59 protein-coding genes and 1 tRNA gene (2 of these 60 running past the window's edge) are annotated in these 57,671 nt (G+C 39.4%); 46 read left to right on the top strand and 14 right to left on the bottom strand.

Translation table 11 applies throughout. The features are described 5' to 3' along the window. The 9 genes from INQ00_RS01145 to ndk form a co-directional block, all read left to right on the top strand. Positions 1–594: the 3' portion of a glycosyltransferase family 2 protein gene (locus INQ00_RS01145; protein ID WP_232086609.1), read on the top strand. It extends 309 nt beyond the left edge of the window; the window shows 594 of its 903 coding nt (coding positions 310–903); its start codon lies off the left edge, out of view; the stop codon is at positions 592–594. Between the two features lie 76 nt (positions 595–670). Continuing rightward, on the top strand, positions 671–1,432 hold the full coding sequence (locus INQ00_RS01140; protein ID WP_232086608.1) for a glycosyltransferase: 762 nt from the start codon (positions 671–673) through the stop codon (positions 1,430–1,432). A 66-nt stretch (positions 1,433–1,498) separates the two neighbouring features. Continuing rightward, positions 1,499–2,710 (top strand): DegT/DnrJ/EryC1/StrS family aminotransferase, encoded by a 1,212-nt coding sequence (locus INQ00_RS01135; protein WP_040217510.1) that lies wholly within the window; start codon positions 1,499–1,501, stop codon positions 2,708–2,710. Between the two features lie 2 nt (positions 2,711–2,712). Beyond that, positions 2,713–3,300 carry a sugar transferase gene (locus tag INQ00_RS01130; protein ID WP_197547046.1) on the top strand — a complete coding sequence of 196 codons (588 nt, stop codon included), beginning with the start codon at positions 2,713–2,715 and terminating at the stop codon, positions 3,298–3,300. Between the two features lie 37 nt (positions 3,301–3,337). After that, on the top strand, positions 3,338–5,233 hold the full coding sequence (locus tag INQ00_RS01125; protein ID WP_197547045.1) for a nucleoside-diphosphate sugar epimerase/dehydratase: 1,896 nt from the start codon (positions 3,338–3,340) through the stop codon (positions 5,231–5,233). 5 nt (positions 5,234–5,238) lie between these two features. Next, positions 5,239–6,483 (top strand): O-antigen ligase family protein, encoded by a 1,245-nt coding sequence (locus INQ00_RS01120; protein WP_197547044.1) that lies wholly within the window; start codon positions 5,239–5,241, stop codon positions 6,481–6,483. Between the two features lie 15 nt (positions 6,484–6,498). After that, entirely contained in the window at positions 6,499–7,512 is a 1,014-nt protein-coding gene (gene rfbB / locus INQ00_RS01115) for a dTDP-glucose 4,6-dehydratase (protein WP_197547043.1), read from the top strand. An 18-nt stretch (positions 7,513–7,530) separates the two neighbouring features. After that, entirely contained in the window at positions 7,531–8,832 is a 1,302-nt protein-coding gene (gene pepB / locus INQ00_RS01110) for an aminopeptidase PepB (RefSeq protein ID WP_197547042.1), read from the top strand. Positions 8,833–8,842: 10 nt separating this feature from the next. Further along, positions 8,843–9,262 carry a nucleoside-diphosphate kinase gene (gene ndk, locus INQ00_RS01105; RefSeq protein WP_197547041.1) on the top strand — a complete coding sequence of 140 codons (420 nt, stop codon included), beginning with the start codon at positions 8,843–8,845 and terminating at the stop codon, positions 9,260–9,262. Between the two features lie 48 nt (positions 9,263–9,310). Here ndk and INQ00_RS01100 read toward each other — a convergent pair whose 3' ends face one another. From INQ00_RS01100 to INQ00_RS01085, 4 genes are all read right to left on the bottom strand, one after another. Continuing rightward, entirely contained in the window at positions 9,311–10,042 is a 732-nt protein-coding gene (locus INQ00_RS01100; RefSeq protein ID WP_197547040.1) for an ABC transporter ATP-binding protein, read from the bottom strand. Beyond that, entirely contained in the window at positions 10,035–11,012 is a 978-nt protein-coding gene (locus tag INQ00_RS01095; protein ID WP_197547039.1) for a FecCD family ABC transporter permease, read from the bottom strand. The genes INQ00_RS01100 and INQ00_RS01095 overlap by 8 nt, the downstream gene beginning before the upstream one ends. A gap of 350 nt (positions 11,013–11,362) precedes the next feature. Next, positions 11,363–12,148: a substrate-binding domain-containing protein gene (locus tag INQ00_RS01090; protein ID WP_197547038.1), complete on the bottom strand. Its 786-nt coding sequence runs from the start codon at positions 12,146–12,148 to the stop codon at positions 11,363–11,365. Between the two features lie 75 nt (positions 12,149–12,223). Continuing rightward, on the bottom strand, positions 12,224–14,146 hold the full coding sequence (locus INQ00_RS01085) for a TonB-dependent receptor plug domain-containing protein (RefSeq protein WP_197547037.1): 1,923 nt from the start codon (positions 14,144–14,146) through the stop codon (positions 12,224–12,226). Positions 14,147–14,373: 227 nt separating this feature from the next. On the opposite strand from INQ00_RS01085, the gene glyQ reads away from it, so the two are divergent. The 10 genes from glyQ (at position 14,374) to INQ00_RS01035 (ending at position 21,712) form a co-directional block, all read left to right on the top strand. Beyond that, the gene (glyQ, locus tag INQ00_RS01080) at positions 14,374–15,282 is read left to right on the top strand and encodes a glycine--tRNA ligase subunit alpha (RefSeq protein WP_197547036.1); all 909 of its coding nucleotides are present in this window, start codon (positions 14,374–14,376) and stop codon (positions 15,280–15,282) included. 53 nt (positions 15,283–15,335) lie between these two features. Next, positions 15,336–15,986 (top strand): FABP family protein, encoded by a 651-nt coding sequence (locus INQ00_RS01075; protein WP_049357987.1) that lies wholly within the window; start codon positions 15,336–15,338, stop codon positions 15,984–15,986. Then, on the top strand, positions 15,986–16,243 hold the full coding sequence (locus tag INQ00_RS01070) for a hypothetical protein (RefSeq protein WP_014064189.1): 258 nt from the start codon (positions 15,986–15,988) through the stop codon (positions 16,241–16,243). The genes INQ00_RS01075 and INQ00_RS01070 overlap by 1 nt, the downstream gene beginning before the upstream one ends. A 1-nt stretch (position 16,244) precedes the next feature. Next, entirely contained in the window at positions 16,245–16,628 is a 384-nt protein-coding gene (locus INQ00_RS01065) for a hypothetical protein (RefSeq protein ID WP_197547035.1), read from the top strand. Beyond that, on the top strand, positions 16,628–17,074 hold the full coding sequence (locus INQ00_RS01060) for a hypothetical protein (protein ID WP_102703942.1): 447 nt from the start codon (positions 16,628–16,630) through the stop codon (positions 17,072–17,074). The genes INQ00_RS01065 and INQ00_RS01060 overlap by 1 nt, the downstream gene beginning before the upstream one ends. Positions 17,075–17,083: 9 nt before the next feature. Next, complete coding sequence (locus INQ00_RS01055) at positions 17,084–18,349, top strand: histidine-type phosphatase (RefSeq protein WP_197547034.1); 1,266 nt, start codon at positions 17,084–17,086, stop codon at positions 18,347–18,349. Positions 18,350–18,396: 47 nt separating this feature from the next. Continuing rightward, the gene (locus INQ00_RS01050; RefSeq protein ID WP_232086606.1) at positions 18,397–18,720 is read left to right on the top strand and encodes an endonuclease domain-containing protein; all 324 of its coding nucleotides are present in this window, start codon (positions 18,397–18,399) and stop codon (positions 18,718–18,720) included. 241 nt (positions 18,721–18,961) lie between these two features. Continuing rightward, positions 18,962–19,432, top strand: coding sequence for an OsmC family protein (locus INQ00_RS01045; protein WP_197547033.1), 471 nt, complete (start codon positions 18,962–18,964; stop codon positions 19,430–19,432). Positions 19,433–19,478: 46 nt separating this feature from the next. Further along, a complete protein-coding gene (glyS, locus tag INQ00_RS01040; protein ID WP_197547032.1) occupies positions 19,479–21,545 on the top strand; it encodes a glycine--tRNA ligase subunit beta in 2,067 nt (688 codons plus the stop codon). 90 nt (positions 21,546–21,635) lie between these two features. Continuing rightward, a tRNA-Ile gene (locus tag INQ00_RS01035) sits at positions 21,636–21,712 on the top strand. Between the two features lie 52 nt (positions 21,713–21,764). Here the strand turns inward: INQ00_RS01035 and INQ00_RS01030 are convergent. Then, positions 21,765–22,490 carry a 3-deoxy-D-manno-octulosonic acid kinase gene (locus INQ00_RS01030; protein ID WP_197547031.1) on the bottom strand — a complete coding sequence of 242 codons (726 nt, stop codon included), beginning with the start codon at positions 22,488–22,490 and terminating at the stop codon, positions 21,765–21,767. Positions 22,491–22,789: 299 nt separating this feature from the next. On the opposite strand from INQ00_RS01030, the gene INQ00_RS01025 reads away from it, so the two are divergent. Both INQ00_RS01025 and INQ00_RS01020 read left to right on the top strand, forming a co-directional pair. Continuing rightward, positions 22,790–23,098: a toxin-antitoxin system YwqK family antitoxin gene (locus tag INQ00_RS01025; protein WP_102703947.1), complete on the top strand. Its 309-nt coding sequence runs from the start codon at positions 22,790–22,792 to the stop codon at positions 23,096–23,098. Between the two features lie 101 nt (positions 23,099–23,199). Next, positions 23,200–24,255, top strand: a complete 1,056-nt coding sequence (locus INQ00_RS01020) for a glycosyltransferase family 9 protein (protein WP_102703948.1) — start codon at positions 23,200–23,202, stop codon at positions 24,253–24,255. A 72-nt stretch (positions 24,256–24,327) separates the two neighbouring features. Here INQ00_RS01020 and INQ00_RS01015 read toward each other — a convergent pair whose 3' ends face one another. Further along, positions 24,328–24,672: a carboxymuconolactone decarboxylase family protein gene (locus tag INQ00_RS01015; RefSeq protein WP_005698020.1), complete on the bottom strand. Its 345-nt coding sequence runs from the start codon at positions 24,670–24,672 to the stop codon at positions 24,328–24,330. A 103-nt stretch (positions 24,673–24,775) separates the two neighbouring features. Between INQ00_RS01015 and INQ00_RS01010 the strand changes: the two genes are divergently transcribed. From INQ00_RS01010 to INQ00_RS00950, 13 genes are all read left to right on the top strand, one after another. Further along, positions 24,776–25,666 carry a cupin domain-containing protein gene (locus INQ00_RS01010; RefSeq protein WP_197547030.1) on the top strand — a complete coding sequence of 297 codons (891 nt, stop codon included), beginning with the start codon at positions 24,776–24,778 and terminating at the stop codon, positions 25,664–25,666. Between the two features lie 76 nt (positions 25,667–25,742). Continuing rightward, positions 25,743–27,587: an ABC transporter ATP-binding protein gene (locus tag INQ00_RS01005; protein WP_102703950.1), complete on the top strand. Its 1,845-nt coding sequence runs from the start codon at positions 25,743–25,745 to the stop codon at positions 27,585–27,587. A gap of 132 nt (positions 27,588–27,719) precedes the next feature. After that, positions 27,720–28,244, top strand: a complete 525-nt coding sequence (gene yceD, locus INQ00_RS01000) for a 23S rRNA accumulation protein YceD (RefSeq protein WP_049357999.1) — start codon at positions 27,720–27,722, stop codon at positions 28,242–28,244. A gap of 22 nt (positions 28,245–28,266) precedes the next feature. Beyond that, the gene (gene rpmF, locus INQ00_RS00995) at positions 28,267–28,437 is read left to right on the top strand and encodes a 50S ribosomal protein L32 (RefSeq protein WP_005544470.1); all 171 of its coding nucleotides are present in this window, start codon (positions 28,267–28,269) and stop codon (positions 28,435–28,437) included. A 21-nt stretch (positions 28,438–28,458) separates the two neighbouring features. Then, positions 28,459–29,478, top strand: a complete 1,020-nt coding sequence (plsX, locus tag INQ00_RS00990; RefSeq protein WP_197547029.1) for a phosphate acyltransferase PlsX — start codon at positions 28,459–28,461, stop codon at positions 29,476–29,478. Positions 29,479–29,496: 18 nt separating this feature from the next. Beyond that, positions 29,497–30,447 carry a beta-ketoacyl-ACP synthase III gene (locus tag INQ00_RS00985; protein WP_197547028.1) on the top strand — a complete coding sequence of 317 codons (951 nt, stop codon included), beginning with the start codon at positions 29,497–29,499 and terminating at the stop codon, positions 30,445–30,447. Positions 30,448–30,539: 92 nt separating this feature from the next. Then, positions 30,540–31,478, top strand: a complete 939-nt coding sequence (gene fabD / locus INQ00_RS00980) for an ACP S-malonyltransferase (protein ID WP_197547027.1) — start codon at positions 30,540–30,542, stop codon at positions 31,476–31,478. A 13-nt stretch (positions 31,479–31,491) separates the two neighbouring features. Next, positions 31,492–32,220 (top strand): 3-oxoacyl-ACP reductase FabG, encoded by a 729-nt coding sequence (fabG, locus tag INQ00_RS00975; RefSeq protein WP_005695317.1) that lies wholly within the window; start codon positions 31,492–31,494, stop codon positions 32,218–32,220. Positions 32,221–32,437: 217 nt separating this feature from the next. Continuing rightward, entirely contained in the window at positions 32,438–32,668 is a 231-nt protein-coding gene (gene acpP / locus INQ00_RS00970; RefSeq protein WP_005544465.1) for an acyl carrier protein, read from the top strand. Between the two features lie 282 nt (positions 32,669–32,950). Beyond that, on the top strand, positions 32,951–34,618 hold the full coding sequence (locus INQ00_RS00965) for an anaerobic C4-dicarboxylate transporter (RefSeq protein WP_197547026.1): 1,668 nt from the start codon (positions 32,951–32,953) through the stop codon (positions 34,616–34,618). A 303-nt stretch (positions 34,619–34,921) separates the two neighbouring features. After that, positions 34,922–35,464, top strand: a complete 543-nt coding sequence (gene aroK, locus INQ00_RS00960) for a shikimate kinase AroK (RefSeq protein WP_005698062.1) — start codon at positions 34,922–34,924, stop codon at positions 35,462–35,464. Positions 35,465–35,473: 9 nt separating this feature from the next. Beyond that, entirely contained in the window at positions 35,474–36,562 is a 1,089-nt protein-coding gene (gene aroB / locus INQ00_RS00955) for a 3-dehydroquinate synthase (protein WP_197547025.1), read from the top strand. 14 nt (positions 36,563–36,576) lie between these two features. Next, on the top strand, positions 36,577–37,431 hold the full coding sequence (locus INQ00_RS00950) for a Dam family site-specific DNA-(adenine-N6)-methyltransferase (protein ID WP_049367337.1): 855 nt from the start codon (positions 36,577–36,579) through the stop codon (positions 37,429–37,431). Between the two features lies 1 nt (position 37,432). Here the strand turns inward: INQ00_RS00950 and INQ00_RS00945 are convergent, their stop codons facing one another. Next, positions 37,433–37,753 (bottom strand): DciA family protein, encoded by a 321-nt coding sequence (locus INQ00_RS00945; protein ID WP_197547024.1) that lies wholly within the window; start codon positions 37,751–37,753, stop codon positions 37,433–37,435. Positions 37,754–37,825: 72 nt separating this feature from the next. On the opposite strand from INQ00_RS00945, the gene secM reads away from it, so the two are divergent. From secM to INQ00_RS00925, 4 genes are all read left to right on the top strand, one after another. Then, positions 37,826–38,143 carry a secA translation cis-regulator SecM gene (gene secM, locus INQ00_RS00940; RefSeq protein WP_197547023.1) on the top strand — a complete coding sequence of 106 codons (318 nt, stop codon included), beginning with the start codon at positions 37,826–37,828 and terminating at the stop codon, positions 38,141–38,143. A 74-nt stretch (positions 38,144–38,217) separates the two neighbouring features. Beyond that, positions 38,218–40,914 (top strand): preprotein translocase subunit SecA, encoded by a 2,697-nt coding sequence (gene secA / locus INQ00_RS00935; protein WP_197547022.1) that lies wholly within the window; start codon positions 38,218–38,220, stop codon positions 40,912–40,914. 87 nt (positions 40,915–41,001) lie between these two features. Beyond that, positions 41,002–41,406 carry an 8-oxo-dGTP diphosphatase MutT gene (gene mutT, locus INQ00_RS00930; protein WP_197547483.1) on the top strand — a complete coding sequence of 135 codons (405 nt, stop codon included), beginning with the start codon at positions 41,002–41,004 and terminating at the stop codon, positions 41,404–41,406. Positions 41,407–41,428: 22 nt separating this feature from the next. Continuing rightward, complete coding sequence (locus INQ00_RS00925) at positions 41,429–43,093, top strand: sulfatase-like hydrolase/transferase (RefSeq protein ID WP_197547021.1); 1,665 nt, start codon at positions 41,429–41,431, stop codon at positions 43,091–43,093. A 30-nt stretch (positions 43,094–43,123) separates the two neighbouring features. Here the strand turns inward: INQ00_RS00925 and holA are convergent, their stop codons facing one another. The 7 genes from holA to INQ00_RS00890 all read right to left on the bottom strand — a co-directional run bounded on the left by holA (position 43,124) and on the right by INQ00_RS00890 (position 50,228). Further along, positions 43,124–44,161, bottom strand: a complete 1,038-nt coding sequence (holA, locus tag INQ00_RS00920; protein WP_197547020.1) for a DNA polymerase III subunit delta — start codon at positions 44,159–44,161, stop codon at positions 43,124–43,126. Then, complete coding sequence (locus INQ00_RS00915) at positions 44,161–44,664, bottom strand: LPS-assembly lipoprotein LptE (RefSeq protein WP_197547019.1); 504 nt, start codon at positions 44,662–44,664, stop codon at positions 44,161–44,163. Before INQ00_RS00915 ends, holA begins: the two co-directional genes overlap by 1 nt. Positions 44,665–44,751: 87 nt before the next feature. After that, a complete protein-coding gene (leuS, locus tag INQ00_RS00910; protein ID WP_197547018.1) occupies positions 44,752–47,340 on the bottom strand; it encodes a leucine--tRNA ligase in 2,589 nt (862 codons plus the stop codon). A 118-nt stretch (positions 47,341–47,458) separates the two neighbouring features. Continuing rightward, positions 47,459–47,746 carry a DUF167 family protein YggU gene (yggU, locus tag INQ00_RS00905; protein WP_128786903.1) on the bottom strand — a complete coding sequence of 96 codons (288 nt, stop codon included), beginning with the start codon at positions 47,744–47,746 and terminating at the stop codon, positions 47,459–47,461. A 77-nt stretch (positions 47,747–47,823) separates the two neighbouring features. After that, positions 47,824–48,369, bottom strand: a complete 546-nt coding sequence (locus INQ00_RS00900; RefSeq protein ID WP_197547017.1) for a YggT family protein — start codon at positions 48,367–48,369, stop codon at positions 47,824–47,826. After that, positions 48,369–49,316, bottom strand: coding sequence for a magnesium/cobalt transporter CorA (corA, locus tag INQ00_RS00895; RefSeq protein WP_197547016.1), 948 nt, complete (start codon positions 49,314–49,316; stop codon positions 48,369–48,371). Before corA ends, INQ00_RS00900 begins: the two co-directional genes overlap by 1 nt. Before the next feature lie 312 nt (positions 49,317–49,628). Continuing rightward, a complete protein-coding gene (locus tag INQ00_RS00890; RefSeq protein WP_049369783.1) occupies positions 49,629–50,228 on the bottom strand; it encodes a YajG family lipoprotein in 600 nt (199 codons plus the stop codon). An 84-nt stretch (positions 50,229–50,312) separates the two neighbouring features. On the opposite strand from INQ00_RS00890, the gene INQ00_RS00885 reads away from it, so the two are divergent. The 8 genes from INQ00_RS00885 to INQ00_RS00850 form a co-directional block, all read left to right on the top strand. After that, positions 50,313–50,624 carry a BolA family protein gene (locus tag INQ00_RS00885; protein WP_197547015.1) on the top strand — a complete coding sequence of 104 codons (312 nt, stop codon included), beginning with the start codon at positions 50,313–50,315 and terminating at the stop codon, positions 50,622–50,624. A gap of 402 nt (positions 50,625–51,026) precedes the next feature. After that, a complete protein-coding gene (locus INQ00_RS00880) occupies positions 51,027–52,370 on the top strand; it encodes a Na(+)-translocating NADH-quinone reductase subunit A (RefSeq protein WP_197547014.1) in 1,344 nt (447 codons plus the stop codon). A 2-nt stretch (positions 52,371–52,372) separates the two neighbouring features. Then, a complete protein-coding gene (locus tag INQ00_RS00875) occupies positions 52,373–53,608 on the top strand; it encodes an NADH:ubiquinone reductase (Na(+)-transporting) subunit B (protein ID WP_049358020.1) in 1,236 nt (411 codons plus the stop codon). Further along, positions 53,601–54,392, top strand: coding sequence for a Na(+)-translocating NADH-quinone reductase subunit C (locus INQ00_RS00870; RefSeq protein ID WP_111327723.1), 792 nt, complete (start codon positions 53,601–53,603; stop codon positions 54,390–54,392). Before INQ00_RS00875 ends, INQ00_RS00870 begins: the two co-directional genes overlap by 8 nt. Further along, positions 54,392–55,021 carry an NADH:ubiquinone reductase (Na(+)-transporting) subunit D gene (locus tag INQ00_RS00865; RefSeq protein WP_005695375.1) on the top strand — a complete coding sequence of 210 codons (630 nt, stop codon included), beginning with the start codon at positions 54,392–54,394 and terminating at the stop codon, positions 55,019–55,021. The genes INQ00_RS00870 and INQ00_RS00865 overlap by 1 nt, the downstream gene beginning before the upstream one ends. Positions 55,022–55,024: 3 nt before the next feature. Next, positions 55,025–55,621: an NADH:ubiquinone reductase (Na(+)-transporting) subunit E gene (gene nqrE, locus INQ00_RS00860; RefSeq protein ID WP_049367352.1), complete on the top strand. Its 597-nt coding sequence runs from the start codon at positions 55,025–55,027 to the stop codon at positions 55,619–55,621. A 10-nt stretch (positions 55,622–55,631) separates the two neighbouring features. Continuing rightward, entirely contained in the window at positions 55,632–56,867 is a 1,236-nt protein-coding gene (gene nqrF, locus INQ00_RS00855) for an NADH:ubiquinone reductase (Na(+)-transporting) subunit F (RefSeq protein WP_111327722.1), read from the top strand. Between the two features lie 144 nt (positions 56,868–57,011). Then, positions 57,012–57,671, top strand: the 5' portion of a protein-coding gene (locus tag INQ00_RS00850; RefSeq protein WP_005695379.1) for an FAD:protein FMN transferase. 381 nt of this gene lie beyond the right edge of the window; only the first 660 of its 1,041 coding nucleotides appear in the window; its start codon is at positions 57,012–57,014; its stop codon lies off the right edge, out of view.

Below are 57,671 nucleotides of genomic sequence, written 5' to 3'. Positions count from 1 at the left end.
TGTATAATTGAAACTCATTCACCAGATACTATTATTTTTCCCTACTCTTATTATTACGGCAAGGATAGAATTAAGGAGTATCAGTTTGATTTGTCTGAAATGTCTTCCACTTCAAATAACTTTTCTGATAACTTATATTCGTTGATTGATAATGGTATATGGTATCCATCTGCATGTAATAAATGTATAAGAAAGGATATTGTAGCTATTAATAATATTTCATTTCCATTAAATATGACATCAGAAGATGTGCAGTGGTGTTTTGAGCTTTCACAGCATATAGCCTCTTATTATATTTATAATAAAGGAGTTTATATGTATAGACAAAATAGGGAAGGAAGTATTAGTTATAAGCTTAAAATGAAAAATTTGGAAGATCTATTTTTAAATATAGAAAATGTGCTTTCAGGTTCAAAGAAGATCAGGGATGCTGATTATTTGTATTTATCGCATTATTATTTGGAAGTTATCCCTTATGTGAAACCATTTTTAAAAAATCCTGATGTTAAACGTATGTTAAGTAAATATAAATGGCTTTCTAAGTATTCAAAGAATACGAGAAATAACAAAAAAGGATTATTTATTTTTGTTTAACATATATGGGCTTTAGATTATCTAGTCTTTTATTAAGTATTTTAGTTAAGTTGTATAAATCGACATAGGGTGCAATATGAATCTTTCAGTTTTGATGTCTATTTATCATAAAGAGAAACCAGAATATTTCCATAAAACCATGGAAAGTATATGGACTAACCAAACTTTAAGGCCTGATGAAATTATTTTGGTTGAAGATGGTATCTTATCAGATCATTTGTATTCAGCAGTTAACTACTGGAAAGAAAAAATAGGAACTAAGTTAGTATCTGTTCCATTACCTAAAAATATGGGGCTTGCTTTAGCATTAAATGAAGGGTTGAAGGTTGCTAAGGGGAATTTTATTGCTAGAATGGATACGGATGATATAGCTGAAAGAGATCGTTTTAAACTCCAGCTTGAGTTCTTACAACAGCATGTAGATGTTGATGCGGTTGGTTGCTGGATTTGTGAAATTGATGAAAATGATAGTGTTATCAATGATAAAGTAGAATATCCTCTTCTTCATAACGAGTTATATCAATTTTTTGAAAAACGAGATCCGATAGCTCATCCAACAGCTATGTTCAGAAAGACTTTTTTTGATAAAGCGGGAAGGTATAGTAAGGAAGTTGCTTTAGCGGAAGATACTTTATTGTGGTATCAAGCATTCTTAAATAACTGCAGATTGGCAAATATTGATTATATTGGATTGAAATTCAGACGCAGTTCCGACTTTTATAAGCGCAGGGCAAATTGGAAAAAAACAATTGGGCTATTAAAATTCCGCCTATTTCATATAAATAGAGATTTAAATTATGGTATTAAAGCTGATATCTACGCAATTGCTTATTTTTGATGTCTATTTCTCCAAGTTTTGTGAAAAAATTATTATATAAATTATTTAGATAGAAAGGATAAAAACATGAAAATTCCATTTTCTCCTCCATATGTTAATGAAGATGTAATCAATGAAGTTGTAGATTCTTTACGTTCAGGCTGGATTACCACAGGGCCTAAAGTTAAAGCTTTAGAAGAGGAAATTAAACAATTCTCAGGGGCCAAAGAAGTGCTTTGTGTAAACTCTTGGACTTCTGCAGCGATTATGATGCTTCGCTGGTTCGGCGTAAAAGAAGGCGATGAGGTAATTGTGCCTGCTTATACTTATAGCGCAACAGCTTTAGCGGTATTGCATGCGGGAGCTAAACCAGTAATGGTAGATACTTCAGAAGATTTTAATATTTCTTTGGATGCGATTAAAAAAGCAATTACACCAAGAACGAAAGCTATTATGCCTGTTGATATTGCTGGATTCCCTTGCGATTATGATGAAATTATGGATTTGGTAAAATCTTCAGAAATTCGACCGCTCTTTAAGGCTGAAAGCGAGAATCAAGAAAAACTTGGCCGTATTTTAGTATTGAATGATGCAGCACACTCTTTAGGTGCTTGGTACAAAAAGGGCATGAGAACAGGAAGTGAAACTGACATTGCTATTTTCTCATTGCATGCCGTAAAAAATGTTACAACAGCTGAAGGTGGTGCAATTTGTATTAACTTACCAGCACCTTTTGATAACGCTAAACTCTATGGAGAGCTTCGCCAAATGGCATTAAACTGTCAAACTAAAGATGCTTTCTCTAAGAGTAAAGCCGGTGGTTGGCGATACGATATTACTGGCCTAGGTATGAAAATTAATATGGCAGATGTGAATGCAGCGATTGGCTTAGCACAAATTCGTATTTACGAAGATTTATTGAAAGAACGTAAACGTGTTTTTGATACTTATGGCGAAGCATTTAAACAATATGATTGGGCAATTTTACCGCCATCGAAACAAGGCGAAAAAGAAACTTCATATCATTTATATGCTTTACGTATTAAAGATTTTACTGAAGCGCAACGAGATGCGATGATTGATGAAATAGCTAAGAGTGAAGTGGCTGTAAATGTTCACTTTATCCCAATGCCAATGCTGACTTTATTTAAGAACTTAGGGTATAAAATTGAAGATTACCCGCAAGCATATAATAACTATAAGTGTGAGATTTCTCTTCCTATCTATCCTCAATTAACAGATGAGCAGGTGAAATTTGTAATTGATACTGTTGTTAATGCCTATAATAAGGTTAAGTAAAAGTGATTCGTTTTTTTGATTTTATTCTAAGTTTAGTTGGGCTAGTTGTTCTAGCCCCTATTTTCATTGTATTAGCCATTTGGATTAAGATTGATTCAAAAGGTCCAGTCTTTTATAAGCAAGTTCGAGTTGGACGGAATGGTATCGATTTTGGTCTGTTTAAGTTTCGCTCGATGGTAGTTGATGCTGATAAAAAGGGCTTAATTACGGTAGGTGGTCGAGATCCTAGAATTACCCGTTCAGGTTATTTTATTCGTAAATATAAACTTGACGAGTTACCGCAGCTGATTAATGTACTGCTTGGTGATATGAGCTTAGTTGGTCCTCGTCCAGAAGTAAGAAAATATGTTGAACTTTATACTGATGAACAACAAAAAGTACTTTCTGTAAAGCCAGGGATTACTGATTATGCTTCTATTGAGTATATGGATGAAAATGAAATTTTAGGGAAGTCTAATGATCCTGAAAAGACTTATATTGAAGAGATCATGCCTGAGAAGATTAAATATAATATGAAGTATATTCAGAATAAAAATGTATCAGAATACTTTAAAATAATCTTTCTAACATTGTTGAAGATTGTTAGGTAGATTGTTTAACCAATTTTACTAACTTAAGGATATTTGTATGATTTATTCTCTAGTATTTGGAATGTCGAGAACTAAAAAGAGAGTAATTAGTCTTTTTATTGATGTTGTCTTATTAATATCTGCGTTTTTTCTAGCTTATTGGACTCGATTAGGTGGAATAGTTGCATTTGATGATACAGAAATTTGGACAACTTTATTATGCACCATTGCGATAACTCTTTTTACGTTTATTAAATTAGGGCTTTATCGTGCAGTCTTGCGTTACATTTCTTTTAAGGCCTTAGCAATGGTAGCTGGAGGCGCTTTCGTTTCAGCTGTTAGCCTTATTTTCTTTTCTTTCTTTATCGGTTCGGATATACCTAGAACTGTACCTATTATTTATTTTTCCTATGTGTTCTTGCTATGTGGTAGTGCAAGAATGTTGGTTCGCTATTATGTTAGTTTAATTTTAGATAAAGATAATGAATCTGTCTTGATTTACGGTGCTGGTACAACAGGGCGTCAACTAGCAGTGTTACTTAAACATGCTTATCGCTATCGCATTCGCGGATTTATTGATGATAATGCTAAGCTACATGGAAGTTATCTTTTAGGGAGTAAAATATTTTCGCCAAATGATATTCCAAAACTTGTTCAAAAATATAATATTAAAGTTATTTTGTTAGCGATTCCTAGTGCATCACGTAGCGAGCGTAAGACAATAATTGATAGTTTAATTCCTCTAAAAATTAAGGTTCAAACTATTCCTGACATGGAAGATATCTTACAAGGGAATGCAAAAATTGATGAGTTACGAGAAGTTCACATTGAGGATTTATTAGGACGAGAACCAGTATTACCAAATAAAGATTTATTGCAAAAAAATATTTTTCATAAAGCTGTAATGGTAACTGGAGCAGGCGGTTCAATAGGATCTGAGCTATGTCGTCAAATTATTTTAAATGAGCCAAATGCTTTAATTTTATTTGAACTTTCAGAATTTTCTCTTTATTCCATTCATCAAGAGTTATTAGAGATTGCGAAGAAAAATAATATTACAAACACTAAAATTTATCCTGTTTTAGGAAATGTACAGGATATTGAACGCCTAGATCGTGTTTTATCTCATTTTAGTGTTGATACTATTTATCATGCTGCAGCATATAAGCATGTTCCTTTGGTTGAGTATAATGTGATTGAAGGAGTGAAAAATAATGTATTTGGTACATATAATGTTGCAAGATGCGCCGCAGAACATAATGTGAAATCGTTTGTACTCATTTCAACAGATAAAGCGGTTCGCCCAACAAATGTGATGGGGGCAAGTAAACGTATGGCTGAGCTGTGTTTACAGGCATTATCTGAACAATTAAACAGTTCCCAAACTTGTTTCAGTATGGTTCGTTTTGGTAATGTATTGGGTTCATCAGGTTCAGTTATTCCATTGTTTAGAAAGCAAATTCTAAAAGGTGGTCCTATTACTATTACACATCCTAATATCATTCGTTATTTTATGACTATTCCTGAAGCGGCTCAGCTCGTTATTCAAGCTGGAGCAATGGCGAAAGGTGGTGATGTTTTCATTCTAGATATGGGGGAACCAGTTAAAATAGTGGACTTAGCTAAAAACTTAATTCAATTATCAGGGCTCTCGGTTAAGGATGAAAACAACCCGAAAGGTGATATTGAAATTACTTATACAGGGTTGCGTCCAGGCGAGAAGCTGTATGAAGAATTGTTAATTGGCGGAGATAATGTTCGTAAAACAACCCATCCCCGTATTATGACAGCTGAAGAGGTTTATTTACCATTTGAACAATTATCTGAAGTGTTGTCTGAATTAGAGAATTCTTGCAAAGATGCCAATTATATGGCTATTCGTCAAACATTGCTAAATGCTCCTACAGGCTTTAACCCGACTACAGAAATTGTAGATGTATTATATAAGGATTAAGATTTATGCCTAATATAGGAATTTTCCCTAAGTTATTTATTAATGCATCTATATTTTTATTTTTTACTTTACTTTTGATGTTCCCTAAAGGACATAACTACGGTTCGACGGCCTTATTAGTTTTAAGTGTATTATTTTTATGTTATTTACTCTATAAGAGAGTAAGTTTCTTAGCAATAGTGAAGCAGAATAAAGCTATTTTTGTGGTGGCTACTTTTTATTTTTTAGTTTCGCTTTTCTTTATTTTCTTCCATGGGGAAAAAATTAATCTAATTGATAATCCATTAAGAGCATTTTTATTTCTCTCTGTAATTATTTTTGTAGTTTATAGTTCGGTTAAATTTGACGTCTTGCTCTATAGTATTCCTTTAGGAGCCTTTATTTCAGGTGTAGTAGCTCTCTATCAGTATTATATTTTAAACTTGGAAAGTGCTTTCTATTACCAAATGAAGATCCAGTCAGGGGATATGGCGATGTCATTAGGCTTATTTAGTTTTAGTATTGCTTTTTATTTTTTAGATATAAAGAAAAGTAAGTTAGCTTTACTTTCAGTTGGTTGTGGTATATTGGGAGTCTTTGCTAGTATCCTTTCATTTGCTCGTGGAGGGTGGATTAGTGCCCCATTCATAGTAATAACCCTTCTTTTTTTATATAGATATTTATTATCAAGAAAGGTATTGATAGGACTTTTGGTGATTTTGTGCTTTGGTGGAGCATTATTGATGATGAATAATCAATTTACTGAGAGAATTTCTGATACAACATATCAATTAGATGTTTATTTATCTGGTTACGATAAAATAAGCTCTGTTGGTGAACGTTTAGATATGTGGAAGATTGGTTTAAACTCCTTTTTAGAGCATCCGATTTCTGGGTGGAGTTTAATGGATTTAGAAGATTATAAAAAAGATTTAGCGGATAAAGATGTTGTAACTAAGGCGTCAATCTCGTTTTTACATTTACATAATCAATTTATAGATGAATTGGCAAAGAAAGGGATAGTGGGAGGAATTGCCATATTGAGTATTTTTATTGTCCCTTTATACCTTTTCTACAGAAAAGTAGTGGGTCAGGAGAATAAAAGAATAAAACTTATATCGATATTAGGTATTGTGCATGTACTATCAATAATTATTTATTGTATGAGTCAGTCATTTCTTGCACATAATTCAGGAAATATCTTTTACTTCTTTGTTCTATTTTTATTTTATGCTTTCATGGTTAATGAAAGTGCTACTACATCTGAATAAATTGTGATTCCTTTTATGAGCAAAAGAATCCTCATCACTGGCGGTTCTGGCTTCATCGGTTCCGCCCTTATTCGATATATCATTAACCATACTCAAGATTATGTGATCAATATTGATAAACTGACCTATGCGGCAAATCAATCAGCTTTGAAAGAGGTAGAAAATAATCCTCGCTATGCTTTTGAGCAAATTGATATTTGTGATCTTAAGGCGATAGAAAGCGTTTTCGAGAAATATCAGCCTGATGCAGTGATGCATTTGGCGGCAGAAAGTCATGTCGATCGTTCTATTTCTGGAGCAGCTGATTTTATTCAAACCAATATTGTTGGTACTTATACGTTGTTAGAGGTTGCTAAGAATTATTGGTATACCTTAGACGAAGCTAAAAAAACGATCTTTCGATTCCACCATATTTCTACTGATGAAGTGTATGGGGATTTATCCCTTTCGGCGCCAGCCTTTACTGAACATTCCCCTTATCATCCGAGTAGTCCTTATTCCGCCTCAAAAGCAGCAAGTGATCATCTGGTACACGCTTGGCATCGCACTTATGGTTTGCCGGTGATTATCACAAACAGTTCCAATAACTATGGGGCTTATCAGCATGCTGAAAAGCTTATCCCCTTAATGATTTCAAATGCTGTAATGGGAAAGTCTTTGCCAATTTATGGTGATGGGCAACAGATTCGTGATTGGTTATTTGTGGAAGATCATGTTCAAGCCTTATATTTAGCTTTAACAAAAGGTCGAGTCGGGGAAAACTATAATATCGGTGGAAATTGTGAAAAAACAAACCTTGAAGTGGTTAAAATAATTTGCCAATTACTCGAAGAACTTGCGCCAAATAAGCCTAATCACATTAAGTATTACGAAGATTTAATTACTTTTGTAAAAGACCGACCTGGTCACGATGTGCGATATTCATTGGATTGTTCTAAAATTCATGAAGAATTAGGTTGGCAACCGCAAATAACTTTTGAACAAGGACTTCGTCAGACGGTAAAATGGTATCTAGAGAATAATAGATAAATAAAGGAGAGCAACCACATGCAAATTACATTATCAACTACTCCCGCTTCGGAGAGTTGGGGCAAAAATGCCATTTTAAGTTTTAATCAAGATCAAGCCGTGATTCATCTTAAAGATGATGAAAAATCAAATCTTGTTTTAGTGCAAAAAGCCGCACGTAAGTTACGTGGGCAAGGTATTAAAGATGTTGAACTTGTAGGGGAGGCATGGGAATTAGAAAATTGCTGGGCATTTTATCAAGGTTTTTACTCGGCGAAGCAAGATTATTCGATTGAATTTCCTCATTTAGATGATGAGCCACAAGATGAATTATTGGCTCGTATTGAATGTGGTGATTTTGTGCGTGGAATTATTAATGAACCTGCAGAAACACTCACGCCAGTTAAATTAGCCGAACGCGCGGCTGAGTTTATTTCTAAACAAGCCGAAAATTATGCCGATAAAAGTGCGGTCAGTTTTCAAATCATTTCTGGTGAAGCGTTAAAAGAGCAAGGCTACCACGGGATCTTTACTGTGGGTCGTGGTTCTATTAATCCACCCGCTATGTTGCAATTAGATTTTAACCCGACTAATGATCCAAATGCGCCTGTATTAGCCTGTTTAGTGGGTAAAGGTATTACTTTTGACAGTGGTGGTTATAGCATCAAACCAAGTGATGGCATGAGCACGATGCGTACTGATATGGGCGGCGCTGCATTATTAACAGGTGCGTTAGGATTTGCGATTGCACACGGTTTAAATCAACGAGTAAAACTCTATCTATGCTGTGCGGAAAACTTGGTGAGCGGTAATGCGTTTAAATTGGGTGATATCATCACGTATAAAAATGGTGTAACCGCTGAGATTTTAAATACTGATGCGGAAGGCCGTTTAGTATTGGCGGATGGCTTAATTGAAGCCGATAGTCAAAATCCACAATTTATTGTCGATTGTGCAACCTTAACCGGTGCAGCGAAAGTGGCAGTCGGTAATGATTACCACAGCGTGCTTTCTATGGATGATGCGTTGGTAAATAGCTTATTCCAAGCTGCCAAAGAAGAAAATGAACCGTTCTGGCGTTTGCCTTTTGAAGAATTCCATCGTAGCCAAATCACTTCTTCTTTTGCGGATATTGCAAATACAGGTACAGCGCCGGTTGTCGCGGGCGCAAGTACTGCAACGGCATTTTTATCGTATTTTGTGAAAAACTATCAACAAGGTTGGTTACATATTGATTGTTCGGCCACTTATCGTAAATCAGGTAGTGATTTATGGGCGGTTGGCGCAACCGGAATTGGTGTGAAAACTTTAGCAAATTTATTAGTAACGAAAGCAAGTTAAGTAGGATTTTATGGTAGAACGTACTTTTTCAATTATTAAACCTGATGCAGTAAAGCGTCATTTAATTGGTGCTATTTTAGGGCGTTTTGAATCTCAAGGATTCCGTGTCGTTGCGCTTAAAATGGTGCAATTAACCAAAGAACAAGTGGAAGGTTTCTATGCGGAACACCAAGGTAAACCATTTTTTGAACCGTTGGTGGAGTATATGCTCTCTGGTCCGATGGTGGTTTCTGTGTTGGAAAAAGAAAATGCCGTAAAAGATTACCGCACTTTGATTGGTGCAACGAATCCCGCTGAGGCAGCAGAAGGCACTATCCGCAAAGACTTCGCGTTAAGTCAGCGTGAAAACTCTGTCCATGGTTCTGATAGTGTTGAAAGCGCAAAACGAGAAATTGCTTATTTCTTCGTAGATTCAGAAATCCAACCATAATTCATTTCTATAAAAAAGCACTTAGTGAATCGCTAAGTGCTTTTATTTTTATTGCTTTTCAATTTTTGAGATAGTCTTTTTCATTGGATCAATTTCAGCCCGAATATGAAAGGCTTTCGCTAAATTCTCCGCATTTAACACGGCTTGCGTCTCACCTACAGCTAACAATTTTCCTTTATCTAATAGAACAATTTCATCACAAAATTGATAAGCCAACGAAAGGTGATGAATTGCGACGACACACGTATGTTCCGGTGTGAGTGATTTAAGCTGTTCCATCATATCAATTTGATAATAAGGATCGAGTGGTGCAATAGGCTCATCGACCAATAAAACAGGAGATTCTTTAATGCAGCAGCGGGAGAGTTGTACGCGTGCTTTTTCGCCACCAGAAAGTTGTTGAAATGGCTTATCGAGTAAATGAGTTACCGCAAATTTTTCTGAAAACGCTTGAATTTTTGACCGCTCTTTTTCTTTTGGTAACGGAGCTGCCAAGCCTAATGCAATCACATCATAAACGGATAAATCCCAATGAATTTGCGTATTTTGTGCAAGATAAGCAATGTATTGGCTTTTTTCGGGAGCATTCATTTTGCTTAATGGCTGAGCATCAAACCAAATTTCCCCTTGTTTGAGGGGCAAGATACCCGCAATGGTTTTCAATAAGGTAGACTTTCCCGCACCATTGGCGCCCATAATGCCAATCAATTTACCTGATGGAAGCGTACAGTTGATGTCATTTAAGCAATAGGATTGGGTGAGTTTTTCAATTCTAATCATAAATTTTTCTCTGTTGCGTTAATAACATCCAAATCAAACAAGGTGCGCCGATAAGCGCAGTCAATGTGCCGATGTAAATATGTGAGAACAGCGGGATATATAAAATGGCTAAATCGGCTAGTAACAGTAATAACGCCCCGATTAACGCGCTAGTAAGGTAAAGCTGTGATGGGCGAGCTTTCAGTAAGATACGGGCGAAGTGTGGCGCGATTAAGCCGATAAAACCGATGGTGCCGGTTTGTGGAATGGTTGCACCGACTAATAAGGCCACACCAAAGGTGCTGATGAAAAAGCTACGTTTCGGATCTACGCCCATGGTGCTCGCAGTTTCTTCACCAAAGGTGAGTAAATCTAAGTATCGACGAGTGTGGTATAAGCAGAAAACCCCTGCCAGAACAATCGGGAGTGAAATAAGCAGGGTATCTAATTTCGCCCACATCAATGAGCCTTGTAGCCAACGATAAAGTTCAGCTAATGCCCATGGGCTTTCTGCGTTGGATAGCAGTAATGCAATTGCTGAACCAAGTAACATATTGACCGCTAGCCCGCTTAGAATCATCATCGTGGTGCCGTAGTTTTTAGCAATCAAATACACGATTAAAAAGCTTAAAAGCGCACCAATCACACCACCGGCTAAGAGCAGTGAAAATGGCACGGCAAAATAATAGAGGATAAATACACTAGCGGCTGTTGCCCCAGCACTACTGCCGAGTAAGCCTGGACTCGCTAATGGGTTTTGGAAAATACCTTGCATCGCATTGCCCGCTATTGCTAGGCTAGCGCCTGTCAATAAAGCTAAACCAATGCGCGGAAAACGAATATCCCACAGCACCATTGAACGCATATCGGTGAGCACGCCATCCGCATTTTTGAGATGGGCGAAATCACCTAGCTGATGATAAACCGCAAAGCCGCTAATCAATAGCAACGCGAAGAAAAGTGTGGTATTTAATTTGAGTGTTTTGGTCAATGATCAATTTCCTATGTAATCCAAATATCATTTGTTAATTTGATTTTGTCAAATCTCCCCTAACCCCTCTTTACTAAAGAGGGGGATTAGAGTGTAGGGATTTATAATTCTGATGTTTTATTCTAATCATTTATACATAAAAGCTGTAAATATATTATCTTGGGCTAATTTAATCATGCAATTCCTCTCTTTAGTAGAGAGGGTGGGATTATAGTGTCAAGATTTATAATTCTGATGTTTTATTCTAATTATTTATACATAAAGACTGTAAATGCGTCATTTTTGGGTTAATTTAATCATGAAGTTCCCCTCTTTAGCAAAGAGGGGTTAGGGGAGATTTGTCAGCTACATTATTTTAATTGTTGATAAATCTTCTCCGCCCCTTGCCACACACCGTGATCAAAGCAATAGGTATATTTCATCGGGATGCTGACAAGCGGTTGGTTTTTGAAAAAATCTTGCAACATAGGGTGGTGCAGTAATTCGGCTTGTGCATTGTAACCTTGTTTGTCAGTCAGTGAAATGAGCACATTCGGTTGGCTTAAAATCACTTTTTCTAACGAGAAATTTTGTGCAGTAAGTGGCGTTTTTAGTGGCGTTAATCCGAGTAAATTTAACAGCACGGGATATTGCGGATAATAACTTTCCACTACGCCCGTTTCCGACAAAATCAGTGTGTCAGTAAGCGGTCGATTTAAGTGAAAGTTTTGCGATTTGAGTTTTGTTACTAAATCTGCCGCCTTTTGCTCATTACCCAGTTGTTTGCCTAAGTCTAGAATCAACGTAAATAATTCATCTGGCGTTTGTGGGCTGTCGTTAATGGGAATAATCTTCACATTGAGTTTTTTCAGCTCTGCGACTAATTGGGGATAAAAAGTTTCATTAATCAGAATAGTTTTATCCAAATAGGGCAATAATTCCGTTAATTGCGGTTCTAACACAGGTTTATCGGTATTGATTTTGTCTAACATCATCAACGGTTTTTTCGAATAAGGTGACTGTGCAGCAATTTGCGAAGGCTCAGCCAGTTCGATAAGCAGTCGGTCACTGCAAAGCGTAAGCGAGACAAATTGTTCCGAAGCCTGAGCGGTAAACGGAAGGAAAAGTGCGGTTAAAATTAAGCGAGTTTTTTGCATATAGATATAATGATACGCTACGCCATCAAGAATGTAAAAAGGCGTGCTAAGCACGCCCTTGTTAGTAGGTAATAATTAGAACGATCCTTTCAACCCAACGTAAACATTACGTCCTTCTTGGCCGTAGCCTAGTACGTTTTCGTATTTTTTATTGAATACGTTGTTAAGATTTGCATAAATCGTCAAGCTATCCGCTATTTTATAGTTCACGCCTAAGTTTGCCAAGGTATAAGATGGCAATTTCACTTTATGCGTGCTGTAAGTTGGTGAATAGTAGGTGTCCATGCGTTTGCCTGTGTAAGATACATTTACATCTGTACCTAATTTTTCAGTGATTTGGTATGCTAAGCCTGCGTTCGCCAAATGTTTCGGACGACGTGCCAATTCAGCGCCTTTGCTGTCTCGAGTTTGGGTGTAAGTGTAGTTGGCATAAGCAGTTAATACATCGGTGATTTTACCGTTGTAAGCCACTTCAACACCTTTTACTTTACTCTTGCCTTCAAGATTTACTGCGCGGCTTGTATAAGTGGTGAAGTTGATGACTTCGCTGCTAATCGCATTTTTCACGTTGCGAGCGAAATAAGTCACATCAAAGCTGTGGCGGTTGTTATCTGTTTCAAATAAGAAACCAACATCGCCCCCTAAACTTTTCTCTGGTTGTAAATTTGGGTTGCCGATATAGCGCGCGTTGTAGCCGTAATATTCAGTGATCGTTGGGTTTTGAATCGCTGAACCAAAACTTGCGTGTGCTTTCACGTTATTATGTAAACGATAAGCGCTCGCGATGCGGCCAGTCCATGAGTTTTCATATTCAGAGCTGTCAGTGTAACGACCACTAATATTTAAACTATGATCTGCGTCGTGTAATAAACGATATTCAGCTGCTAAGCTTTTCTCAACAAGCTTTTTATTGCCAGCATTGTTGAAATAAGACGAGTTGAAATCTGTTTTTTGATAGTCAGTTAAAAAGCTTAAACCTTGTGTGAGAGTGCCTTCACGATCGAAATTGACGTCTAATTGATAGTTTGCGTTGAGTTTTTTCGCATCGTAAGCCGATGTATAGCCAACGGTATCGCTGTCAGTTTTGAGATGGCTTACCCCAACTTTGTGTTTAAGCAATTCATCATCATTACCTAAGAAACCACTTAATTTGAATAAGGTGTCACGTGTGCGGGTGTAATGACCTTTTTCATCCGTTGCGCTGTTATCAAAGTTAGCGGTTTGGCTGCTGTGAGAGGTTAAGAAATCAAAACCTTTTTGGTTATCGTCATAGCCAAAACGAAGAGAAGCGTTATCACGATGGAATTTATCGCGTTCGCTTGAACCACCAGTACTTACCGCTGTGCCATCTTGCGCCGTGTAGTTAAAGCGGTTGTTGCTGAGTGCTGAAATGCCTTTGGTATGGTGGCTGTCGCCGTGTAAAGCATAATAGAAACCGTTATTTGAGCCTGAAAGGGTTAATGAACCATCTACCGTACGATTAGAGCCTGTGCCAAAATCGTAATCGACGTTGAAGGTTTTACCTTTTTCTAAGCCTTTCTTCGTGGTGATATAAATCACACCACCCATCGCATCACTTCCCCAAAGAGCGGATTGCTCCCCGCGCAATACTTCGATGCGGTCAATATTGCTTAATGCTAAACCACCGAAATCAAAGCCATAACCAGAAACTGGGTTCACTTTCACGCCATCAATAATCACTGCAGTGTGGTTTGCATCCGCACCACGTAAGAATACATTAGTTAATGTGCCACGACCGCCTGAAGTACTTACGGCTAAACTCGGTACCGTTTTCAATACGTCACTGACATAAGTCGCACCACGTTGTGCAAAATCTTTTTCAGTTAAAACAGTAACAGATGAGGCGGTTTGATGAAGGCTAGTTGGCGTGGCTGATGCAGAATAGACGTTAATCACATCTAATTTTGCCACGTCTTCAGCCGCAGCTAATGCTGGAATCGCTAATAAAATCGCTGAAGTAATCACATTTTTTTTCATTTTAAAATCCCTAGGATAAAAGTCTGTATAAAAGCGCCAGCAGTTTACACATTTGAGGCCTGGCAAGCAAACCTATCATGATGAAAATAACTCATCATGAAAATGAATGAAATTTAAGAGAAATAAAAAATTTAAGGATTTTTCTGACCGCACTTTTTCGCCTTTATCCGCCTTATAGTTTCAAGTATAATGCCTGTATTTTTCATCACATTGTTATTAAAAAAATTATGAGTACAAAATTCAACGTAAAAACATTCCAAGGCATGATTTTAGCCTTGCAAGAATATTGGGCAAATCAAGGCTGTACCGTTGTGCAACCTTTTGATATGGAAGTGGGCGCAGGAACCTCTCACCCAATGACAGCATTACGCGCGTTAGGCCCAGAGCCGATGGCATTTGCTTATGTGCAACCTTCGCGTCGTCCGACCGATGGTCGTTATGGCGAAAACCCAAACCGTTTACAACATTACTACCAATTCCAAGTGGTGATTAAACCGTCTCCAGATAACATTCAAGAACTCTATTTAGGTTCACTTGAAATGCTTGGTTTTGATCCAACACAAAACGACATCCGTTTCGTGGAAGATAACTGGGAAAACCCAACCTTGGGGGCGTGGGGATTAGGCTGGGAAGTGTGGTTAAACGGTATGGAAGTGACCCAATTTACCTATTTCCAACAAGTGGGTGGCTTAGAATGTAAACCGGTAACCGGTGAAGTGACTTACGGTTTAGAGCGTTTAGCCATGTACATTCAAGGAGTAGATTCTGTGTATGACTTAGTTTGGTCTGACGGCCCGCTTGGCAAAACCACTTACGGTGATGTGTTCCATCAAAACGAAGTTGAACAATCCACGTACAACTTTGAATATGCGGATACCGATTTCTTATTCTACTGCTTCGATCAATATGAAAAAGAAGCGAAAAACTTATTAGAATTGGAACGTCCATTACCATTACCAGCTTACGAGCGTATCTTAAAAGCGGCACACAGCTTCAACTTGTTAGATGCACGCAAAGCGATTTCGGTCACAGAGCGTCAACGCTATATTTTACGCATTCGAGCATTAACTAAAGGCGTGGCGGAAGCGTACTATGCGAGCCGTGAAGCCCTAGGTTTCCCTGGTTGTAAAAAATAAGGCAAAAAACGACCGCACTTTAAGCATCAACCCAATGATATAAGGAAAAAATGATGAAAGATTTTCAATACCCAGACGATATCTACACGGAACCAGAAATTGATCCTAATACGCTTGCGAATTTAGGCCCATTGGCTAGATTAGCGGGTGTTTGGGAAGGTAAGCGTGGTGTGGATATCAACCCGAAAGCAGAAGGACCAGAAAAAGATCCTTATATCGAACGTTACGAAGCTCATCCAACTGATGGTCAACCCAATGGTCCGCAACTCTATTATGGATTACGTTATCACACTCATATTGTTGAGCCAGACGAAGTGGAAACCTTCCACGATCAAGTGGGCTATTGGTTATGGGAACCTGAAACAGGCAATATTTTATTAACTGGTAGCATTCCACGCGGCCAAACGTTTATTGCTGTCGGTAATGCACCGGCTGATGCGAAAGAGTTTACTGTAAAAGCGGTACGCGGTTCACTAACAAATGGCATTATTTCGAATCCGTTCTTAGAGCGTTCATTTACCACGGAAAGTTTTGAAATGACGGTGAAATTCCATGATGATGGCACTTGGTCATACGATCAAACCACCATCCTAATTATCCCGAATTATGATGCTCCATTTGAACATCGCGATCGTAACCGCTTAACTAAAATTGGCGAACCGAAATTGAACCCAACTGCGGCAGCAGAACAAGAAGGTGAATAATGAAACCCATTCTTTATTACGCAGCAGATTGCCCAGATACAGAGCCATTTGTTGCAGAGTTAAAACGCTTAGGCGTGGATTATGAGGCTGTGGAAGTATTATCTTCCATTCCAAACTTGAAACAATGGTTGCGTTTGCGTGATCGTCACGCCGCATTTGATGATGCAAAAGCACAAGGCTATGCGGGCTTTCCAGCGTTATTGTTAGATGATGATCGTGTTATTTTAGACGAATCCAAATTAAAAGAGATTTTTTAAAGTGATGAAAAAAACCTTAGCCTTTGCAACTTCAGCGATGATTTTGACTGCTTGTAGTCATGCACAATCTCAAGGTGAAATGTTGTGTCTGGACAAAGGGAAATCAGATGCTCACGGTTGCTTTCAAAATTTAGGAGAGTCTTACTCTTATTTGAAAAAAGCCTGTGTACAAGTGTTTGATGTGGCAGATATTAAGCTAGACGATCCCGCCAATAAAACCCAAGCGGTTTATGGCATTCTTTCGGAAGATAAGCAACAGGTTGAAGTGTTTGCGTCTGATTTGCCTGAAAATACGATTTTAGATGTGGTAAAAGGCGGCTATATCTCAAAAGATAGTAAAGTGCGTTTAATAAAAACCAAGACAAGTTGGAAGGTTCGTAAGTAATGAAGAATGTCAGTTTTTTACAATTTTTATTTAGAATTGGTGATGACTATTTAATGTTTTTGCGAAATTTAACACCCGCTGTGTTGTTTTTATCACTCGCGTTATTTATGTATTCTGAGCTGAATTGGACACATTGGGCGTGGAATAATGTGCTAGTGCTGTTTTTAAGTTTGGCTTCAGGATTTATTGCACTCAGCGTCATGGCAATAAATACTGTCGCTTTTGTACGCAAGATGCTGAAAACCTTAAGAACACTAAGCGGAGAGAGCGAACTTGATGAAAATATTGGTACGCTCGCATTATTTAAAATGCTCTGGGTGGAGAGCAACAGTAAACAACTAATCTTTTTTGCGGTAGTCAATATTGTTGCAGTATTTATGGTGTTAGTTTACGGCACCAAATATGCCTTGAATTTTTATAGCTCAATTTCAACATTAAATGATTAAGTCTCGAATATGAAAAAAATAACCCTAAAATTCACCGCACTTTTGCTTGGCTCAGCTTTAGCAAGTAGTGCGTTTGCAACAGAAAATGGTCAAACTTCCTCAAGTTCTGATTATGAATTAGAGAAAGTATTGATTTTCAGCCGACACGGATTGCGTTCACCAGTGGAAAAAGATCCGCAAGAAATGGCGAAATATTCCCCTTATGAATGGGCAAAATGGAATGTACCATCTGGCTATCTCACTGCAAAAGGGACGGTGCTAGAAACCTATTTCGGACAGTATTTAGGTCAATGGCTTGCAGATAAAGGGTTACTAACAACAGAACGTTGTGCATCGGGCGAAGGCATTTTTGCTTATGCAAATGGTGTGCAACGCACCATTGCAACAGGGCAAGCGATTGTTTCTGGTGCATTTGCGGGCTGTAATGTTCAACTGCAACATCACGGTAAAATTGGTTCAGAAAAAGATCCGATTTTTAAAACGCAAGCGCATAATCCAAGCAAAGCCTTGATTGAATCTGCAAAAAATAACGTTGATTTAACCGCTTTACAGCAAAAATTAGCGCCAAATTATGCACTATTGAGTGAAATCATTGATTACAAAAAGTCACCAAATTGCTTACAAAAAGGCGAGTGTGATTTAGGTGGAAAAGTCGGTGAATACAGTATTAAAGACGGCAAGTCAGTCAAGATTACTGGTTCTATCAGCACCGGAAAGAAAATTGTCAGTGCATTATTACTCGCGCATTATGTGGGCAAGCCTGATTCAGAAATCGCAAACGGCCGTGTGGATAGCCAAGAAAAATGGCGTGCAATTAACGAAATTAAAAATGAATATTACCGCACGTTATTTAAAAATAACGAAGCGTTAGCACAAAATGCATCATACCCGCTATTGGCATTTATTCAGCAACAGCTAAATAGTGAAAACAAAATTAACTTATTAGTTGGACACGATTCTAATATTGTTGCCCTGCTTGCTGCACTAGGTGTTGAGCCTTATGAATTGAATGATTCATTAGAAAATATCCCAATAGGTGGCAAGTTACTATTTGAAGTGTGGAAGCACAAACCAAGTGGCAAACTCAAATTTAAGTTGGATTATGTGTATCAAACCACTGAACAACTGATTAACATCACGCCACTAAGTTTAGCGACACCTCCAAACCAAACGGCATTAACCCTCAAGGGCTGTGAAAAAGATGAATATGGTTTTTGTGATTATGAGCAGTTTCAAAAGGTGTTGAGTGAAGGGATTGAGAACGGTAAGAAATAGCGTTCATGCAACCCTATGAAAAATACTTAAAATAGAATTCGCAAAAATTGCGAGTGGATCAAACGGATGCGGAAAGAAAGCTATGGCAATGCATCAATCGAGATCAATTATTAGGTTTTCGATTTAATCGACAAAAGCCACTTTTAAGTTATATCGTTGATTTTTATTGTGCAAAAGCAAAGTTGATTATCGAATTGGACGGTAGTCAGCACTATGAACCTGATTATCAGGAAAAAGACGCATTGCGAGATGCAGAATTAAATTCACTTGGTTTTACGGTGATGCGATTTAGCAATGATGAAGTCATGTGTGAAATTGAAGCGGTAGTCGAGCAAATTTATTTGTTTTTAGAGAATGTAAGGGCTGATTGAGTATGAGGTTGGATTAGCTTCTGCCAAATCTCCCCTACCCCTCTTTGCTAAAGAGGGAAATTCTTGAGTAAATTGATAGTAACTGGCTCATTCACATTTTAATTTCAATAGAGATTAAATTATCTGCTTTCAAAAAAATGTTAAAGTAAAACATAGATATTTAACTCTGCAAAGATCCAATCCCCTCTTTAGCAAAGAGGGGTAGGGGAGATTTGGCAGAAGTGATAACGAAGAAAATATAATGAAGCAACATACTTATCAAACTACCGTAGAATGGGTTGGAAATTCAGGGCGAGGCACTTCTTCTTATACCGCGTATGAGCGGGATTTTATTGCTTCGGCATTGAATAAACCTAATATTTTAGGTTCTGCTGATCCTGCTTTTCGTGGTGATAAAACACGTTGGAACCCAGAAGATATGTTATTAGCCTCCATTTCTGCCTGTCATAAATTATGGTATTTACATTTTTGTACCGTTAATAACATTCTTGTGCAAGAATACCGTGATGAAGCAATAGCAATTATGGATGAAGGCAGTTCTGAACAAGCAGGACGTTTTATTTCAGCAACATTAAAACCTCGTGTAATAATTTCAAGTGAGTCGGATGCTGTTAAGGCATTGGCATTACATGAAAATGCGCATCACGCGTGTTTTATTGCAAATTCACTTAATTTTCCAGTGAAATGTGAAGCTATTATTGAAAAAGATTAAATTAAAATAAAATGGTGCCAAGGTGCACCTTACCAGAGAAAACAAAATGACAACCCAAAACTTCCTAGTAGAAATCGGCACGGAAGAGCTGCCACCAAAAGCTCTCAAAACATTAGCGACCTCTTTTGCGGATAACGTTGAGGCGGAATTGAACCAAGCAGGTTTAACCTTCGAAAAAATCGAATGGTTTGCGGCGCCACGTCGTTTAGCGGTGAAAGTGTTGAACTTAGCCACACAACAACCGAGCAAAGAAATTGAAAAACGCGGACCTGCAGTATCAGCTGCGTTTGATGCGGAAGGTAAACCAACTAAAGCGGCAGAAGGCTGGGCGCGTGGTTGTGGTATTACTGTGGAACAAGCAGAACGCATTGCAACTGATAAAGGTGAATGGCTTGTTCATCGTGCAAAAATTGAAGGTCAGCCGACCAAAAACTTACTTAACGCCATTGTGGCCAATGCGTTGGCGAAATTGCCAATTCCAAAACCAATGCGTTGGGCAGACAAAACCGTGCAATTTATCCGTCCGGTTCACACGGTAACTATGTTGTTAGGTGATGAGTTAATCGAAGGCGAAATTTTAGGTGTGGCAAGTGCTCGCACTATTCGCGGTCACCGTTTCTTAGGCGAGAAAGAATTTGAAATTCAACATGCTGACCAATATCCGCAATTATTACGTGAAAAAGGTTCTGTAGTCGCAGATTTCAACGAACGTAAAGCAGAAATTTTGGCAAAATCTCAAGCAAAAGCGACCGCACTTGGCGGCGTGGCTGACATTGAAGAAAGCTTGCTTGAAGAAGTGACTTCGTTGGTGGAATATCCAAATGTATTAACGGCGAAATTCGAAGAGCGCTTCTTAGCCGTGCCTGCGGAAGCCTTGGTTTACACCATGAAAGGCGACCAAAAATATTTCCCGATTTATGACAAAGAGGGCAAATTATTACCGCACTTTATCTTTGTATCTAACATCAACCCAGAAGATCCAACCGCGATCATCGAAGGGAACGAAAAAGTGGTTCGCCCTCGTTTAACCGATGCGGAATTCTTCTTCAAAACCGACTTAAAACAAAAACTGGTTGATCGTTTACCACGCTTAGAAACGGTGTTATTCCAACAACAACTGGGTACATTAAAAGACAAAACAGACCGCATTGAGCAACTTGCAGGCGAAATTGCAAAACAAATCGGTGCAGACGAAGCGAAAGCAAAACGTGCAGGTTTACTGTCAAAATGTGACTTGATGACCAACATGGTATTCGAATTCACTGATACACAAGGTGTAATGGGTATGCATTACGCTCGTCATGACGGTGAAGAGGAAGAAGTCGCAGTCGCATTAAATGAACAATATATGCCACGTTTTGCGGGTGATGAGTTACCAAAATCGTTGGTGGCAAGTGCGGTCGCTTTAGCGGATAAATTTGACACCCTAACGGGTATCTTTGGAATCGGCCAAGCACCGAAAGGCAGTGCTGACCCCTTCGCATTACGTCGTGCGGCATTGGGTGCGTTACGTATTATCGTAGAGAAAAATTTACCACTAGATTTAGAAGATTTAGTGAAAAAATCAGCCGCACTTTTCGGTGATAAACTCACGAACCAAAACGTGGTTGCTGATGTGGTGGACTTCATGCTCGGTCGTTTCCGTGCATGGTATCAAGATGAAGGCATTGCAGTGGATGTGATTCAAGCCGTATTGGCACGTCGTCCAACTCGCCCTGCTGATTTTGATGCGCGCGTGCGTGCGGTTTCACACTTCCGTACTTTAGATTCAGCGGAAGCGTTAGCGGCAGCAAATAAACGTGTAAGTAATATCTTAGCTAAAGCGGATGCTGCAATTGGCGAGATCAATTTGACCGCTTGCGTAGAGCCAGCAGAAAAAGCCCTTGCTGAAGCGGTACTTGCATTACGTGCTGAAGTTCAACCGCTTATCGCACAAGGTGATTATACGGCGGTATTAGATAAATTAGCGAACTTACGTGCACCAGTAGACAGTTTCTTTGATAACGTAATGGTAAATGCTGATGATCCAGCATTACGCCAAAACCGCTTAGCGATTTTAAACACGTTGCAAGGCTTGTTCTTACAAGTGGCAGATATTTCGGTATTGCAATAATGAATCTAAAAAAGGATGGTCAATTTTCCAACGACCATCCTTTTGTATATAGACTTCAAAGGATTATTTCTCTATAATCAACCGCACTTTCCCCCCTTAGCTCAGTCGGTTAGAGCAGGCGACTCATAATCGCTTGGTCACTGGTTCAAGTCCGGTAGGGGGGACCATTTATTGAGATCGCATTAGGCGGTCTTTTTTATTGCCTTTCTCTAATGCGTTTTAGGCGTTATATCCTTTCAATAATTCAGCCCAATTTTCTTCATTGAATTGAATATTCATTCTGCCGACTTCTTTGACAAAAGAGCGGTGCAATCTTTCCAAGTTGCCTTGTTTCCAAGAATCTCCTGATTTTTGACCGCACTTATCGAAATCAATAAGCCAACATTTTTGTTCATTTTCGAGTTGTTGAACGAGAATATTATGGGCGTTAAGATCTGTATGACAAATTTGCAAATCATGCAACTGACGAATTAATTTACCAATAGCTTGCCAGATGTCATTCGGCAATTGTTGGGTTTGTAAAAGAGTGGTCAGATCTTGGGCATTTTCGATCTTTTCAATTAAGATATCCGCTTGATAGCAAATACCTAATTTGCCTTTTTTGACTCGCGCAGCGATCGGTTTTGGCACAGCAACGCCTGCTTGATGGAGTTGATTTAAAAGCTGAAATTCTGCCACGCTACGTGTTTCAGTAAATGATTGAAAACGATAGCGATCTTTGTTGAATTTGCCCCATAAACCACCGCGATAATAATGACGAAGGGCAGAGTTTACACCAAACAGATCTTTTGTATTCAGGAAGTAGGTTGTGCCGCGTCCTTTGGCTGAACCGGTAATACGTTGTTGTTTTTCCCAAAAAGCCGATTCAAAAAATGAAGCGGGCTCTGTTGGTTTTTCCGTGAGATTAAAAAGAAAGAATTGATTATCTTGTTGGAATTCAAGCATTTTAGTTGAACCGAATTATAGAAAATGCCCTCATTCTACTTTAAATACGCTGATTTTCTAGCATTACAAGCTTTTCATCTTATTTTATGTCAAAGTTGTGAAGCAGATCACATCAGTAGTGAGATATCTGTATTTTGTTAATTCGTAAAATTTTCGCAGAATGTTACCGCTTGCAGTGTGATTTTATGTTATAAAATGAATAGAAGTGAAAAGCACTACTTTACATATTTATGTTGTTAGGTTACACTTTTTCCAGAAATTATTTTGATGACTCTCTATTTAATATGAGGAAATTAGCTATGAAAAAACCTCTATTTACTGTTTTAGCACTTTTTTGTATTGGTTCAGCTACGGCGTATATTCGTTCAACAATAGAGAATCAGACTTTTCATCCTAACGGTAATATAAAATCGGAGGTGGTTGAAATAAATGGCGTCAAAACGACTAAATATTATGATGAATCAGGAACACTTATCTCGCAAGGCGAATTAAAAAATGGCGTAGAGAAAGGAATGTGGAAATATTTTGATAAAGATGGTAACGTTATCTTTACTAAGCACTATGTGAACGGGCATATTGTTGCGGAAGGATTAGGTCCTAAAAAGTAGCAATCTAGATAAATAAAAGGGCGAATTAAATAAATTCGCCCTTTGTTTTCATTAAATTATTTTGGGTTAATAGACGGAAATTAAATGCGCGAGGAATTCAAATGTCCCATTCTCCACTTTTTACCTCTCCCCCTAAATCACTTTGTATTTTGCGTTTGTCTGCGGTGGGTGATGTTTGCCATGCACTTGCTGTGGTGCAGCATATTCAACGTTATTGGCCACAAACGAAATTAACGTGGATTGTGGGGAAAACAGAAATGGGCCTGCTTTCTGGCATTGAAGGCGTGGAACTGGTTCCTTACGATAAAAAGAGCGGTTGGAAAGGCGTGTGGAATTTATGGATGTTTTTGAAAAATAATAAATTTGATGCGCTTTTGAATATGCAGACGGCATTTCGTGCTTCTATTATCTCTCTTGGTATTCAAGCGAAATATAAAATTGGATTTGGCAAAAAACGTTCTCGAGAAGGGCAGTGGTTGTTTGTGAATCGTCGTATTCAAGATCCTGAAACGCCTCATGTGCTAGATGGTTTTATGGCTTTTGCAGATTATCTTGGTGTACCACCGGCAGAAATGCTTTCTTGGCAATTGGCAATTTCTGATTCAGATCGAGAATATGCCAAACAGTTTATTGATCCTACACGTAAAAATCTGATTATTTCTCCTTGCTCTAGTAAAGCCGAGAAAGATTGGTTGGTGGAGCGTTATGCGGAAGTGGCAAATATTGCTCATCAACATAATGTGAATGTAATTTTTTGCAGCTCACCGGCAAAACGCGAATTAGAAATGGTGAAAAAAATTACCGCACTTTGTGATTTTCAACCAGTTGATGCTTCAGGAAAAACCAGTTTAAAACAACTTGCCGCATTAATTCATCAAGCAAATTTGGTGATTTCGCCTGATTCTGGTCCAGCTCATATCGCCACTACTCAAGGTACGCCAGTGATTGGATTGTATGCTTATCACAACCCATTGCGCACCGCACCTTATCATAATCTGGATAATGTGGTATCGGTATATGAAGAAAATGTGCAAAAAGAACAAGGAGAAACTTCAAGCGAATTACCTTGGGCGACCAAATTAAAAGGTAAAAATTTAATGGCTGAAATTCAGGTAGAGCAAGTGGTGGCTCAGATGAGAGCTTTGAATTTATTTTAAAGTGCGGTCAATTTTAGAGATAAAAAAAAGCCCTCAAATGAGGGCTAAAAGAATCATAAAGTTCCTTGCGAATTATTCGCCTTTTTGTGCGTTGTAAGCTTCTAATGCACGAAGAGAGTAGGTGTAAGCTGCACCTGCATTTAATGCGATAGACATCGCTAATGCTGCTGCCACTTCTTCTTCAGTTGCACCTGCTTTCACTGCTTCATCAGCATGCACGCCAATGCAGCTTTCACAACGTGTTGTTACTGCAACGGCTAATGCAATTAATTCACGGGTTTTGGCATCTAATACGTTACCTTCTGCCGCCGCCGCACCTAATGCGCCATAAGCTTGTAACATTTTAGGGTATTTTTTACCTAATGCACCGAATGATTTTTTAACGTGTGCTACATCATTTTTCCAATCTGCAAACATTGTTTTTCTCCTTAAATTTAGTACAAATTTCGAGAGGAATTATAAGCAGATTAGCGTATGATACTTGTCAAATTGTCTTAACTTTTAGACGGAAAATCTCACAATGGATTATTTAGATAAATTAACACAGCTGGCGCAAGTGCGAGGGGAAATCAATATTCGCTGCTTGTTTCAAGGGGATTGGCAAGTTGAACATCAGCCAGATGCGGCGGAATATCAAGGTTTATTTCATTTAATCGAGCAAGGTGAGTGCTGGGTAACCTTTGCGGGAAAACAGTTTCATTTGAAGAAAGGCGATCTCTTTTTTCTCCCTCAAAATCGACCGCACTTTTTGGGCAATTCTCAACAAAAAAGAGAGAATAGCCTACAGAAAGAGCAATCAAATGCACTTTTTAATGTCCATCAAATAGGTGCAGGTACGCCCGATCTGAAGATGTTTTGTGGGACATTTTATTACCAAAAACCGTCATTATTAATTGATTCATTGCCAGACTATTTACATCTTTCGTTACAAAATACGCCTGTACAGCCCTTGGTTTCACTTTTTTTACAAGAAGCCGAGAAACCGGAGCAAGGCACAAAATCGGTGATTGATGCATTATCAAACGTATTGTTTATTTATATTTTGCGTCATGCTCAGCAAATAGGTTTGCTCAATCAAGGCTTATTAGCCGCGTTGCAGGATAAAAGGCTGAATCAAGTCCTTGAAAAAATCCTGTTTTCACCTCAATTAGATTGGAATATTGAGCAATTAGCAGAGTTGGCATCCATGTCTCGTGCGACCTTTATGCGGATCTTTCAACAGCAATTAGGGATGCCTCCAGGAAAATTTCTCACACAAGTGCGGTTAGAAATGGCGGCCGTTTTATTGAAAAATACGCAAAAGACTATTTTAGCGATTGCTCTTGAAGTGGGGTATCAATCAGAAGCACATTTTAGTAAGGCGTTTAAAGCAATTTATGGGCTTTCACCGAGCCAATTTCGCAAAACCTAGCCCATCGTTTAAAACTTGCGTTATAATGACCGCACTTTAGGCGGCTCTGTCGCCTTTAATTTTTTAAGGTATTGTTATGTTTAATAAAATATTTTCATGGTTTGAAAACCGTTTAAATCCTTATCCGGAAAGCAATCCAACGACGCCTGAAAAAGGCTTGTTCCGTTTTATTTGGTCAAGCATTGATGGCATGAAAGGCTGGATCTTTTTACTCGCGGTATTGACGGTCGGTACTGGGGTGATGGAAGCCTTACTTTTCCAATTCATGGGCTTATTAGTGGATTGGCTGGGGGCTTATTCACCAACTACACTTTGGCAAGAAAAAGGGCATTTGCTTGCTGGCATGGCTGCCTTACTTATTTTCAGTATTGTATGGTCATTTGTGGGCGTGAATGTGCGCTTACAAACGCTACAAGGGGTGTTTCCAATGCGTTTGCGTTGGAATTTCCACCGTTTGATGCTAGGCCAAAGCTTAAGTTTCTATCAAGATGAATTTGCAGGTCGTGTATCGGCGAAAGTGATGCAAACCGCCCTTGCGGTGCGAGATACAGTGATGACCATTGCGGATATGTTGGTGTATGTTGCCGTCTATTTTATTACTTCAGGTTTGGTGCTTGCGGCTTTAGATACCTGGTTTTTAGTGCCGTTTTTCTTATGGATTGTGGCATTTGTGACTATTTTACGTCTGCTTATTCCTCGTTTAGCGAAAACTGCACAACGACAGGCTGATGCGCGATCTCTAATGACAGGGCGTATTACGGATGCTTACTCAAATATTGCAACGGTGAAACTATTTTCACATGATGCGAGAGAAGCGAATTATGCAAAACGTTCCATGGAAGAATTTATGGTCACCGTGCATGCACAGATGCGTTTGGCGAGTTCATTAGATACCTTAACTTACGCAACCAATATTTTCTTAACGTTAAGTACCGCGATTTTAGGCGTGGTGTTGTGGCAAAACGGCCAAGTCGGTGTGGGAGCAGTGGCTACTGCAACCGCGATGGCGTTACGTGTAAATGGTCTTTCTCGTTGGATTATGTGGGAATCTGCTCGTTTATTTGAAAATATCGGGACAGTGAATGATGGTATGGCAACGCTAACCAAACCGCATACCATTGTTGATAAGCCAAATTGTGTTGCATTAGAAGTAAAACAAGGTGAGATCAAATTTAACAATGTTTCGTTTGCCTATGATCCGAATAAACCATTACTTAGCCATTTTAATCTCACCATCAAACCGGGTGAAAAAGTGGGCTTAATTGGTCGTTCCGGTGCGGGCAAATCAACCATTGTGAATTTACTTCTACGTTTCTACGAAGCGCAAGAAGGTTCAATTACCATTGATGGTCAAAATGTTTTAGATGTAAGCCAAGAAAGCCTTCGTAGTCAGATTGGTCTTGTAACACAAGATACCTCGCTTTTACATCGTTCTGTTCGCGATAACATCATTTATGGTCGCCCAACTGCGACGGACGAAGAAATGATCAATGCGGCTAAACGTGCGGAAGCAGCCGATTTCATTCCTTATCTCAGCGATGCTCAAGGCAGAAAAGGCTATGATGCTCATGTTGGTGAACGTGGGGTAAAACTGTCAGGTGGCCAACGCCAACGTATTGCCATTGCGCGTGTAATGTTAAAAGATGCGCCAATTTTACTGTTGGATGAAGCGACCAGTGCGCTAGACTCTGAAGTGGAAGTGGCGATCCAAGAAAGTCTCGACAAAATGATGGAAAATAAAACGGTTATTGCCATCGCTCACCGTTTATCCACTATTGCAGCAATGGATCGTTTAATCGTGTTAGATAAAGGGCAAATTGTCGAGCAAGGGACTCACGCAGAGTTGCTCGAACAAAATGGCCTTTATGCTCGCCTTTGGAAACATCAAAGTGGCGGCTTCTTGAGTGAGCATGCTGAGTAAAACATAGGAAAAATGACCGCACTTTGCAAAGGTGTAAATCTTAAGAAAGTTTAGATAGAGATTGAACTTTTCTCATAATTAGTGCGAATTTCCTTTGACTATTTTATTGACAACAGGTAATATTCGCACCCTATGCAAAAGGTAAAACTACCCCTAACCGTTGATCCGGTTAAAGACGCTCAACAAAGAATTGATTATGATGGTTATTATACCGCTAGTCAGTTAGTGCGTTTAGCTGAATCTACGGGGAAAGTGCTCAGCGATGCACAGGTAACATTATCGTTTTATATTGATCCACAAAAATTAGTGGTGATGAAAGGGCAAGTACAGGTTGATGTCGAATTAGACTGTCAACGTTGTGGCGAACCATTCAAACAAACATTGGAATGTCATTTTATGTATAGTCCAGTGGCTAATTGGGATCAGGCTGATGACTTGCCGGAAATTTATGAGCCAATCGAATTTAATGAGTTTGGTGAAATAGATTTACTTGGTGCAGTGGAAGACGAACTTATTTTAGCTCTACCGCTTGTTCCAATGCATTCATCTGAACACTGTGAAGTGTCCGCGCACGAACAGGTTTTTGGCGAATTGCCTGAAGAATTGGCAAAAAAACCGAACCCGTTCGCTGTATTAGCTAATTTAAAGCAAAAGTAAATTAAATTTAGGAGTATAGCCAATGGCTGTTCAACAAAACAAAAAATCTCGTTCACGTCGTGATATGCGTCGTTCACACGATGCATTAACTACTGCTGCAGTATCAGTGGATAAAGCAAGCGGTGAAACTCACTTACGCCACCACGTAACTGCTGACGGTTACTATCGTGGTCGCAAAGTGATCAATAAGTAATTTTACTTATAAGGTATTCACTTGAACCGTCTAACCTTAGCGTTAGATGTGATGGGCGGGGACATTGGTCCCCGTATTACTATCCCCGCATCTCTTTCAGCGTTGGAAGCAGATCCAATGCTCTCTTTAGTGCTGTTTGGCGATAGCCAACAAATTTCCCCCTTACTGGAAAATGCACCTTCTTCTCTTTTAGAACGTATTCAAATTCATCATTGCACTAAGACTATTGATAACAATCAAGGTATTTCTCATGCATTGCGTCATAGCAAAGGTACGTCGATGCGTTTAGCTATTGAAATGGTTCAGAAAGGTGAGGCGCAAGGTTGTGTCAGCGCAGGGAATACGGGCGCATTGATGGGATTGTCAAAGGTACTCTTACAGCCTTTAGAGGGGATTCAACGCCCAGCGTTGGTATCCTTATTACCGTCGATGACGGGTGATAAAACCGTGATGTTAGATTTAGGCGCAAACGTAGAATGTTCTGCTCAAAATCTTTATGAATTTGCCGTCATGGGCTCGATCTTTGCCGAAAACCGATTGAACTTAGTTTATCCACGCATTGCCTTACTCAACATCGGCGTGGAAGAAATTAAAGGGCATCAATCCATTCGTGAGGCCGCGAATTTATTAGAAAAATCGACCGCACTTAATTATACCGGCTTTATTGAAGGTGACCTTTTATTAAATGGTGTGGCTGATGTGATCGTGAGTGATGGGTTTTCGGGAAATATTGCATTAAAAACCCTTGAAGGGGCAGCTAAGAATCTGTTATCTCTTCTAAAAGGAAAAGAAAAACAGCCTATTTTTAAATCATTTGCCAAATTTATCCTGCGTTTTTTCTTTAAGGATGCTTATCATCGCTTGAAACGCATTAACCCAGATGAATATAATGGGGCATCTTTACTCGGATTAACGGCTGTTGTGGTGAAAAGTCATGGCAGCGCAAATGTGGATGCATTTGCTCGTGCAATTGCGGATGCAGCTTTACAAGCTCGTTTGCAAATTCCACAAAAAATCTTGGCAGGTTTACAACGTTATTAATTAATAAGTTTTGATATTATGAATAGTAGAATTTTATCCACCGGTAGCTATTTGCCGAGCCATATTCGTACCAATGCGGATTTGGAAAAAATGGTTGATACTTCAGATGAATGGATCGTGACACGTTCAGGTATTCGTGAGCGTCGTATTGCAGCAGCAGATGAAACTGTCGCAACAATGGGATGTGAAGCAGCCAAAAAAGCACTTGAAATGGCCAATCTTGATCCTCAAGAAATTGAATTGATCATCGTTGCGACAACCAGTGGTTCTCACGCTTATCCAAGTTCAGCTTGCCAAGTTCAAGGTTTATTAGGCATTGAAGATGCGATTTCTTTTGACTTAGCGGCGGCTTGTACCGGTTTTGTTTATGCTTTAGGTGTAGCGGATAAATTTATTCGTTCAGGTAGCGTGAAAAAAGCCCTTGTGATTGGTGCAGATCTTAACTCACGTAAATTAAATGAAACCGATCGTAGCACTGTTGTGTTATTTGGCGATGGTGCCGGTGCGGTGATCTTAGAAGCATCAGAGCAAGAAGGCATTATTTCAACGCATTTACATGCATCGCCAGATAACAATGCGGCATTACTACTTCCACAAGCTGAGCGTGGCGTGGAGAAATCTGGCTATATTGAAATGCAAGGTAATGAGACCTTTAAATTAGCGGTACGTGAGCTTTCTAATGTGGTGGAAGAAACCCTTTCTACCAATAATCTCCAAAAAACAGATATCGACTGGCTTGTGCCGCATCAAGCGAATTTACGTATTATTACGGCGACAGCAAAAAAATTAGAGATGGATATGTCGCAAGTAGTAGTAACGCTTGATCGTACAGCCAATACCAGTGCGGCGACTGTGCCAACGGCTTTAGATGAAGCGGTGCGTGATGGCCGAATTCAACGCGGTCAATTGCTTCTACTCGAAGCTTTTGGCGGTGGTTGGACTTGGGGTTCAGCATTGGTGCGATTCTAATTAATTTGTTAGAATCCCGACAGAATTTTAAAAGTGCGGTTAAATTTGACCGCACTTTCAACATTTAAACGATGAAGAAATAGGAAGAAAACATGAAAAAATTCGCAATGGTTTTTCCAGGACAAGGTTCTCAAGCTGTTGGCATGTTAGCTGATCTTGCTAACGAATATCCGGTAGTCACGGAGACTTTTAAACAAGCATCTGAAGCGCTTGGCTATGATTTATGGAACTTGGTTCAACAAGGTCCAGCAGAAGAATTAAATAAAACTTGGCAAACTCAGCCGGCATTATTAGCGGCATCCGTTGCGATCTTCCGTGTATGGCAAGAAAAATACCCACAATTACAACCAAGCGTGATGGCAGGCCACAGTTTAGGTGAATATTCAGCATTAGTTTGTGCAGGTGTCATTGATTTTAAAGATGCGATTAAATTAGTGGAATTACGCGGTAAATTAATGCAACAAGCGGTACCGGAAGGTACAGGTGCAATGTATGCGATTATTGGTTTAAATAATGAAGCGATTATCAATGCATGTAAACAAGCAGAGCAAGGCGAAGTGGTTTCTGCAGTAAACTTTAACTCACCAGGCCAAGTAGTCATTGCTGGAGCGAAAGAGGCAGTAGAACGTGCAGCTGCATTATGTAAAGAAGCGGGGGCAAAACGTGCTTTACCATTAGCGGTAAGCGTGCCTTCACATTGTGCATTAATGAAACCTGCAGCAGAACAATTAGCTGTAACACTTGAAGGTATTACGCTTAATGCGCCAGCAACACCAGTATTAAACAACGTAGATGTCAAAGCGGAAACAGAAAGTGCAGAAATTCGTACCGCACTTATTCGTCAATTATATAGCCCAGTTCGTTGGACAGAAACTGTTGAGAAAATGGCGCAAGATGGCGTAGAAGTTTTAGTTGAAATCGGCCCAGGTAAAGTATTAAACGGTTTAACAAAACGTATCGTGGCAGAATTACAAGCAACATCAGTAAACGATGTGGCATCATTAGATGCTGTTGAAGCATTATTAGCATAAAAGGGGATTAAAAATGCAAAATAAAATCGCATTAGTGACAGGTGCAACACGTGGTATTGGCCGTGCAATTGCAGAAGAATTAGCATCAAAAGGTGCATTTGTAATTGGTACCGCAACCTCTGAAAAAGGTGCTGATACTATTTCAGCTTACCTTGGCGATAAAGGTAAAGGTTTAGTATTAAATGTGGCAGACAAAGAAAGTATTGATGCCGTATTAGAACAAATTAAAGAACAATTCGGTGATATTGATATCCTCGTGAATAACGCTGGTATCACACGCGATAACTTATTAATGCGTATGAAAGATGAAGAATGGTTCGATATTATGCAAACCAACTTAACTTCTGTATTCCATCTTTCTAAAGCGATGTTACGTTCCATGATGAAAAAACGTTTCGGTCGTATCATTACTATTGGTTCAGTGGTGGGCTCAATGGGTAATCCGGGTCAATCTAACTACTGTGCCGCAAAAGCCGGCTTAATTGGTTTTTCTAAAGGCTTAGCGAAAGAAGTGGCATCACGTGGCATTACTGTAAACGTTGTGGCTCCAGGCTTTATCGCAACAGATATGACAGAAGTGCTTACTGAAGAACAAAAAGCGGGTATTCTTGGTAATGTCCCAGCTGGTCGTTTAGGTGAGCCAAAAGATATCGCAAAAGCGGTGGCGTTTTTAGCTTCTGACGATGCGGCTTATATTACGGGTACTACATTGCATGTGAATGGCGGCTTATATATGAGCTAACCCTTTATGGGATATATATCTGGGATTTTGTCTATAAAATATAGCAAAGCAGTTTAGTTAATGATAAAATCCCAGTCGCAATGTAACTTTTTCTCTGTATGTGTTTTTACATTGCCTGTTTTTTGTGGTGCGACCACCTAAGAAATAGTTGCAACTTTATCAAAAATGCATACACTAACCGCTCGTAAATGAGTTAAAACAACAATAGGAAAAACAAATGAGTATTGAAGAACGCGTGAAAAAAATCATCGTTGAACAATTAGGTGTTAAAGAAGAAGACGTAAAACCAGAAGCTTCTTTCGTTGAAGATTTAGGTGCGGATTCTTTAGATACAGTTGAATTAGTAATGGCTTTAGAAGAAGAATTCGATATCGAAATTCCTGATGAAGAAGCTGAAAAAATCACAACTGTTCAGTCTGCGATTGACTACGTTCAAAACAATCAGTAATTTTTAAGTTGGGCGATCTTTTAGGTCGCCTAATTTTTTTCTTTAAATTCCTTTTCTAAATTCTTTATCTTCAAATAAAACAAGATATATCTAAATCTCTTAAATTTCTGACCGCACTTTCCTTTATTTAATCTTTCTCAGATTTGCTTTTATTGTTTGGTTCTCCTATTTTTTGATTTAAAACAAAATTTACCCTAAAAATACTTATTATGAGTTAATTTTAGTGCTAATATTTGGTCCAAATTTTTTTCTAATTAACCATAAAATGATTCGGAGTATCTTATGGATTTTCTAATGAACCTAGGTGAAGGTAGCCAGTTTGCTATTCAGCTTGCTATTGTTCTTATCTGTTTGTTTTACGGGGCAAAAAAAGGTGGTATCGCACTGGGTATGCTCGGTGGAGTAGGCTTAATTGTTCTTGTTTTCGGCTTTGGTATTGAACCAGGTAAGCCAGCTATCGATGTTATGTTAACTATCCTTGCGGTGGTGGTCACATCGGCAACATTACAAGCCAGTGGTGGTTTAGATGTAATGTTACAAATTGCGGAGAAAATGCTTCGTCGTAACCCGAAATATGTCAGTATTTTGGCTCCGTTTGTAACCTGTTTCTTAACCATTTTATGTGGTACAGGTCACGTAGTTTATACCATGTTACCAATCATCTATGATATTGCGATCAAAAATGATATTCGTCCTGAACGTCCAATGGCGGCAAGTTCAATTGCCTCTCAAATGGGTATCATCGCGTCACCAGTTTCTGTAGCAGTAGTGACTTTAACCACATTCTTAGTGAATGCTAAAACCCCATTAACAGGTTTTGATGGCTATTTAGATTTATTAAAAATTACTGTGCCTTCAACCCTTTGTGGTGTATTAGCTATCGGTATTTTCAGCTGGTTCCGTGGTAAAGATTTAGATAAAGACCCAGAATTCCAAGAGAAATTAAAAGATCCCGAATTCAAAAAATATGTTTATGGTGATAGCACATCATTGTTAGACAAAAAATTGCCACAATCTAGCTGGAATGCGATGTGGATCTTCTTTGGTGCGATTTTAGTGGTAGCGCTATTAGGTTACTTTAAAGATTTACGCCCAGCCTTTGAAAAATCAGCACCAGCTCAAGTGGTTGAAATCGTTTCTGCTGATAAAGCTGTGAAAACCTTTAATGTTAAAGACGGTAAAATCGTTGCGTTAGCAAAAGACGGTACATTAGTGCTTGATGTTAAAGACAGTAAAGCAAAAGCAAAAACAGCCTATAACAACGTCGCGATTTATAACGATAAAGGTGAAGTTGCTCAAACAATTACCGCTCAAGATAACAGTGTTGTGATCACAGCGGGAGATAAAACCGAAACTATCGATAATGCTGCAATCGTATTAAAAGATACGGCGAAGAAAAAAGTGAATTTAAGTATGGTTCACGTTATTCAAATCTTCATGTTATTAGCGGGTGCATTAATTGTTATCTTTACAAAAACTGATACAGGCAAAATCAGTAAAAATGAAATTTTCCGTTCAGGTATGATTGCGTTGGTGGCTGTATTCGGGATTTCTTGGATGGCAGAAACCATGTTTACCGTTCATACACCAATGATGAAAGCGGCACTTGGTGATGTGGTAAAAGCGCATCCTTGGACTTACGCATTAATGTTGTTATTAATTTCTAAATTCGTAAATTCACAAGCCGCAGCGTTAGTTGCATTCGTTCCGCTTGCTTTAGGTATCGGTGTGGATCCAGCTATTGTCTTGGCCTTTGCTTCAGCTTGTTACGGTTACTACATTTTACCTACTTACCCGAGCGACCTTGCGGCAATCCAATTCGACCGTTCAGGTACAACCCACATTGGTAAGTTTGTAATTAACCACAGCTTTATTTTACCGGGCTTAATCGGTGTAATCACTTCATGTATATTTGGCTACATTTTCACAAGCTTGTTTGGTTATCTATAATTAACTGATAAAAGAAAAGGCTATTCGTTTGAATGGCCTTTTTTGTTTGTAAAGTGCGGTTAAATTTTAGGATGTTTTATCTCGATACTCTATTTGACTTCATCATTCATTAAAATCCCTCAAAAACTGACCGCACTTTTGTGCTTCTTAAAATAAATTCCCGCTAAAGGTTGAAACATAGGGGGATTTATTGCGATAATCTTCATTATTTTTTGGGTGATCTTTCGGGCTGCCATTTTTTCAGGTGGCCAGTTTTTATTAGGAAAGATTAATTTGAACATTATTTAAGTTAGAAGAATAACAATGGCTGAAAAACGTAATATTTTTTTAGTAGGTCCAATGGGCGCGGGTAAAAGCACCATTGGCCGTCAGCTTGCGCAACAATTGAATATGGATTTTGTCGATTCAGATGCAGTAATTGAGGAACGAGCGGGAGCAGACATTAGCTGGATTTTTGATTTAGAAGGCGAAGAAGGCTTTCGTAAGCGTGAAGAACGTATTATCAATGAATTAACTCAATTACAGGGCGTCGTGCTTTCCACAGGTGGTGGAGCAGTGATGTCAAAAGAGAGTCGTAATTATCTTTCTGCTCGTGGTATTGTCATTTATTTAGAAACCACGGTAGATAAGCAATATCAACGTACACAACGTGATAAAAAGCGCCCATTATTACAAGGGGCTGATGACCCACGTCAAGTGCTTGAAGATTTAGCTAAAGTGCGTAATCCGTTATACGAAGAAATTGCGGATATTACTTTGCCAACAGATGAGCAAAATGCCAAAGTAATGGTTAATCAAATTGTTGATTTAATTGATAATCTAAACGGCTTAAACGGTTCACTCTAAGGATTAAAAATGTTGTGCGTAAATGTTGAATTAAAAGAACGTCGTTATCCCATTTATATTGGCGAAGGTTTATTAAAAGATGAAACCTGTTATCCGCTGAAGAAAGGGGATAAAGTGATGATCGTGACTAATCCAACCGTCGCACAATATTATCTTGAAACCGTTACACAAACCTTAGAAAAAATCGGCTGTCAGGTTGAATCGGTATTATTGCCTGATGGCGAAAAATACAAAACGCTCGATTCTTTAAACCTCATTTTTACCGCACTTTTAAAGCATAATCATGGGCGAGATACCACCATTATTGCATTAGGTGGTGGTGTGATTGGTGATGTGGCAGGTTTTGCTGCAGCAAGCTATCAGCGTGGCGTGCGTTTTATTCAAATTCCTACCACATTATTAGCCCAAGTGGATTCTTCTGTTGGTGGCAAAACAGCCGTTAATCATGAATTGGGCAAAAATATGATTGGGGCATTTTATCAACCTTCTACGGTGATCATTGACACCCTTACACTCAATACCTTGCCAAAACGTGAAGTGAATGCGGGACTTGCGGAAGTCATTAAATATGGGGCGATTTTAGATTATATCTTTTTTGAATGGCTTGAAGTACATATTGATGAATTAGTTGCGTTAAATCAACATTCACTGCAGCATTGCATTGCGCGTTGTTGCCAAATCAAAGCGGATGTTGTTGCGCGTGATGAAACTGAAAAAGGTGATCGTGCATTACTAAATCTCGGCCATACTTTTGGGCATGCGATCGAAACACATTTAGGTTACGGAAACTGGTTACATGGTGAAGCTGTTGCAGCAGGAACTATGATGGCTGCGGTGTTATCTGAACAATTAGGCGATCTTTCTTTTGAAGATGTTGCACGTTTAGAAAAACTTTTAGCGCGTGCTAATTTGCCGACCGTTTCGCCTGATACCATGCAACCAGACGATTATTTACCGCATATGATGCGAGATAAAAAAGTGTTGGCAGGCAAGTTACGTCTAGTGTTGCTAAAAGCCCTTGGTCAAGCCTACGTGGCGACTGATACTGACAAATCTCTTGTGCTAAACGCGATTGAGCGTTGCACACAACATGACTAACTGTCATTGCTCTCATGTTGCGTCCGAAAAATAACAAAACGAAACCTCGAATTAAACACCGCCCGTTTTTAAAATGGGCGGGTGGTAAATTTCGTTTAACGGACGATCTCAACCGAGTCTTTCCAAAAAGAAAACAGTGTTTGATTGAACCCTTTGTTGGCGCGGGTGCTGTTTTTTTGAATTCCCATTTTGAACGTTATATTTTGGCAGATATTAATCCTGATTTGATTAACTTGTTTAATATCGTCAAAGACAATGTGGATGCCTATATTGAGGCTTGTAAGCCAATTTTCTTTGCAGAGAATGCCAATACAGCCGACTATTATTACGCACAGCGTGAAGCCTTTAATCAATCCACCGATCCTTTCGAGCGTTCGGTGTTGTTCCTTTATTTGAATCGTTTTGGGTTTAACGGATTATGCCGTTATAACAGTAAAAATGAGTTTAATGTACCCTTTGGGGCTTATAAAACCCATTATTTCCCTGAAGATGAATTGCGCTATTTTGCTCATAAGGCACAAAGTGCGGTCTTTTTATGTGCTGATTTTCAACAAACGTTTGAATTAGCGGATAAGCATAGCGTGATCTACTGTGATCCGCCTTATGCACCGCTTCCGCAAGATACTAATTTTACTGGATATGCGGGGAATGCTTTTGGTCTTGAGCATCAAAAGAATTTAGCGGAATGTGCAAAGAAAGCACAAAAAGAAAAGCAAATTTCCGTCGTGATTTCTAACCACGATACGAAATTTACACGTGAGATTTATAAAGGGGCAAAATTCAAACGCGTTAAAGTACAGCGCTCGATCAGTCAATCTTCAGAAAAACGAGTCAAAGTAAAAGAATTAATCGCTATCTTTAAAGGTTAGTTTAGCAGGTTAATTCCGGGTTGATTTTAATCTCAAATCCTTTTACTTCGGGATAAGTCGGTTGAATTGCAGTGAGTAATTCGCGTTGGCGAAATAAAATTCCTTGGCGAACGACCGCGCTTTTGACTTCGATAAAGAGTTTCCCATCTGTGATGGAGCCTAACCGGAAGAGTCCTTTAAATTCTCGAGGGAAAAGACGGCTGATGTTTTGATTCAGTTCATTCAACATTAACCCTTTCTGCATGATTTTGGCAAATTGTGATCCTTCTAGCACATCAATAATATTCATGGCTTTTTGATAACGCTCATGCTTGTTTTCCACAAAAATACCCCAATAATGACTTTACGTTGAATTTCCGATACAATACACACAAATTTTGTCAGAGACAATAAGATGATGAAATCAAACAAAGGTAAAACAAATTTCTGGTCGCAGTTGCTGTTAAGCATGATTGCGATTTTTGCTTTACCTGTTGCTCAGGGATTGGAGGCTCAGCCTTCATCAAATATGAGTGGCGAAAATTACCAAACATCATCTGAACAACATATGTTGATTGCGGTGCGTGAAATTCGTCAAGCATTGCAGGTTCAACCTCAGCCAGCAAATCACAAAACCCATTCCAATCAAAAACACGAAAAAATTCAACCGCACTTTATCGCGGCGGAATTTCCTGTTTTTGCCCCTATTCGTGCCGGCCCAGCCATCATTTAATTTTCTTTTTATTTTTGAACGAACCGATTTTTTAATCGGATGATCCTTTTTATTTTTTATTTGAAAGAGAAATTATGAGTTTTTTAACAAAAATTTTTGGTAGCCGTAACGACCGTATTTTACGTAAATTAAGAAAACAAGTTGCGAAAATCAACAAAATGGAGCCGGCTTTTGAAGCATTAAGTGATGATGAATTAAGAGCAAAAACTGACGAGTTCCGTAGCCGTTTAGCTAACGGTGAAACCTTACAACAACTTTTACCTGAAGCGTTTGCTACCGTGCGTGAAGCGGGTAAACGTGTACTCGGTATGCGTCATTTCGATGTGCAATTAATTGGTGGTATGGTGTTAACAAACCGTTGTATCGCTGAGATGCGTACGGGTGAAGGTAAAACCTTAACCGCAACCTTGCCTTGTTATTTGATGGCGTTAGAAGGTAAAGGCGTACATGTTGTGACAGTGAATGATTACTTAGCACGTCGTGATGCGGATACCAACCGTCCGTTATTTGAATTCTTAGGTATGACTGTTGGGGTGAATATCCCTGGCTTACCGCCTGAAGCAAAACGTGAAGCTTATGCGGCTGATATTACATACGCGACAAACAGCGAATTAGGTTTCGATTACCTTCGTGATAACTTAGCGCATTCTAAAGAAGAGCGTTTCCAACGTCATTTAGGTTATGCGTTAGTGGATGAGGTGGACTCAATCTTAATCGATGAAGCACGTACGCCGTTGATTATTTCAGGTCATGCGGAAGACAGTTCAGAGCTTTATATTGCGGTAAATAAATTAATTCCGAATTTAGTTAAGCAAGAAAAAGAAGACACCGAAGAATATACCGGTGAAGGCGATTACACCTTAGATCTTAAAACCAAACAGGCGTATTTGACTGAGCGTGGTCAAGAAAAAGTAGAGAATTGGTTAATCGAACAAGGTTTAATGCCTGAAGGTGATTCACTTTATTCACCTGCGCGTATTGTATTGTTACACCATGTTATGGCGGCATTACGAGCAAACACCTTATTTGAGCGCGATGTAGACTATATCGTGAAAGATGGCGAGATCGTGATCGTCGATGAACACACTGGTCGTACAATGGCAGGTCGTCGTTGGTCTGATGGCTTACACCAAGCGATCGAAGCGAAAGAAGGGGTAGAAATTAAGAGCGAAAACCAAACTGTTGCCTCTATTTCTTACCAAAACTACTTCCGCCTTTATGACAAATTAGCGGGTATGACAGGTACAGCAGATACCGAAGCCTTTGAATTCCAACAAATCTATGGTTTAGAAACTGTCGTTATCCCAACCAACCGTCCAATGATTCGTGATGATCGTACGGACGTCATGTTTGAGAATGAAGAATACAAATTTAATGCGATTATTGAAGATATCAAAGACTGCGTTGCTCGCAATCAACCGGTTCTTGTGGGTACCGTATCAGTTGAAAAATCAGAAATGCTTTCTCAAGCGTTAGATAAAGCGGGCATCAAACACAATGTATTGAATGCAAAATTCCACGCACAAGAAGCGGAAATCGTTGCTGAAGCGGGGGCACCAGGTGCGGTAACCATTGCAACCAATATGGCAGGTCGTGGTACTGATATTATCCTGGGCGGTAACTGGAAAGCTCAAGTGGCAAAATTGGATAATCCAACACCAGAGCAAATTGAGGCAATCAAAGCTGAGTGGGAGAAAAATCACGAGATCGTAATGCAAGCCGGTGGTTTACATATTATCGGAACAGAGCGTCATGAATCCCGTCGTATTGATAACCAGTTGCGTGGTCGTTCAGGTCGTCAAGGTGACCCAGGTTCTTCACGTTTCTACCTTTCTTTAGAAGATGGCTTAATGCGTATTTATCTGAATGAAGGTAAATTGAATATGATGCGTAAAGCCTTCACTCAACCAGGCGAAGCGATGGAGTCTAAGCTTCTTGCTAAAGTGATCGCATCAGCGCAAGCGAAAGTAGAAGCGTTCCACTTTGATGGTCGTAAAAACTTGCTTGAATATGATGATGTAGCGAACGACCAACGTCATGCGATTTACGAACAACGTAATTACTTGCTCGATAATGATGATATTTCAGAGACTATTAAAGCAATCCGCAGCGATGTATTTAACGATGTGATTGACCAGTATATTCCACCGCAATCGTTGGAAGAACAATGGGATATTAAAGGCTTAGAAGAGCGTTTAGCGCAAGAGTTTGGCCTTGAGTTACCAATTGAACATTGGTTAGAAGAAAATAATAATCTTCACGAAGAAAACTTGCGTGAGCGCATTATTCAAGAAGCGGAAGATGAATACAAAGCGAAAGAAGCGCTTGCGGGTGAAGAAACCATGCGTCATTTCGAAAAAGGCGTGATGTTACAAACCCTTGATGAACTCTGGAAAGAGCACTTGGCTGCAATGGATTATTTACGTCAAGGTATCCATTTACGTGGTTATGCGCAAAAAGATCCAAAACAAGAGTACAAAAAAGAATCTTTCCGTATGTTTACTGAAATGTTAGATTCTTTAAAACATCATGTGATTACGACACTCACTCGTGTGAAAGTACGTACGCAGGAAGAGATGGAAGAAGCAGAACGTGCACGTCAAGCAATGGCTGAGCGTGAAGCTCAAACGCATCATCCTGTAGGTGAAAACACAGAGCAAGCTCGAAGCGAGGACTATTCAGATCGCCATATTGGACGTAATGAACCTTGTCCTTGTGGGTCAGGTAAAAAATACAAGCATTGTCACGGCAATAAAGCCCGATATGCTTAGTTAAGGAAAAGAGCGGTTAAATTTTTGCGTGTTTTAAAACACCGCTAAAAATGACCGCTCTTTCTACTTTTGAGATAAGGAAAAATGATGAGTAAGCCTATCATTCAAGTTGCGGCAGGGATTATTCGTAATGAATTTGGGCAGCTATATTTGACCCAGCGTTTAGAAGGGCAAGATTTTGCACAGGCATTAGAATTTCCAGGTGGTAAAGTTGATGCAGGTGAAACCCCTGAAGAAGCCTTAAAAAGAGAATTGGAAGAAGAGATTGGCATTCATATTTTAAATGCTGAACTGTACGAATGTTTTCAATTTGAATATCCAACCAAAATTTTAGATTTTAGTTTTTACTTGGTCACAGAATGGATCGGCGAGCCTTTTGGACGCGAAGGCCAGGAAGGCTTCTGGCTTGAACAAGGGGAGCTTGATGCAGGGCAATTCCCACCAGCCAATTTGAAGCTGATTCAGCGTTTAGTGGCTGAAAGTGTCAAATAACATTTAATCAAATTTATTTATTATGATTTCAAGTATTTTTCTGAGTTTATTTTTTATTGCGACGGTGATTTTTATCGTCAATTCGCACTATCGTTGGACATATTTTTTTGCGATTGCATTATTCGTTTTATTGTTTAGCTCAATGTTTGCGATAACTGGTCAATGGCAACGCGGATTGAATTTTGCGTCCGTGCTTTTTGTTGTGTTGATGCTATTCCATCGAATGAAAATTCATTACTACAAACAACCTTTACTCATTTCAGATTTTTGGCTCGTGACAGACTGGCGAAATTGGGAAACCCTTTTACATTATAAAGGGGCGATTTTCGGCGTGTTGGGGCTATTAGGCCTACTTGGCTATGCAGTCTTTGGCTGGTCAGATGCAGAAAGTGCCGCAACTGGATTTCGTGTATTTGCAGCAATACTCGCTGCAACGAGCTTTGGGTTAATGTGGCATTATTCTAAAGATCCAGATGCAACAAAAGTCTGGCTGGATTCATTGCCAGATGATGGCCGAGATGTCTTTTTAAACTTACCAATGTCTTGTCGTGGCGTATTCTTTAAAGTGCCAGAATTTGAAGGTAATAGCCAAAAATTTAAAGAAAAAATGACCGCACTTTTAAATGAAAAGGCTGAGAGTAAAACTGAAAGTGCAGAAAAACCCGACATTGTGGTTTGTTTACAAGAATCAACCTTGAATCCTCATCAATTTGATTTTGATGCGGAAACCATCCCGCCATTTTCGATGTTTAATAAGCAAGAAGATACCGCATTTGTGAGTCCATTGCGTGTACATACGGTGGGCGGCGCAACGTGGAAATCTGAATTTGCTTTCCTTGCAGGGGTGCCTTCAACTGATTTTGGTGCTTTAGCAAGTGGGGTGTTTTATTCTGTTGTCCCACACTTACAGACGGGTTTTATTAAAAACCTTCGTGAGCAAGGCTATTTTTGCGTGGCGTTATCGCCTTTTACGAAAGGTAACTACAACGCAAAACCTGCTTATGACCACTTTGGTTTTGATTTGATGTTGCAACCACAAGATTTAGGCTATCCCGCATCAATCAGCAAAAATCTTTGGCATATTAGCAGTGAAGAGATGATGTATTACACCAAACTGATTTTGCAGAAACAGCATCCATCATTGGAAAATGTACAACAGCCCATGTTTGTTTATGTGCTCACGATGAAAGAGCATGGCCCTTACAACACGAATATGCTAAACCATTTTAATTTGGCGAGTAAGCGTTTAGGAGGAAAAGCGATTTCTTGCTTGAACGATTATATTGATCGTATTGATAGCCTTAATGAGGCGATTGAAGGTTTAAATGATTATTTAAAATCGCGTGAAACACCTTATGTATTCGGTTATTTTGGTGATCACCAAGTCGCTTTTGATAATCAGCTTCCACCGAAAAAAGGTAATTTTGTAAATCCAGATTATGTGACTCAATTTGTGGTTAGAACTAATCGTAAAACTGACTTTGTTCAACAGCAAGATTTCTTAGATTTAGCCTTTGTTGGTGGCGTGTTACTTGATGTGGCAGGTTTATCACCGAAAGATGACTTTATGCGAGCAAATATCGCTATGCGTCAGTTAAGCCAAGGTAAGCTCGAAGATGCAGAGGATATGGATTTAGTGAATAGTTATCGAAATTATCTGTATCAAGATTTAAAAATTGCACAATAATAAAAAATCTCGGTTAACGCCGAGATTTTTTTATAAGCAAAATTTAACCGATAAGTCTGCCAATTTTACCCACACGTCTTGACCGTATTCTTGCTTGGTTGTGCGCTCAATATCTGCCAACTTTTGCAATATTTCAAAGAGCTTTTGATAGGTGAGTCGTTGTATTGCCGCTGTATAAAGAGGACGACGACTTTGCCAAATTTTGAGACGGTCAAAATCCGCTTTGAGTGTCTGTGTTGGTAATTCCGTTTTAAGAGATGGATTACGTTGCTGTGGTTTTGTTAATTCTAACAAGGTGAGCAGTTCACGTTGCAAAGTACGTAATAAAATGACAGGTTGCACATCTTCAGCTTGTAAACCTTGCAAAATTCGCTTTGAGCGATTAGCCTTGCCTGATAACAAAGCATTAATCCATTGGAAAGGGGTAAAGACTGAAGATTGCTCTACGACGGATTTAACGCGGTTATAAGTGAGTTTGTGATCAGGATAAAGCAAATCTAAAAGCTGTAACGCTTGTTTCAATGCCAGGAGATTATTTTCATAGCTGTAACAAAGTAGTTGAATGGCTTCCTCATCAGCTGATAATCCCATGTTTTTTGTACGATGCTTCACCCAACGAGAAAGCTGTTCTGAACTCGGCGTTTGGCAGTTCACGATCACAGATTGCGGATCAAGTTGATTTGCCTGAATAAACCACTCTTGTTTTTCGGCTACTTTAGACAATTTAGGCAAGGTGAGAACAAGCAAGCTATCTTCATTTAATCCACTGATAAATTGCTGAAGGTTTTTCTGTAAAAGTGCGGTCAAATTCTCGGGTAAATTAAGAATGAAAATTTGCTTATTAAAGAAGAGCCCCATAGATTGGCTGGCCTCAATTAAGGCAGGCCAGTCAGTATTAGTATCTATGATGATTTGATTTTTTTCATCAAAACCTTGAAGAAGGGCTGCTTGATGAATGAGATCTTCACTTTCACTGAGCAACAGGGGATCTGTCCCAACCAAAAAATAGACTTTCGCTAAATGGCTGTTCAGGTTAGAGGCTAGTTGCTCAGGAAAAATGCGGTTCATTATTTTCCTTGAACTTGATGTTGCAAGGCGGCCATTTTATTAATTAACTGGCGAGCCGCTTGTTCACGCATATCATTCCAAATCACATCGCGCTCAGCTGATTTTGCTAATGCAGCACGAGAGTTATCAAAGAAAGTGCGGTTGATTTTTGCAGAGATTGGATAGGTTTCCCCATTTGCTAAACGCACGCTAGCCTCAACATCAAGGGTCAGTACTTTTTCTGCTTCACGGCCTTGTTTAAAGACTGACGCCACTTTATCGCTCGAAGTCTGTTTATTTAAACGCAACACTGGCACACCTTGTTTTGCAGGAACAAGGTTTACGTTGTTGCTAAGCAGTTGCTTACGCATTGCCATTGACATTTCACTGTATGGGTCGCTACTTTCAAGGGCCATTGTTTTTAATTCCGCCGGAACAGCAGCACCATTATCGAAGTGCCAACCACAAGCAGTTAAAAAGGCAGTTGCCCCAACTAAGCAGATCGCTTTGATTGATTTCATCATAAAAATTACCTGTAAAATTCACCGCACTTTATTTTGTTTAAGAGCCGTTTATGCAACGCTTGGAATAAAATGCAGTTATTTTATGGATTATTGCGGTTTAACCACCACATTTAACAATTTACCTGGTACATAAATCACTTTCACGATTTGTGTATTGTCAGTAAATTTCTTCACATTTTCATCTGCAAATGCAACAGTTTTCACGGTTTCCTCATCCGCATCAGCTGCAACAGTCACTTTACCACGTACTTTACCGTTGACTTGCACCACGATAAGTTTTTCATCTTCTACCATCGCCGCTTCATCAGCTTTCACCCATTCTGCATGGTCGATGTTGCTTTCGTTGCCTAAAGCTTTCCATAACTCAAAGCAGATATGTGGTGTGATTGGGTAAAGCATACGCACGACTGCGCTTAATGCTTCTGCCATAACCGCACGATCTTGTTCGCTTTCTAATGGCGCACGAGTTAATTTATTCATTAACTCCATCACTGCCGCGATAGCGGTATTGAAAGTCTGACGACGACCAATGTCATCACTCACTTTCGCGATCGTTTTATGCACATCACGACGAAGAGCTTTTTGATCTGCAGAAAGTGCGGTCACATCTAAAGCGGTTTTTGCAGGATTTTGGCTGTATTCATACACCAAATTCCATACACGACCTAAGAAACGTTTTGCTCCTTCTACGCCAGATTCTTGCCATTCAAGTGTCATTTCTGCAGGAGACGCGAACATCATGAAAAGACGCACGGTATCTGCACCGTATTTTTCCACCATCTCTTGTGGGTCGATACCGTTGTTTTTGGATTTCGACATTTTGGTCATACCGGTATGCACCAATTCACGGCCTTCCGGATCAGTGGCTTTGATGATACGACCTTTTTCATCACGCTCAAGGGTCACTTGCGTTGGGCTCACCCAAATACGCTCGTTGGTCGGGCTGGTGTAGTAGAACGCATCGGCTAACACCATGCCTTGGCATAATAATTTTTGCGCTGGCTCATCACTCGTTACGAAACCTGCATCACGCAATAATTTGTGGAAGAAACGGAAGTAGAGCAAGTGCATTGTTGCGTGCTCGATACCACCGATATATTGATCCACCGGTAACCAGTAATTAGCTTCATCTTTATCCAACATGCCTTCAGCATAGTTTGGTGAAGTGTAGCGTGCGTAGTACCAAGACGATTCCATAAAGGTATCAAAGGTATCGGTTTCTTTTAACGCAGGTTCACCATTGAAGGTAGTTTTCGCCCAGTTTGGATCGGCTTTAATTGGGCTTTTCACGCCGTCCATGACCACGTCTTCTGGCAGGATAATCGGTAAATCTTCGATTGGCGCCGGTACGGTTTCACCGTTTGGCAAGGTCAGCATTGGAATTGGTGCCCCCCAATAACGTTGACGGGAAACACCCCAGTCACGTAAACGGTAATTCACTTGGCGTTTACCCACGCCTAATTTTTCTAATTTATCCGCGATACCGTTGAATGCACCATCAAAATCTAAACCGTCAAACTCAGCAGAGTTCACTAATTTACCGTGCTCAACAAAAGCTTGTTTGGTTAAATCAATTTCTTCATCAGCAAGCGGTGCGATCACTTGTTTAATTGGTAAATCGTATTTTTGAGCAAATTCAAAGTCACGTTGGTCATGTGCTGGAACCGCCATTACTGCGCCAGTACCGTAATGCATTAATACAAAGTTAGCGACCCAAATCGGTAATTTTTCACCGGTTAATGGATGAATGGCGAATAAGCCGGTTGCCATCCCTTTTTTCTCCATCGTGGCAAGGTCTGCTTCCGCCACTTTGGCATTTTTCGCTTCACGGATGAATTCGGCTAATTCAGGATTCTTTTCTGCTGCTAAGTCCGCTAATGGATGCGCTGCTGCAATACCTAAATAACTTACACCATAGAAGGTATCTGGACGGGTCGTATAAACCGCAACTTTTTCTGCGGTATCTGCCACATCAAAAGTAATTTCGACCCCTTCAGAACGGCCAATCCAGTTGCGTTGCATGGTTTTTACCATGTCTGGCCATTGTGGAAGTTGGTCTAATCCACCTAATAATTGTTCTGCATAATCAGTGATTTTAATAAACCATTGAGGGATCTCTTTTTGTTCTACTGGAGTATCACAACGCCAACAACAACCGTCGTGCACTTGTTCGTTCGCCAACACAGTTACATCGTTCGGACACCAGTTTACGGTTGAGTTTTTTTTGTACACTAAGCCTTTTTTGTAAAGCTCAGTGAAGAACCATTGTTCCCATTTATAGTATTCTGGACGGCAGGTCGCAATTTCGCGATCCCAGTCATAACCAAAGCCCAACATTTTGAGCTGGTTTTTCATGTATTCGATATTTTCGTAAGTCCATTTCGCGGGTGCAGTTTTATTTTTAATTGCAGCCCCTTCAGCCGGCAAACCAAATGCATCCCAACCAATTGGCTGTAACACATTTTTACCGTTCATACGTTGATAACGAGAAACCACATCACCGATTGTGTAGTTACGCACGTGGCCCATGTGTAAACGACCAGATGGGTAAGGGAACATTGAAAGGCAGTAATATTTTTCTTTAGACGTATCTTTGATTGCTTTGAAGACTTTATTTTCAGCCCAATATTGTTGAACTGCAGGTTCAATCAAATCGGGACGGTAATGTTGTTGCATAGAAAATCACCTTAAATTTTGACCGCACTTTGCGGCATGTTTTGATTTGTAAAATGTGATATAGGATAGCGTAAAACAGGGAAAATTGGTAGAAAGTGCGGTGATTTTTTTGCTGATTTTATAAGAGATTTTGAATTTCAGATGGAATTAATTTAGGCGAAGGAATCCAAACTTGTTTATGTCGGTTTAATTCACCTTTTTCAAGAACTATCGAGCTTTTGGGTACTTTGAATGCTTTACTCAAAAATTTCAGCAAGTGAGCATTGGCTTGACCATCAACAGGTGGCGCGGTGATCGTGATTTTGAGTTCGTCATCATGTAATCCCACGATTTGATCTTTGCTAGCTTTGGGTTGCAAAATGATTTTGAGACGTAGCCCTTCAGTCGTTTGTTCGATTGCTGACATAACTAAATTTACTTACCATATTTACAATAAGGGCTGGAAAATCCAGCCCGAAAAATAATGTTATTTTTGACCGCACTTTACGCAGCAATTGCCCATAAAAGGTTAAAGTAATCGTAAAAGAGATTATTCAAAAATAACAGGATAATGGCAATAACCATCGGTGAAAAATCAATCACGCCCACAGTTGGTAAAATGCGTTTAATGGGTTTCAATAATGGTTCGGTAAGTTGATATAACGCATAGAATGCAGGATTATTGCCACGATTAAACCAGCTTAAAATTGCACCGGCGATTAATACATAGAAAATGGCTATACCGATATTTTTAATCAGCCCTAATATGCCCAATAGTAGGAAGTAGTTGAGATTTAACCCGCCGAATAGAATCGATTTTAATCCGCAAAGCAAGAAGACTAAAACCAGCGCAGCGGTTTCCACTTTTTTCACCACTGGAAAAACTTTACGCAATGGGGCAATAACTGGCTGGGTAAATTTCAGCGTAAATTGAGAAATGGGATTGTAATAATCCACATTCGCTAATGGTAGCCATACGCGTAAAATTAACACTAAACAATATAGATCGATAATCGATCCTAAAAATAACGCAGTTTGGGAAATTTCCATTATAACCAACCTTTCCGTTTGAAATAGATGTAAGGTGTAATCGCCGCACCAATCATTAAGCCAATAGCCATTGGGTAGCCATATTTAAAATGAATCTCCGGCATAAATTCAAAGTTCATTCCGTAAGTGGATGCCACAAGTGTTGCCGGTAGGAACATCACAGAGACCACCGAGAAGAATTTCATGATTTTATTCTGCTCGATATTAATATAACCCATTGCCGCCTGCATTAAAAAGTTTACTTTTTGGAATAAAGACTCATTGTGCGGTTGCAAGGATTCGATATCTCGTAAGATTTCACGAGCTTGTTCTAACTGATTTGCCGGTAAACGCGTTTTACGTACCAAGAAACCCAATGCGCGTTGTGTATCCATCAAACATAAGCGCACTTTAGAACTGGTATCTTCTTGTTCTGTTAGCGTATTTAAGGCTTCATCGAAAGCTTCATCTTGTGTACCGTTTAGAATTACACGGCTTAATTTTTCTAAATCCGCATAAACGTTTTCGATAACATCCGCTAATTGCTCAATCTTGGTTTCAAATAAGTCGAGTAAAACTTCATATGCATTACATTCTAATAATCGTTGACTACGGGAACGCATACGATATAAACGGAATGCAGGTAATTCACGATCGCGTAGGGTAAATAAGCGCCCATCACGAATAGTAAACGCCACGCTTGCGAGGTCGGCGTAATTTTCTTCGTCTTCACAATAAAAGAATGAGTGCAAGTGCAAGCCGTCTTCGTCTTCAAAGAAACGCGCGGATGCTTCGATGTCTTCTAATTCGAGGAATGAGGCGAGACTTTGTCCTAAGCCTTCTTGCAACATTTCACGTTCTTCCCCTGTCGGCTCCAGTAAATCTAACCAAATGGCAGAACTGAGCTCGGCTGGTTCGTCATCAATACGAAGCAAGCGGGAATCGTTAATGGCAAAAGCGTTAATCATTGGTCATACTCCTTTGGGGATTATGAAGATCCAACAGTGAACAAAAAAAGATCAAACGAAATTGGCACTAGAGAAAAGTGCGGTCAAATTTTTGTATGTTTTAAAAATGGGTTTCGTTCGATAAAAGATGCCGAAGAAAGGTAAATTGATTACCAGCGAACTCTCGCTGATAAGAGGCGAGAGTCTAAAGCGATATTCGGTATCGACTATGACTGTCCAAAGTGTGTGTCCTTCTCGTTAAAAAATCGGGCGAATGTTACGCTTGAAAGGCGCTTTCGTCAAGTATTATTGAAAAGGACACGGCACTTTTAATTAATTAGTATATTGATTAATTGCGTTAGTAACTTCTTGATCTTGATAAATATTATTAACAATATCTTTGAAGGTTTCGCCTAGCACTTTTTGAATTTCATCATTGCTCGCATTAAATGCGCCAGATTGTGAACGGGTCGCATTAAAGGTTTTGTTGTATTGTCCGCGTGGACCTTGTACATAAACAACTGCTTGGATTTTGCTGTTCAAGGTATAACGTAAATTACCTTGATCTACGTGAGTGTTGAATTCTTTCACTTCAACGGTTACACCAGCATTCGCATTATTAGCTTGTCCGATACGGAACCCTTTGCTGACTAAATTTTGTTGCATTACTTGTTGGAAAAGTTGAGTAACGCTTGGTGATGCGTTTAATTTAATCAGCTCACCTGATTTAGTATAGGTTGCAATTTCTTGTTGTGGGCGAGAATCGCGAGTATTAACTGTTACCACTGCTGATTGGTTAATATTCATTGATGCAGTTGGCGATTGAGGGGTAAAAGTTAAGGTATTAGATTGCGCTTGGCAACCTGCTAAAAATAATGTTGCAGCGGCCAACGTCATTGTTGATAATGCTTTGATTTTGTTTGTTACTTTCATAATTTCCTCATTGAATTAGGTTAATTTGTGTTATTCTTACAAACTTAACGCTGAATGTATAGCAAAAAGTTAGGGAGTTTATTTATGTCAAAACAGCAAGAATTATTAGAGAGAATTCAGACCGAATTTCAACCGCACTTTGCCACCGTAGAAAATGAAAGTCATATGCACAGTTCCGGTCGAGGGGCTGATTCTCATTTTAAATTAGTGATTGTCAGCGATGCTTTTGAAGGCATTCGCAAGGTGCAGCGCCACCAAAAACTTTACCAACTTTTTGCTGATGATTTAAAAAATGGCATTCACGCATTAGCGCTTCACCTTTATACAAAAAGCGAATGGGAGAGCCTAGGTGAAGCATTTCCAAAATCACCAAATTGTCTTGGTGTTGGACAGTAAGTGTTCCCTTACGTTCCCTATAGTCGATTTTCATAAGAAGAGAGAAGGTAAGAGACATTCTCTCTTTTTTATTTTTAATTCCTATTTATTTCTAACTCCTAATAAGTATGAGTCTAAAAGGTTCACAAATATTTCACAAAAAGTAAGGGCGTAAAGTGGAATAAAAGCCCATTTTTCGATAAAATAAGGCGCTTTTAATTTTCGAATTTCAATTTCTGGATGTGTAAGTAATTTCTTACTCATCGAGGAATTAAACAGATTTGAGTTTTTGAATTTATGTGTCAGTTAATAACGCTTTGATCTTAAAAGTGTTTTCTGGTCACGCTCAATCGTGAGATTGCTTTTAGAGTGTATGCTTTAATCGCAATCGTGTTTTTAACCTAGAAAAGTAGTGCAAACAGTATGATTACAATCAAAAAAGGCTTGGATCTTCCTATTGCAGGAAAACCAGCACAAGTAATCCATAGCGGTAACGCTGTGAATCAGGTTGCGATTCTTGGTGAAGAGTATGTGGGTATGCGTCCTTCTATGAAGGTACGTGAAGGCGATGTTGTGAAAAAAGGCCAAGTGCTTTTTGAAGACAAGAAAAACCCTGGAGTGGTTTTCACAGCCCCTGCAAGTGGTACTATCACTGTAATTAATCGTGGCGAAAAACGTGTATTACAATCTGTGGTCATTGATGTGCAAGGTAACGATCAAGTTACTTTCGCTAAATATAACGCAGGTGAGCTCAATACGCTTTCTTCTGAACAAGTTAAACAAAACCTCGTTGAATCCGGTTTGTGGACAGCATTCCGCACCCGTCCGTTCAGCAAAGTGCCTGCCTTAGATGCAGAACCTTCTTCTCTGTTTGTAAATGCGATGGATACTAATCCTTTGGCAGCAAATCCAGAGGTGGTGTTAAAAGAGCATTGGCAAGATTTTATTGACGGTTTAACAGTATTAAGTCGTCTATTCCCAAATAAACCATTAAATCTATGTAAAGCGGGTAATAGTAATATTCCAACCGTGGATTTAGCTAACCTAAAAGTACATGATTTTGGCGGTGTTCACCCTGCAGGTTTAGTGGGTACACATATTCACTTTATCGATCCGGTTGGTGTTCATAAAACCGTATGGCACATCAATTACCAAGATGTGATTGCTGTAGGTAAATTATTCACTACGGGCGAACTTTATGTTGAGCGCGTTGTTTCTCTTGCTGGTCCGCAAGTGAAAGAGCCTCGTCTAGTTCGTACCGTAATTGGTGCTAACCTTTCTCAATTAACGGCAGGTGAGTTAAAAGACGGTAATAACCGTGTGATTTCTGGTTCTGTGCTTTGTGGTCAAACAGCAAAAGATGCTCACGACTATTTAGGTCGTTATGCATTACAAGTTTCTGTGATTGCAGAAGGTAATGAGAAAGAGTTCTTAGGTTGGATCACTCCACAATCGAACAAATATTCGATTACCCGTACCGTATTAGGCCACTTTGGTAAAAAATTATTCAACTTCACTACTGCAGAAAATGGTGGTGAGCGTGCAATGGTACCAATCGGTAGCTATGAGCGCGTGATGCCGTTGGATATTTTACCGACATTATTATTACGTGATTTAATCGTGGGCGATACCGACGGTTCACAAGCGTTAGGTTGTCTTGAATTAGATGAAGAAGACTTAGCGTTATGTTCTTTCGTTTGCCCGGGCAAATATGAATACGGTTCAATCTTGCGTCAAGTATTAGATAAGATTGAGAAGGAAGGTTAAAAATGGGTTTAAAAAATCTTTTTGAAAAAATGGAACCCGCGTTTTTACCAGGCGGTAAATACAGCAAGCTTTATCCGATCTTTGAATCGATTTATACCTTGCTTTACACACCAGGTACGGTAACGCACAAAAACACACACGTTCGTGATGCGTTAGACTCAAAACGTATGATGATTACGGTTTTCCTTGCGTTGTTCCCTGCGATTTTCTACGGGATGTACAATGTGGGTAACCAAGCGATCCCCGCTTTAAATCAATTAGGCAATTTAGATCAATTGATTGCTAACGATTGGCACTATGCGCTTGCAAGTTCATTAGGTTTAGACTTAACCAATAATGCAACTTGGGGCTCAAAAATGGCGTTAGGGGCGATCTTCTTCTTACCAATTTACTTAGTGGTATTCACTGTTTGTACAATTTGGGAATTATTGTTCTCAGTGGTGCGTGGTCATGAAGTAAATGAAGGGATGTTCGTTTCAACCATTTTATTTGCGTTAATCGTTCCACCAACATTGCCATTATGGCAAGCGGCACTTGGTATCAGCTTTGGTATCGTGGTAGCGAAAGAAATCTTCGGTGGTGTAGGTCGTAACTTTATGAACCCTGCGCTTGCTGGCCGTGCATTTTTATTCTTTGCTTATCCGGCTCAAATTTCCGGTGACTTAGTATGGACTGCTGCAGATGGTTTCTCTGGTGCAACCGCACTTTCACAATGGTCTCAAGGTGGTCAAGCAGCATTACAACACACTGTAACCGGTCAACCTATTACTTGGATGGATGCATTCATCGGTAATATTCCTGGTTCAATGGGTGAGGTTTCAACGCTTGCGTTATTAATCGGTGGTGCGTTAATTGTATTCACCCGTATTGCTTCTTGGCGCATTATGGCTGGTGTCATGATCGGTATGATTGGTACAGCAACCTTATTCAACTTAATCGGTTCTGATTCTAATCAAATGTTCTCAATGCCTTGGCATTGGCACTTTGTATTAGGTGGTTTTGCACTTGGTATGATCTTCATGGCTACAGACCCTGTATCAGCTTCATTCACCAATACGGGTAAATGGTGGTACGGTGCGTTAATTGGCGTGATGGCTGTATTAATTCGTACAGTGAACCCAGCTTATCCAGAAGGGATGATGTTAGCGATTTTATTTGCAAACTTATTTGCACCAATTTTTGACTACATCGTGGTTCAAGCAAATATCAAACGTCGGAGAGCAAGAACAAATGGCTAAATTTAATAAAGATAGCGTTAGCGGTACAGTTACCGTTGTTGTGTTGCTAAGTTTAGTGTGTTCTATCGTGGTTTCTGGTGCTGCAGTAGCATTAAAATCCAAACAAGATGAACAAAAAGCACTCGACGTTCAACGTAACATTTTAACTGTTGCTGGCTTAATGAAAGAAGATAATGCATCAGTAATCAAAGACACTTACAACAAATTTATTGAACCTCGTTTAGTGGATTTGCAAAGTGGTGATTACGTTCAAGCTTCAGCAGAAGAAATCAACAAATTTGAACCTAAAGATGCCATTAAAGATCCTGCAAAAAGCCAAGCAATTCCAGCGGAAGCAGATAAAGCAGGAATTAAAGTTCGTGCAAATCAAGCACGTGTTTATCTTGTAAAAGATGAGCAAGGCAATGTCAGCCAAGTCGTATTACCAATGTATGGTCGCGGTTTATGGTCAACCATGTACGGTTTCGTTTCGGTTGCACCAGATGGAAATACCATCAAAGGTATCACTTACTATGACCAAGGTGAAACAGCCGGTCTTGGGGGCGAAATTGCGAACCCTCGTTGGCAAGCACAGTTTGTCGATAAAAAATTATTCGATGAACAAGGTAACCAAAAATTCAAAATCTACAAAGGTAGCTCTGCTGCAGATAAAGAGCACGGTGTAGATGGTTTATCAGGTGCAACTTTAACCAGTAACGGTGTTCAAGGTTCATTTGATTATTGGTTCAGCCAAAATGGCTTTGGTCCATTCTTAGCGAAATTTAAAGCAGGAGAAATCAAATAATGGCTGATGCAAAAGTAAATTTGAAAGGTCTTTTATTCGATCCTATTGTTAAAAATAACCCGATTGCCTTGCAAATTTTGGGTATCTGTTCTGCATTAGCGGTAACAACCCAATTACAAACAGCGATCGTAATGGCGATTGCGGTAAGTTTGGTAACCGGTTTTTCCAGTTTGTTTATTTCATTGATTCGTAACTATATTCCAAATAGTATCCGTATCATTGTGCAACTGGCGATTATCGCGTCTTTAGTAATCTTGGTTGACCAAGTATTAAAAGCTTATGCTTATGGTTTATCTAAACAGCTCTCTGTATTCGTCGGTCTTATCATTACAAACTGTATCGTAATGGGCCGTGCAGAAGCGTTTGCGATGAAATCACCACCGTTAGAAAGCTTTGTTGACGGTATCGGTAACGGTTTAGGTTATGGTGCGATCTTATTAATTGTCGCCACATTACGTGAATTAATCGGTTCTGGTCGTTTGTTCGGTTTCCCTGTATTCCAAACTATTCAAGACGGCGGTTGGTATCAACCAAACGGTTTATTCCTTCTTGCACCAAGTGCGTTCTTTATTATCGGCTTCGTTATTTGGGGCTTAAGAACGTGGAAACCTGAGCAACAGGAGAAATAATCAATGGAACATTATATTAGCCTATTCGTGAAGGCGATCTTCATTGAAAACATGGCGCTCTCTTTCTTCTTAGGGATGTGTACTTTCCTTGCGGTTTCTAAGAAAGTTTCCACGGCGTTTGGCCTTGGTGTTGCAGTAGTCGTCGTACTTGGTATTGCGGTACCCGCTAACCAATTTGTGTACGAACACGTATTAAAAGATGGTGCATTGGTAGAAGGTGTGAGCCTTGAGTTCTTAAACTTCATTACCTTTATCGGGATTATCGCGGGTCTTGTTCAATTACTTGAAATGACCTTAGATAAATTCTTCCCTGCACTTTATAACGCATTAGGTATCTTCCTTCCGCTTATCGCCGTAAACTGTGCGATCTTCGGTGGTGTATCTTTTGCCGTGCAACGTGAATACACTTTTGCAGAATCTGCAGTTTATGGTGTGGGTGCAGGGTTAGGTTGGATGTTAGCAATCGTTGCGCTTGCAGGCTTAACCGAAAAAATGAAATATGCCGATGTACCGGCAGGCTTAAAAGGATTAGGGATTACCTTTATTACTGCAGGCTTGATGGCGCTTGGCTTTATGTCATTCTCTGGAATTCAGTTATAAGGAGGCATAAATGAGCGAATCTTCAATTTTATTATTAGGTGTTGCGGCATTTACGGTTATCCTTTTAGTGCTCGTTGCGATTATTTTATTCGCTAAATCAAAATTAGTGGATTCTGGTGATATCACCATTTCTATTAATGACGATCCTGAAAAAGCGATCACTTTACCAGCTGGTGGCAAATTACTTGGCGCGTTAGCAAGTAAAGGTATTTTCGTTTCTTCTGCTTGTGGTGGCGGTGGCTCTTGTGGCCAATGTATTGTGAAAGTGAAAAGTGGTGGTGGTGAAATTCTCCCAACTGAACTTTCTCATATTAATAAACGTGAAGCAAAAGAAGGTTATCGTTTAGCTTGCCAAGTAAACGTAAAAGGCAGCATGGACGTTGAATTACCAGAAGAAATCTTCGGCGTGAAAAAATGGGAATGTACTGTTATTTCTAATGATAACAAAGCAACCTTTATTAAAGAGCTTAAATTGGCTATTCCTGAAGGTGAAGAAGTTCCTTTCCGTGCTGGTGGTTATATCCAAATCGAAGCTGATCCACATACGGTTTACTATAAAGATTTCGATATTCCAGAAGAATACCACGAAGATTGGGACAAATACGATTTATGGCGTTATGTGTCTAAAGTGGATGAGCATATTATCCGTGCTTACTCAATGGCTTCATACCCAGAAGAGAAAGGCATTATTATGCTTAACGTGCGTATTGCAACGCCTCCACCACGTCAACCTGATGCGCCTCCAGGTCAAATGTCTTCTTACATTTGGTCATTAAAACCAGGTGATAAAGTGACAATTTCAGGTCCATTCGGTGAATTCTTTGCGAAAGAAACCGACAACGAAATGGTCTTCATCGGTGGTGGTGCGGGTATGGCACCAATGCGTTCTCATATCTTTGACCAATTAAAACGTTTACACTCTAAACGTAAAATGTCATTCTGGTATGGTGCACGTTCTAAACGTGAAATGTTCTATGTGGAAGATTTTGATCAGCTTCAAGCAGAAAATCCAAACTTTACATGGCACGTGGCATTATCTGATCCGTTACCAGAAGATAACTGGACAGGTTACACCGGCTTTATTCACAACGTACTTTATGAAAACTACTTGAAAAATCATGAAGCACCAGAAGATTGTGAATACTACATGTGTGGACCTCCGGTGATGAACGCTGCGGTAATCAAAATGTTGAAAGACCTCGGTGTTGAAGATGAAAACATCTTATTAGATGACTTCGGTGGTTGATTTTAGTTAATCAAAACATCATGAAAACTGACCGCACTTTGTGATGAAGTGCGGTCAAAATTTAAGGTGTTTTTAGAAAATTTTCTATGATTACAGGTAAATTTTGTTTAGTTTGCTAGTAGTTCACAGATTTAGGAAATCCAGATGAAAAAATTAATAAGCGGTATCGTGGCGGTGGCAATGGCATTAAGTCTTGCAGCCTGTGAAAAAGAAACAAAAGTTATCTCATTAAGTGGTAAAACAATGGGAACAACTTATCATGTTAAATACCTTGATGAAGGCTCAATGAAAGCAACATCTGAAAAGACGCATGAAGAAATTGAAGCTATCTTAAAAGATGTGAACGCGAAAATGTCCACTTACAAAAAAGATTCGGAATTGAGTCGTTTCAATCAAAATACCCAAGTGAATACACCGATTGAGATTTCAGCAGATTTTGCCAAAGTATTGGCCGAAGCGATTCGTTTAAATAAAGTGACTGAAGGTGCATTGGATGTAACTGTTGGCCCTGTCGTTAATTTATGGGGATTTGGCCCGGAAAAACGTCCAGAAAAACAACCTACACCAGAACAATTAGCTGAACGCCAAGCTTGGGTTGGTATTGATAAAATTGCCCTCGATATGAGTGCTGCCAAACCGACATTAAGCAAAGCACTTCCTCAAGTTTATGTCGATTTGTCCTCGATTGCTAAAGGCTTTGGCGTTGATCTGGTCGCTGAAAAGTTAGAACAATTAAATGCTCAGAATTACATGGTTGAAATCGGCGGAGAAATTCGTGCGAAAGGAAAAAATATTGAAGGCAAA

Source organism: Haemophilus parainfluenzae, assembly GCF_014931275.1.
GTDB lineage: Bacteria > Pseudomonadota > Gammaproteobacteria > Enterobacterales > Pasteurellaceae > Haemophilus_D.
This window is presented reverse-complemented; position numbering and strand designations above follow the sequence as displayed.

Excerpts from the sequence above, each read along its gene's own strand:
- INQ00_RS01020 (WP_102703948.1), top strand. The coding sequence starts at position 23,200 with ATGTCCCATTCTCCACTTTTTACCTCTCCCCCTAAATCACTTTGTATT.
- yggU (WP_128786903.1), bottom strand. The coding sequence starts at position 47,746 with ATGTCAGCAATCGAACAAACGACTGAAGGGCTACGTCTCAAAATCATT.
- INQ00_RS01120 (WP_197547044.1), top strand. The coding sequence starts at position 5,239 with ATGCCTAATATAGGAATTTTCCCTAAGTTATTTATTAATGCATCTATA.
- leuS (WP_197547018.1), bottom strand. The coding sequence starts at position 47,340 with ATGCAACAACATTACCGTCCCGATTTGATTGAACCTGCAGTTCAACAA.
- INQ00_RS01015 (WP_005698020.1), bottom strand. The coding sequence starts at position 24,672 with ATGTTTGCAGATTGGAAAAATGATGTAGCACACGTTAAAAAATCATTC.
- INQ00_RS01030 (WP_197547031.1), bottom strand. The coding sequence starts at position 22,490 with ATGCTTGAATTCCAACAAGATAATCAATTCTTTCTTTTTAATCTCACG.
- fabD (WP_197547027.1), top strand. The coding sequence starts at position 30,540 with ATGAAAAAATTCGCAATGGTTTTTCCAGGACAAGGTTCTCAAGCTGTT.
- aroB (WP_197547025.1), top strand. The coding sequence starts at position 35,474 with ATGTTGTGCGTAAATGTTGAATTAAAAGAACGTCGTTATCCCATTTAT.
- INQ00_RS00900 (WP_197547017.1), bottom strand. The coding sequence starts at position 48,369 with ATGGAAATTTCCCAAACTGCGTTATTTTTAGGATCGATTATCGATCTA.
- INQ00_RS01100 (WP_197547040.1), bottom strand. The coding sequence starts at position 10,042 with ATGATTAGAATTGAAAAACTCACCCAATCCTATTGCTTAAATGACATC.
- rpmF (WP_005544470.1), top strand. The coding sequence starts at position 28,267 with ATGGCTGTTCAACAAAACAAAAAATCTCGTTCACGTCGTGATATGCGT.
- INQ00_RS01075 (WP_049357987.1), top strand. The coding sequence starts at position 15,336 with ATGAAAGATTTTCAATACCCAGACGATATCTACACGGAACCAGAAATT.
- INQ00_RS00985 (WP_197547028.1), top strand. The coding sequence starts at position 29,497 with ATGAATAGTAGAATTTTATCCACCGGTAGCTATTTGCCGAGCCATATT.
- INQ00_RS00965 (WP_197547026.1), top strand. The coding sequence starts at position 32,951 with ATGGATTTTCTAATGAACCTAGGTGAAGGTAGCCAGTTTGCTATTCAG.
- acpP (WP_005544465.1), top strand. The coding sequence starts at position 32,438 with ATGAGTATTGAAGAACGCGTGAAAAAAATCATCGTTGAACAATTAGGT.
- INQ00_RS01055 (WP_197547034.1), top strand. The coding sequence starts at position 17,084 with ATGAAAAAAATAACCCTAAAATTCACCGCACTTTTGCTTGGCTCAGCT.
- INQ00_RS00915 (WP_197547019.1), bottom strand. The coding sequence starts at position 44,664 with ATGATGAAATCAATCAAAGCGATCTGCTTAGTTGGGGCAACTGCCTTT.
- INQ00_RS01025 (WP_102703947.1), top strand. The coding sequence starts at position 22,790 with ATGAAAAAACCTCTATTTACTGTTTTAGCACTTTTTTGTATTGGTTCA.
- INQ00_RS00880 (WP_197547014.1), top strand. The coding sequence starts at position 51,027 with ATGATTACAATCAAAAAAGGCTTGGATCTTCCTATTGCAGGAAAACCA.
- ndk (WP_197547041.1), top strand. The coding sequence starts at position 8,843 with ATGGTAGAACGTACTTTTTCAATTATTAAACCTGATGCAGTAAAGCGT.
- mutT (WP_197547483.1), top strand. The coding sequence starts at position 41,002 with ATGAGTAAGCCTATCATTCAAGTTGCGGCAGGGATTATTCGTAATGAA.
- glyS (WP_197547032.1), top strand. The coding sequence starts at position 19,479 with ATGACAACCCAAAACTTCCTAGTAGAAATCGGCACGGAAGAGCTGCCA.
- INQ00_RS01045 (WP_197547033.1), top strand. The coding sequence starts at position 18,962 with ATGAAGCAACATACTTATCAAACTACCGTAGAATGGGTTGGAAATTCA.
- secM (WP_197547023.1), top strand. The coding sequence starts at position 37,826 with ATGATGAAATCAAACAAAGGTAAAACAAATTTCTGGTCGCAGTTGCTG.
- INQ00_RS01070 (WP_014064189.1), top strand. The coding sequence starts at position 15,986 with ATGAAACCCATTCTTTATTACGCAGCAGATTGCCCAGATACAGAGCCA.
- rfbB (WP_197547043.1), top strand. The coding sequence starts at position 6,499 with ATGAGCAAAAGAATCCTCATCACTGGCGGTTCTGGCTTCATCGGTTCC.
- INQ00_RS00885 (WP_197547015.1), top strand. The coding sequence starts at position 50,313 with ATGTCAAAACAGCAAGAATTATTAGAGAGAATTCAGACCGAATTTCAA.
- nqrE (WP_049367352.1), top strand. The coding sequence starts at position 55,025 with ATGGAACATTATATTAGCCTATTCGTGAAGGCGATCTTCATTGAAAAC.
- yceD (WP_049357999.1), top strand. The coding sequence starts at position 27,720 with ATGCAAAAGGTAAAACTACCCCTAACCGTTGATCCGGTTAAAGACGCT.
- INQ00_RS01005 (WP_102703950.1), top strand. The coding sequence starts at position 25,743 with ATGTTTAATAAAATATTTTCATGGTTTGAAAACCGTTTAAATCCTTAT.
- INQ00_RS00925 (WP_197547021.1), top strand. The coding sequence starts at position 41,429 with ATGATTTCAAGTATTTTTCTGAGTTTATTTTTTATTGCGACGGTGATT.
- INQ00_RS01090 (WP_197547038.1), bottom strand. The coding sequence starts at position 12,148 with ATGCAAAAAACTCGCTTAATTTTAACCGCACTTTTCCTTCCGTTTACC.
- corA (WP_197547016.1), bottom strand. The coding sequence starts at position 49,316 with ATGATTAACGCTTTTGCCATTAACGATTCCCGCTTGCTTCGTATTGAT.
- INQ00_RS00950 (WP_049367337.1), top strand. The coding sequence starts at position 36,577 with ATGTTGCGTCCGAAAAATAACAAAACGAAACCTCGAATTAAACACCGC.
- INQ00_RS01135 (WP_040217510.1), top strand. The coding sequence starts at position 1,499 with ATGAAAATTCCATTTTCTCCTCCATATGTTAATGAAGATGTAATCAAT.
- INQ00_RS00865 (WP_005695375.1), top strand. The coding sequence starts at position 54,392 with ATGGCTGATGCAAAAGTAAATTTGAAAGGTCTTTTATTCGATCCTATT.
- INQ00_RS00870 (WP_111327723.1), top strand. The coding sequence starts at position 53,601 with ATGGCTAAATTTAATAAAGATAGCGTTAGCGGTACAGTTACCGTTGTT.
- pepB (WP_197547042.1), top strand. The coding sequence starts at position 7,531 with ATGCAAATTACATTATCAACTACTCCCGCTTCGGAGAGTTGGGGCAAA.
- INQ00_RS01125 (WP_197547045.1), top strand. The coding sequence starts at position 3,338 with ATGATTTATTCTCTAGTATTTGGAATGTCGAGAACTAAAAAGAGAGTA.
- INQ00_RS00890 (WP_049369783.1), bottom strand. The coding sequence starts at position 50,228 with ATGAAAGTAACAAACAAAATCAAAGCATTATCAACAATGACGTTGGCC.
- aroK (WP_005698062.1), top strand. The coding sequence starts at position 34,922 with ATGGCTGAAAAACGTAATATTTTTTTAGTAGGTCCAATGGGCGCGGGT.
- INQ00_RS01060 (WP_102703942.1), top strand. The coding sequence starts at position 16,628 with ATGAAGAATGTCAGTTTTTTACAATTTTTATTTAGAATTGGTGATGAC.
- glyQ (WP_197547036.1), top strand. The coding sequence starts at position 14,374 with ATGAGTACAAAATTCAACGTAAAAACATTCCAAGGCATGATTTTAGCC.
- INQ00_RS01010 (WP_197547030.1), top strand. The coding sequence starts at position 24,776 with ATGGATTATTTAGATAAATTAACACAGCTGGCGCAAGTGCGAGGGGAA.
- nqrF (WP_111327722.1), top strand. The coding sequence starts at position 55,632 with ATGAGCGAATCTTCAATTTTATTATTAGGTGTTGCGGCATTTACGGTT.
- INQ00_RS00875 (WP_049358020.1), top strand. The coding sequence starts at position 52,373 with ATGGGTTTAAAAAATCTTTTTGAAAAAATGGAACCCGCGTTTTTACCA.
- INQ00_RS01085 (WP_197547037.1), bottom strand. The coding sequence starts at position 14,146 with ATGAAAAAAAATGTGATTACTTCAGCGATTTTATTAGCGATTCCAGCA.
- holA (WP_197547020.1), bottom strand. The coding sequence starts at position 44,161 with ATGAACCGCATTTTTCCTGAGCAACTAGCCTCTAACCTGAACAGCCAT.
- fabG (WP_005695317.1), top strand. The coding sequence starts at position 31,492 with ATGCAAAATAAAATCGCATTAGTGACAGGTGCAACACGTGGTATTGGC.
- secA (WP_197547022.1), top strand. The coding sequence starts at position 38,218 with ATGAGTTTTTTAACAAAAATTTTTGGTAGCCGTAACGACCGTATTTTA.
- INQ00_RS01140 (WP_232086608.1), top strand. The coding sequence starts at position 671 with ATGAATCTTTCAGTTTTGATGTCTATTTATCATAAAGAGAAACCAGAA.